This window comes from Aestuariirhabdus haliotis (assembly GCF_023509475.1).
In the GTDB taxonomy this organism is placed as follows: Bacteria; Pseudomonadota; Gammaproteobacteria; order Pseudomonadales; family Aestuariirhabdaceae; genus Aestuariirhabdus; species Aestuariirhabdus haliotis.
The window spans coordinates 1-57,671 of record NZ_JAKSDZ010000020.1; the positions used below are offsets into that span (position 1 = coordinate 1).

56 protein-coding genes (1 of these 56 running past the window's edge) are annotated in these 57,671 nt (G+C 51.0%); 9 read left to right on the forward strand and 47 right to left on the reverse strand.

The genetic code is table 11. The features are described 5' to 3' along the window. The coding region (locus MIB40_RS12100; RefSeq protein ID WP_249694525.1) for a DMT family transporter at positions 1-936 on the forward strand (936 nt) is incomplete at its 5' end. Positions 937-983: 47 nt separating this feature from the next. Here the strand turns inward: MIB40_RS12100 and MIB40_RS12105 are convergent. From MIB40_RS12105 to MIB40_RS12175, 15 genes are all read right to left on the reverse strand, one after another. Next, the gene (locus MIB40_RS12105; RefSeq protein ID WP_249694527.1) at positions 984-1,418 is read right to left on the reverse strand and encodes a regulatory protein RecX; all 435 of its coding nucleotides are present in this window, start codon (positions 1,416-1,418) and stop codon (positions 984-986) included. 5 nt (positions 1,419-1,423) lie between these two features. Next, positions 1,424-2,461: a recombinase RecA gene (gene recA / locus MIB40_RS12110; protein ID WP_319941661.1), complete on the reverse strand. Its 1,038-nt coding sequence runs from the start codon at positions 2,459-2,461 to the stop codon at positions 1,424-1,426. A 178-nt stretch (positions 2,462-2,639) separates the two neighbouring features. Continuing rightward, a complete protein-coding gene (locus MIB40_RS12115; protein WP_249694529.1) occupies positions 2,640-3,182 on the reverse strand; it encodes a CinA family protein in 543 nt (180 codons plus the stop codon). A gap of 543 nt (positions 3,183-3,725) precedes the next feature. Beyond that, on the reverse strand, positions 3,726-4,103 hold the full coding sequence (locus MIB40_RS12120) for a hypothetical protein (protein ID WP_249694531.1): 378 nt from the start codon (positions 4,101-4,103) through the stop codon (positions 3,726-3,728). 145 nt (positions 4,104-4,248) lie between these two features. Then, positions 4,249-4,458 (reverse strand): hypothetical protein, encoded by a 210-nt coding sequence (locus MIB40_RS12125; RefSeq protein ID WP_249694533.1) that lies wholly within the window; start codon positions 4,456-4,458, stop codon positions 4,249-4,251. After that, positions 4,458-5,099, reverse strand: coding sequence for a hypothetical protein (locus tag MIB40_RS12130; RefSeq protein WP_249694535.1), 642 nt, complete (start codon positions 5,097-5,099; stop codon positions 4,458-4,460). Before MIB40_RS12130 ends, MIB40_RS12125 begins: the two co-directional genes overlap by 1 nt. Beyond that, positions 5,099-5,350 carry a hypothetical protein gene (locus MIB40_RS12135; protein ID WP_249694537.1) on the reverse strand — a complete coding sequence of 84 codons (252 nt, stop codon included), beginning with the start codon at positions 5,348-5,350 and terminating at the stop codon, positions 5,099-5,101. The genes MIB40_RS12130 and MIB40_RS12135 overlap by 1 nt, the downstream gene beginning before the upstream one ends. Before the next feature lie 11 nt (positions 5,351-5,361). Further along, complete coding sequence (locus tag MIB40_RS12140) at positions 5,362-5,679, reverse strand: hypothetical protein (RefSeq protein WP_249694539.1); 318 nt, start codon at positions 5,677-5,679, stop codon at positions 5,362-5,364. Next, a complete protein-coding gene (locus tag MIB40_RS12145; RefSeq protein WP_249694541.1) occupies positions 5,676-5,882 on the reverse strand; it encodes a hypothetical protein in 207 nt (68 codons plus the stop codon). The genes MIB40_RS12140 and MIB40_RS12145 overlap by 4 nt, the downstream gene beginning before the upstream one ends. 215 nt (positions 5,883-6,097) lie before the next feature. Continuing rightward, positions 6,098-6,481 (reverse strand): single-stranded DNA-binding protein, encoded by a 384-nt coding sequence (locus MIB40_RS12150; protein ID WP_249694543.1) that lies wholly within the window; start codon positions 6,479-6,481, stop codon positions 6,098-6,100. Positions 6,482-7,303: 822 nt separating this feature from the next. Continuing rightward, positions 7,304-8,812: a DUF5906 domain-containing protein gene (locus MIB40_RS12155; RefSeq protein WP_249694545.1), complete on the reverse strand. Its 1,509-nt coding sequence runs from the start codon at positions 8,810-8,812 to the stop codon at positions 7,304-7,306. Continuing rightward, positions 8,805-9,845, reverse strand: coding sequence for a toprim domain-containing protein (locus MIB40_RS12160; RefSeq protein ID WP_249694547.1), 1,041 nt, complete (start codon positions 9,843-9,845; stop codon positions 8,805-8,807). The genes MIB40_RS12155 and MIB40_RS12160 overlap by 8 nt, the downstream gene beginning before the upstream one ends. 209 nt (positions 9,846-10,054) lie before the next feature. Then, positions 10,055-10,255, reverse strand: coding sequence for a helix-turn-helix domain-containing protein (locus MIB40_RS12165; protein WP_249694549.1), 201 nt, complete (start codon positions 10,253-10,255; stop codon positions 10,055-10,057). A gap of 129 nt (positions 10,256-10,384) precedes the next feature. Further along, on the reverse strand, positions 10,385-10,963 hold the full coding sequence (locus tag MIB40_RS12170; RefSeq protein ID WP_249694550.1) for a hypothetical protein: 579 nt from the start codon (positions 10,961-10,963) through the stop codon (positions 10,385-10,387). Positions 10,964-10,965: 2 nt separating this feature from the next. Then, complete coding sequence (locus tag MIB40_RS12175; protein WP_249694552.1) at positions 10,966-12,252, reverse strand: tyrosine-type recombinase/integrase; 1,287 nt, start codon at positions 12,250-12,252, stop codon at positions 10,966-10,968. A 358-nt stretch (positions 12,253-12,610) separates the two neighbouring features. Between MIB40_RS12175 and mutS the strand changes: the two genes are divergently transcribed. Both mutS and fdxA read left to right on the forward strand, forming a co-directional pair. Beyond that, positions 12,611-15,163 (forward strand): DNA mismatch repair protein MutS, encoded by a 2,553-nt coding sequence (gene mutS / locus MIB40_RS12180; RefSeq protein ID WP_249694554.1) that lies wholly within the window; start codon positions 12,611-12,613, stop codon positions 15,161-15,163. An 80-nt stretch (positions 15,164-15,243) separates the two neighbouring features. Beyond that, complete coding sequence (fdxA, locus tag MIB40_RS12185) at positions 15,244-15,567, forward strand: ferredoxin FdxA (RefSeq protein ID WP_249694556.1); 324 nt, start codon at positions 15,244-15,246, stop codon at positions 15,565-15,567. A 98-nt stretch (positions 15,568-15,665) separates the two neighbouring features. On the opposite strand, the gene rpoS is transcribed toward fdxA, so the two are convergent. The 15 genes from rpoS to dnaE form a co-directional block, all read right to left on the reverse strand. Then, positions 15,666-16,712 carry an RNA polymerase sigma factor RpoS gene (rpoS, locus tag MIB40_RS12190; protein ID WP_249694558.1) on the reverse strand — a complete coding sequence of 349 codons (1,047 nt, stop codon included), beginning with the start codon at positions 16,710-16,712 and terminating at the stop codon, positions 15,666-15,668. 82 nt (positions 16,713-16,794) lie between these two features. Continuing rightward, positions 16,795-17,520 (reverse strand): peptidoglycan DD-metalloendopeptidase family protein, encoded by a 726-nt coding sequence (locus tag MIB40_RS12195; protein WP_249694568.1) that lies wholly within the window; start codon positions 17,518-17,520, stop codon positions 16,795-16,797. Positions 17,521-17,870: 350 nt separating this feature from the next. Next, the gene (locus tag MIB40_RS12200; protein WP_249694570.1) at positions 17,871-18,806 is read right to left on the reverse strand and encodes a DUF368 domain-containing protein; all 936 of its coding nucleotides are present in this window, start codon (positions 18,804-18,806) and stop codon (positions 17,871-17,873) included. Positions 18,807-18,827: 21 nt separating this feature from the next. After that, positions 18,828-19,493, reverse strand: a complete 666-nt coding sequence (locus tag MIB40_RS12205; RefSeq protein ID WP_249694579.1) for a protein-L-isoaspartate(D-aspartate) O-methyltransferase — start codon at positions 19,491-19,493, stop codon at positions 18,828-18,830. Beyond that, positions 19,490-20,239, reverse strand: coding sequence for a 5'/3'-nucleotidase SurE (gene surE / locus MIB40_RS12210; RefSeq protein ID WP_249694581.1), 750 nt, complete (start codon positions 20,237-20,239; stop codon positions 19,490-19,492). The genes MIB40_RS12205 and surE overlap by 4 nt, the downstream gene beginning before the upstream one ends. A gap of 3 nt (positions 20,240-20,242) precedes the next feature. Further along, on the reverse strand, positions 20,243-21,286 hold the full coding sequence (truD, locus tag MIB40_RS12215) for a tRNA pseudouridine(13) synthase TruD (RefSeq protein ID WP_249694583.1): 1,044 nt from the start codon (positions 21,284-21,286) through the stop codon (positions 20,243-20,245). Next, positions 21,283-21,759, reverse strand: coding sequence for a 2-C-methyl-D-erythritol 2,4-cyclodiphosphate synthase (ispF, locus tag MIB40_RS12220; protein ID WP_249694585.1), 477 nt, complete (start codon positions 21,757-21,759; stop codon positions 21,283-21,285). The genes truD and ispF overlap by 4 nt, the downstream gene beginning before the upstream one ends. A gap of 11 nt (positions 21,760-21,770) precedes the next feature. Continuing rightward, entirely contained in the window at positions 21,771-22,502 is a 732-nt protein-coding gene (ispD, locus tag MIB40_RS12225; protein ID WP_249694587.1) for a 2-C-methyl-D-erythritol 4-phosphate cytidylyltransferase, read from the reverse strand. Positions 22,503-22,529: 27 nt separating this feature from the next. Continuing rightward, positions 22,530-22,826 (reverse strand): cell division protein FtsB, encoded by a 297-nt coding sequence (gene ftsB / locus MIB40_RS12230; RefSeq protein ID WP_454892284.1) that lies wholly within the window; start codon positions 22,824-22,826, stop codon positions 22,530-22,532. Positions 22,827-22,961: 135 nt separating this feature from the next. Beyond that, entirely contained in the window at positions 22,962-24,251 is a 1,290-nt protein-coding gene (gene eno / locus MIB40_RS12235) for a phosphopyruvate hydratase (RefSeq protein WP_249694589.1), read from the reverse strand. 33 nt (positions 24,252-24,284) lie between these two features. Beyond that, a complete protein-coding gene (gene kdsA / locus MIB40_RS12240) occupies positions 24,285-25,142 on the reverse strand; it encodes a 3-deoxy-8-phosphooctulonate synthase (RefSeq protein WP_249694591.1) in 858 nt (285 codons plus the stop codon). Continuing rightward, a complete protein-coding gene (locus MIB40_RS12245; protein WP_249694593.1) occupies positions 25,139-26,773 on the reverse strand; it encodes a CTP synthase in 1,635 nt (544 codons plus the stop codon). The genes kdsA and MIB40_RS12245 overlap by 4 nt, the downstream gene beginning before the upstream one ends. A 107-nt stretch (positions 26,774-26,880) precedes the next feature. Beyond that, complete coding sequence (tilS, locus tag MIB40_RS12250) at positions 26,881-28,260, reverse strand: tRNA lysidine(34) synthetase TilS (RefSeq protein ID WP_249694595.1); 1,380 nt, start codon at positions 28,258-28,260, stop codon at positions 26,881-26,883. Positions 28,261-28,405: 145 nt separating this feature from the next. After that, positions 28,406-29,356: an acetyl-CoA carboxylase carboxyl transferase subunit alpha gene (accA, locus tag MIB40_RS12255; protein ID WP_249694597.1), complete on the reverse strand. Its 951-nt coding sequence runs from the start codon at positions 29,354-29,356 to the stop codon at positions 28,406-28,408. Positions 29,357-29,550: 194 nt separating this feature from the next. After that, positions 29,551-33,054, reverse strand: a complete 3,504-nt coding sequence (gene dnaE, locus MIB40_RS12260) for a DNA polymerase III subunit alpha (RefSeq protein ID WP_249694599.1) — start codon at positions 33,052-33,054, stop codon at positions 29,551-29,553. 116 nt (positions 33,055-33,170) lie between these two features. Here dnaE and MIB40_RS12265 point away from each other — a divergent pair, with 116 nt between their 5' ends. Continuing rightward, on the forward strand, positions 33,171-34,064 hold the full coding sequence (locus MIB40_RS12265) for a substrate-binding periplasmic protein (RefSeq protein ID WP_249694601.1): 894 nt from the start codon (positions 33,171-33,173) through the stop codon (positions 34,062-34,064). A gap of 69 nt (positions 34,065-34,133) precedes the next feature. On the opposite strand, the gene rnhB is transcribed toward MIB40_RS12265, so the two are convergent. The 15 genes from rnhB to rpsB all read right to left on the reverse strand — a co-directional run bounded on the left by rnhB (position 34,134) and on the right by rpsB (position 48,860). Then, positions 34,134-34,736 carry a ribonuclease HII gene (gene rnhB, locus MIB40_RS12270; RefSeq protein ID WP_249694603.1) on the reverse strand — a complete coding sequence of 201 codons (603 nt, stop codon included), beginning with the start codon at positions 34,734-34,736 and terminating at the stop codon, positions 34,134-34,136. Positions 34,737-34,738: 2 nt separating this feature from the next. Continuing rightward, positions 34,739-35,908, reverse strand: a complete 1,170-nt coding sequence (gene lpxB / locus MIB40_RS12275) for a lipid-A-disaccharide synthase (RefSeq protein ID WP_249694605.1) — start codon at positions 35,906-35,908, stop codon at positions 34,739-34,741. A 57-nt stretch (positions 35,909-35,965) separates the two neighbouring features. Then, on the reverse strand, positions 35,966-36,772 hold the full coding sequence (gene lpxA / locus MIB40_RS12280) for an acyl-ACP--UDP-N-acetylglucosamine O-acyltransferase (RefSeq protein WP_249694607.1): 807 nt from the start codon (positions 36,770-36,772) through the stop codon (positions 35,966-35,968). A 2-nt stretch (positions 36,773-36,774) separates the two neighbouring features. After that, positions 36,775-37,212, reverse strand: a complete 438-nt coding sequence (gene fabZ / locus MIB40_RS12285; RefSeq protein WP_249694608.1) for a 3-hydroxyacyl-ACP dehydratase FabZ — start codon at positions 37,210-37,212, stop codon at positions 36,775-36,777. 62 nt (positions 37,213-37,274) lie between these two features. Continuing rightward, complete coding sequence (lpxD, locus tag MIB40_RS12290) at positions 37,275-38,303, reverse strand: UDP-3-O-(3-hydroxymyristoyl)glucosamine N-acyltransferase (protein WP_249694610.1); 1,029 nt, start codon at positions 38,301-38,303, stop codon at positions 37,275-37,277. A gap of 151 nt (positions 38,304-38,454) precedes the next feature. Further along, on the reverse strand, positions 38,455-38,961 hold the full coding sequence (locus MIB40_RS12295) for an OmpH family outer membrane protein (RefSeq protein ID WP_249694612.1): 507 nt from the start codon (positions 38,959-38,961) through the stop codon (positions 38,455-38,457). Between the two features lie 27 nt (positions 38,962-38,988). Further along, on the reverse strand, positions 38,989-41,310 hold the full coding sequence (bamA, locus tag MIB40_RS12300) for an outer membrane protein assembly factor BamA (RefSeq protein ID WP_249694614.1): 2,322 nt from the start codon (positions 41,308-41,310) through the stop codon (positions 38,989-38,991). Between the two features lie 72 nt (positions 41,311-41,382). Then, complete coding sequence (gene rseP / locus MIB40_RS12305; protein ID WP_249694616.1) at positions 41,383-42,750, reverse strand: sigma E protease regulator RseP; 1,368 nt, start codon at positions 42,748-42,750, stop codon at positions 41,383-41,385. Then, positions 42,750-43,946 (reverse strand): 1-deoxy-D-xylulose-5-phosphate reductoisomerase, encoded by a 1,197-nt coding sequence (ispC, locus tag MIB40_RS12310; RefSeq protein WP_249694618.1) that lies wholly within the window; start codon positions 43,944-43,946, stop codon positions 42,750-42,752. The genes rseP and ispC overlap by 1 nt, the downstream gene beginning before the upstream one ends. A gap of 53 nt (positions 43,947-43,999) precedes the next feature. Further along, positions 44,000-44,794 carry a phosphatidate cytidylyltransferase gene (locus MIB40_RS12315; RefSeq protein ID WP_249694620.1) on the reverse strand — a complete coding sequence of 265 codons (795 nt, stop codon included), beginning with the start codon at positions 44,792-44,794 and terminating at the stop codon, positions 44,000-44,002. After that, a complete protein-coding gene (uppS, locus tag MIB40_RS12320; RefSeq protein WP_249694622.1) occupies positions 44,788-45,549 on the reverse strand; it encodes a polyprenyl diphosphate synthase in 762 nt (253 codons plus the stop codon). The genes MIB40_RS12315 and uppS overlap by 7 nt, the downstream gene beginning before the upstream one ends. Before the next feature lie 139 nt (positions 45,550-45,688). Continuing rightward, entirely contained in the window at positions 45,689-46,246 is a 558-nt protein-coding gene (gene frr / locus MIB40_RS12325; RefSeq protein WP_249694623.1) for a ribosome recycling factor, read from the reverse strand. Continuing rightward, positions 46,243-46,980, reverse strand: coding sequence for a UMP kinase (gene pyrH, locus MIB40_RS12330; protein ID WP_249694625.1), 738 nt, complete (start codon positions 46,978-46,980; stop codon positions 46,243-46,245). The genes frr and pyrH overlap by 4 nt, the downstream gene beginning before the upstream one ends. Before the next feature lie 115 nt (positions 46,981-47,095). Next, positions 47,096-47,956: a translation elongation factor Ts gene (tsf, locus tag MIB40_RS12335; RefSeq protein WP_249694627.1), complete on the reverse strand. Its 861-nt coding sequence runs from the start codon at positions 47,954-47,956 to the stop codon at positions 47,096-47,098. A 139-nt stretch (positions 47,957-48,095) separates the two neighbouring features. Further along, positions 48,096-48,860: a 30S ribosomal protein S2 gene (rpsB, locus tag MIB40_RS12340; protein WP_249694629.1), complete on the reverse strand. Its 765-nt coding sequence runs from the start codon at positions 48,858-48,860 to the stop codon at positions 48,096-48,098. Between the two features lie 341 nt (positions 48,861-49,201). On the opposite strand from rpsB, the gene map reads away from it, so the two are divergent. The 5 genes from map (at position 49,202) to dapD (ending at position 55,430) form a co-directional block, all read left to right on the forward strand. After that, positions 49,202-49,987, forward strand: coding sequence for a type I methionyl aminopeptidase (map, locus tag MIB40_RS12345; RefSeq protein WP_249694631.1), 786 nt, complete (start codon positions 49,202-49,204; stop codon positions 49,985-49,987). A gap of 97 nt (positions 49,988-50,084) precedes the next feature. After that, positions 50,085-52,811, forward strand: a complete 2,727-nt coding sequence (locus MIB40_RS12350) for a [protein-PII] uridylyltransferase (RefSeq protein ID WP_249694633.1) — start codon at positions 50,085-50,087, stop codon at positions 52,809-52,811. Between the two features lie 9 nt (positions 52,812-52,820). Further along, complete coding sequence (gene dapC / locus MIB40_RS12355) at positions 52,821-54,026, forward strand: succinyldiaminopimelate transaminase (RefSeq protein WP_249694635.1); 1,206 nt, start codon at positions 52,821-52,823, stop codon at positions 54,024-54,026. A 1-nt stretch (position 54,027) separates the two neighbouring features. Next, positions 54,028-54,381 carry an ArsC family reductase gene (locus tag MIB40_RS12360; protein WP_249694637.1) on the forward strand — a complete coding sequence of 118 codons (354 nt, stop codon included), beginning with the start codon at positions 54,028-54,030 and terminating at the stop codon, positions 54,379-54,381. Between the two features lie 11 nt (positions 54,382-54,392). Further along, positions 54,393-55,430 carry a 2,3,4,5-tetrahydropyridine-2,6-dicarboxylate N-succinyltransferase gene (gene dapD / locus MIB40_RS12365; protein ID WP_249694639.1) on the forward strand — a complete coding sequence of 346 codons (1,038 nt, stop codon included), beginning with the start codon at positions 54,393-54,395 and terminating at the stop codon, positions 55,428-55,430. A 41-nt stretch (positions 55,431-55,471) separates the two neighbouring features. Here dapD and MIB40_RS12370 read toward each other — a convergent pair whose 3' ends face one another. Together MIB40_RS12370 and MIB40_RS12375 are read right to left on the reverse strand one after the other, a co-directional pair. Then, positions 55,472-56,893 (reverse strand): glycosyltransferase family 4 protein, encoded by a 1,422-nt coding sequence (locus tag MIB40_RS12370; protein ID WP_249694641.1) that lies wholly within the window; start codon positions 56,891-56,893, stop codon positions 55,472-55,474. Between the two features lie 153 nt (positions 56,894-57,046). Then, on the reverse strand, positions 57,047-57,671 hold the 3' portion of the coding sequence (locus tag MIB40_RS12375; protein ID WP_264758555.1) for an anaerobic ribonucleoside-triphosphate reductase activating protein. It continues 53 nt past the right edge of the window; only the last 625 of its 678 coding nucleotides appear in the window; its start codon lies off the right edge, out of view; the stop codon is at positions 57,047-57,049.

The following is a 57,671-nucleotide window of genomic DNA, read 5'->3' on the forward strand; positions in this document are numbered from 1 at the left end:
TGTTCAGGTCTCGACATGAACGGCGAGCTTCGCCTTGATAAAAACCATTTTAGGATCTGCAGAGATCTATCCGAATTAATCAGAGGTGCCCTAGCACTGGTCTCCAATACACTGTTTGTCTTTGTCGGTGTACTGGTCCGATTACTGAACGAGTCCGTTGACCTGTTTCAGATTTTGCTTTTTCGTCAATTAGTCTTTGTATTTTTATTACTGCCGGCCATCGTGACTTCCTTCGATACCCTGATCAAACCCCGAATGGTGCATTGGCATCTATCACGGGTACTAGGCGCCTTTGCCGCTATCTATCTTGATTTTTTAACGGTCAGTAATATTCCGTTGGCTGATGCAACGGCACTGGGTTTTGCCAAAGTATTATTTTTCGCTGTAGTTGCCAGAGCTCTATTATCGAAAGCCGTAGACGCCTCCAGGCTTTTCACACTATTGGTTGGGTTCTGTGGGGTTATGCTCATGGTACGACCCAGCTTCGCGGATACTTCCATGCTTTACACCCTGACTGGATTGGGAAGCGCATTAGGTGCAGCTATCGCGGTCATTAGCGTACGTAAAATGGCTGCCACCCAATCAAAAATCGCCCTGCTCTCTTACCAGGCTGTTTTTGTCGGGTTGATCGCTTTGATTCCAAGCCTGACCAACTGGACATGGCCTTCACTGGACGAGCTCATCTTGTTGCTAGCCGTCGGGGTCACTTCATCGATAGCACAATGGATAGGCATCACCGCGTACAAATTGGGAGAAGCCAATGTTATAGTCAATGTCGAGTACTCGAACATTATCTACTCGCTGGTATTCGGCTATTGGCTCTTTGCAGAAATTCCAGATGGTATTGCTGTTATTGGTATGTTGGTGCTTTTTTGCAGTGCACTACTACCGCTATTGACAAGCCATTGGAAAACAAGGTCAGGCAAACAGACTTAAAACTGCTTAACCTTTCTTTTCTATTACCGATATAAAAGATCAATGCGTTAATTGATCACTTCATTGATTTGCTCAAAACTAAAACCACGGTATTGAAAAAAACGTAAACGCCGGGCTTTTTCAGCAGGATTCTGCGCAGGCTGGCCACCAAATTTACGCTGATTAAGCTCACCCAAGAGCGCATACCAATCCACCGGATTTTCAAACAATGTCTGTTCAAACAGGTGTTCTTCAATACCCTTTTGTTTCAGCTCTGCGCGGATGCGGGAAGGTCCCTGGTAACGGGAAAGACGGCTACGAACGAAGCTATCAACAAAACGCTGATCACTCTGGAGTTTTTGTTCGGCCAACAATTCTATTTCAATTTCAATCAACTCCGGGGGAAAACGACGCTGCAGTTTTTCCCGGAGTTCTTGTTGTGAGTGTTCTCGACGCGCTAGCAGGTTCATGGCTGCACGCCGAATTTCACTCTTTTCACTCATGGTTTTTAAGCCTCAACCTTTTCGGTTTTCTCTGCCGTTTCAACAACCTTTACTGGAGCAATATCGAAATGGATACGAATTTTATCTTCAATCTCCTTGGCCATGGCAGGATTGTCTTGCAGGAACTGAGCAGCATTCGCTTTGCCTTGGCCAATCTTGTCACCGTTGTAGGAGTACCAGGCTCCCGCCTTGTCGACAAGACCCAGCTTGACACCCAAATCGATAACTTCACCCATGTGGTAGATGCCCTTGCCATAAAGAATCTGGAACTCAGCCTGCTTAAAGGGAGGGGATACTTTATTTTTAACCACTTTGACGCGGGTTTCGTTACCAATCACCTCTTCACCCTGTTTTACCGCACCGGTACGGCGAATATCGAGACGCACCGAGGAATAAAACTTGAGCGCGTTACCGCCCGTCGTGGTTTCCGGGTTACCGAACATAACTCCGATTTTCATACGGATCTGGTTGATAAAAATAACCAGGCAATTAGCATTTTTAATGTTACCCGTTATCTTACGCAGCGCCTGAGACATCAAACGAGCCTGCAAGCCAACGTGGTGATCTCCCATTTCACCTTCGATTTCGGCTTTGGGTGTTAGGGCCGCCACCGAATCCACAATAATGACGTCAACAGCATTGGAGCGTACCAGCATGTCGGTAATTTCCAGCGCTTGTTCGCCAGTATCAGGCTGAGATACGTAGAGATCATCGACCTCGACACCAAGCTTGCCAGCATAATCAGGATCCAGAGCGTGCTCTGCATCGACGAAAGCACAGGTAGCGCCGGCTTTCTGGGCTTCGGCAATCACCTGTAGAGTCAGGGTTGTTTTACCAGAAGATTCGGGACCGTATATTTCAACAATGCGCCCCTTGGGTAAACCACCAATACCCAAAGCAATATCCAGCGCCAGGGACCCCGTGGAAATAGCCGGGATCGCTTCCCGCTCCTGATCCCCCATGCGCATAACCGCGCCTTTACCGAATTGACGCTCGATCTGGCCCAGGGCCGCACTCAACGCTTTCTGCTTATTTTGATCCATTACTGGCACCTCTTCGTGTTCGTCCGCATGTGGTCGGGATAAGTTCTGGTTAGGTTCGATGGCTTGTAGAACCCTGAAACAATGATTGCTACTCGAACTGCACTTTACTGTATAGATGAACAGTATTAAAGCACAGTCTTTAGACCTTGCCTAGTCCCGAGCATTTTACCTGTCGCTTTTAGCGACACAGTCGAGCTAATACACCATTTAATGCTGCTACAACCGTTTGCTGCCGCACCGCATGGCGCCCACCGGAAAAACAAAATTTGCGCGCCTGGCCCGACTGCCCTTTGCGCTGCCAGGCAATCCAGACAGTACCAACCGGTTTGTCCTCCGTACCTCCCCCCGGCCCGGCAACCCCACTGACCGAGACGGCAACACTGGCGTTCGATCGATCCAGTGATCCCGACGTCATCTCCAGCACCACGTCCTCACTGACGGCCCCGAAGCGTTCCAACGTCGCACTTTGCACTCCCAGCATGCGCTGTTTAGCCTCATTCGAATAAGTCACAAAACCGGCATCAAACCAGACCGAGCTACCGGCAATCTCGGTAATGGCACAGGCGATCCCACCACCTGTACAAGATTCAGCCGTTGCCAGTACATCCTTACCGGCCTCAAGGGCAACACCAACCTGATGAGCAAGTAATTCTATCTGCTCAGCATTCGACTCAACCTGGGAATCCATATTGTCCTCGCTTGATTGTGCTAACTCGACCATTTCTCACGCCCGCTATTATCACGTAGAATCGGGCTCCCGTTAATTCCTTATTCCAACGTCCAAAAAACAACCGGGAGAGACTTGTCCCTATGGCTGCGGTCAAAGACGCGAAGAGTGCCCATACCCCCATGATGCATTGGTATGTGAATTCCCTGTAGGCCTTGCTATCAATGGGTTTGAGGATATTGGCCAGCAAGGAAACTACACACCAGCCTACACTTGAAATTAATTTCGATTATTTAAAAAAAAATTAAAAAAAAACCAAATAACCCACAAAAAGTGTGAATAAACGGCTGAATAACTGAATTATTCCCAGCACTCACCGCACTCAACACTACTGAGCAAAAAATAACCAGAGAGCCTGCTAGGTATCAGTAGAATTTGCGTGTCGATCTGGGGCTTCTCTATCTTGTTTAGGCTTCCCACTCCAGGCCCAGGTTACAAGATGGGCATTAGGGTGAGCCTCAGCCTTCTTCAGCATATCCAGCTCGTTATCACACCAGACAAAGGCGTCAGGGCCTCTGTTCTTACGCTCCAGGCGCTTCACCCTATTGAAGAGATTGGCGGTAGACATTGCTCACCCTCCAGTTTTTCGATGCGCCGTTGCAGCTCCATCACTTCAGCAATTTTCATCATGTTGGCCGTTGCCGCAATAAGATTGGAACCCACGTCAGCCGGTATCTTTCCCCCACTAACCGCATCCATCACAGACGTGGCGAAGTCTAAAGGCCCAGCCCCTTTCGGCACGTCAAACTCCACTGAAGGCATCACCGCCTTTCTAGGCGGCACCAGGCGCTCCATCAACAGCTTCTGGGCAGCAGTATCACCGCCCATGGCTTGCTCTATCACCTGGGTGATGATCTTTGTCTGTGGGTCTCTCAGGTTGTGGGATTTCGCATATTCCCTTAACGCTTTCCTCAAAAGAGCATCGCTACCAGGGCCGCGCTTCCTAACAGGCTGATTTGTTTTGGAGAATACGTTTTTAGGCATAGAGTCTCGCAGTTAATAGCTCAATATGGTGTGGGAAAAAAACGGCGCTGGCTGTGCCTAATTGGTAGGTCCCCCATCAATCAAACCCAATGATCCAAATATCATCCGCCCCCCCATAAATACGCTCTCCAAACTTCTCCACCTCCCGTTTGTAGTCCGCATCCACTGACATTTTGCGATTACCAAATTCATCTTCAGCAAACTGCATTGTCCTCAGCTTTTCCCGCTCTTCAGGGCTAGGCGTTCGCACTTTGGCTGGCACTATTCCCATTCGCTCCTTTGGCATCACTCACCCTCCAGAGAGGCGGTCAGATAATCAATCATCTGTTTCTTGAGGATTATATACCGCCCCTCTGACCAGACTTTCTTGATAATCGCCTCTGTATCCAGTTGGCCATTTTTGCGCCAGGTATCGAGCAGGGCATACAGATGAATAATGTCCTTCGCCTCCTCCAGTTTGGCCAACACAGCTGACTCTAATGACAGCACCAGCTCGCGCTTCAAGCGGGTGATCTCCTCATTGATTTTGCGAGATTCCGCAATCACCAGGTGCAGATGATCTGCCACCCGTTTGGGGTTTGGGCCTCTTTCAATCGCTTCAAGGCGTTTGATCTCGGTCTGGTTTTCAGACATTTCCAACTGAATATCCTTGTCATCTGGATACAGCTCCAGACGAATAGATAAAGCCTCACGTTGGGCATAGAGATCCCGCAAGTTCACAAGCAGGTCACGCGGGACAGACTGCGTTAGCTCTCTCAGGCGATCATTGAACCGACTCTTCTCAATCCGCTTCTCTTTCAGTTGCCGCGTCAATTCCAGGTAGCGCTCACGAACTTCAGGAGAAATAACGATGCCAAAATCACGCCCCTCCACTTCCTCTGCGGCTTTTTTCGTCAATTCAGGATTATGAATGCTATTAACCGCCATTAGCCTGCCCTCTGCCATTCATCAACACCCAGCCATTTTTCAGACCGCTCAACGAATGCCTGGGCCTCCTGATCAACCGCCTTCTGGTTAATCTCAAGCAAGGCATCATCCTCTGGCCGGTTGGTACGCTCATCAGCCATCCGCATCTTCACCTGCCAGTATCTTGCCCTGCCTTGATGCCAAAGCCGGTATTCATCGTCATCAATAATCGCCTGAAGAGCGTTATATAACGCAGTATTGAACATGGTCATCTCTCCTTGATTCACCAGGTTAGTAATCGGTCTGCCGCACCAGGCGTGGGGGGTGGTTTATCCATTCGGGGCCGTGATGGGCGTGGGGGTTGGCTGAATGCCTTGTTGCGGGTTGTGGCCGCATTAATATGAAAGTGACGGCATTTCACCAGGTAAGACCGCAGCAGAATCGCGGTTTTTTCCGTTCCCTCCTTGTGATGCCGCCTGAAATAGCACTTGAAATCAGCCAGCCCATCTCGCACAGCCTCCCGGTATCCAGGCGGCAGGTCATTATCCTTCAAGGTCTCAAGGGCTTCAGCTTCCAGGGCTTTGGCTTCTTCTCGATTCACGCTGATAGCCTTAGTGAGATACGAGCATCTTCCAGCGTGGCCATGAAAGCCTTATTAAACGCAGGGTCTGATTTGGCCCATTTATAGGGGGAGGCGCGGCAAAGTTTGATAGATCGACAGGCGGCAGAAACATTTCCTTTTTTCGCCATTAAACGATCCAAAAAAATTTGCTTAACAAAATCAGGATGCGGCACACCGTTCATAAAAAAGACCCGTCAATTTCATCTGTTGAATCTGATTTAAGTGTAGCGGTAAAAAGCCGTTTTATCCTTTATTTATAGTGCTTATTGCAATTTAAAGGATTCAAAATATTCAAGGAAAAAACTAGAGTTAATTAGAGTCTAATAGCGTCCATTAAAGCACCAAATAATTAAAAAAATTTTCCAGAAAAAATCATTAAAAATCTGGCAGATCATCATTAAACGGCTGCTGATTTTGGGACTGGGGGGGGTGGTTTGGGTGTTGTTCGACGCTTTCGACCAGGTTTAGAGGTTCGAGCAGATACCACGCTTTCAACCAGTATTTGAAGCTCCTGAACCGTTTCCTCGTTTCTATTGATATAGGCGTTTACCTGAAGCTGTCCCTGTATCGACACCAAATCCCCTTTTTGATGCTCCAGCAACTCCCCGGCGACGCGCTCAAAGCCTACAAAACTGAACCACTGGCTGGCCTCCCCCGAATCGCTGGCCCTGCATGGCAGATTCGCAACCATGGAACCCACCGCCATTAATTTGTCTGCGCGGGTAATGATCTCCCGAATCTCCCCCCCGATCCTTCCATACACTGCAATTTGTGTTGCCATTTCATGCTCCCGATTGTTGCGTTCTTGCTTCCTGCTTCTTCCCCCTTCCCTGTCAATTTAAACAGGGCAGGCGGGATGAGAGTGTTTTTTTAAATCCTGCCCTGCTTTGTGATGATCGTTTTTATTCAGCGGAGTGCGTGATTCTCCTTTTTTTTGTCGGGACACTATCGGGACACTATCGGGACACATCCCCTACAAAATAGGGTTCTGTAAGGCAAAAACAAAAGACAAAGCTACACTTCGCCCGATCTCCAGCAAATAAAACGGAAAAACCTATGCGACCTCTACCACTTTGCCTGAAAGCCCCGTGGTTACTGGGCTGTAGGGTGGTAGAGGTCTTAAAAAAACGCCAAAACACCTCTACCACCTCTACCACCTTGCCTGAAAGCCCCGTGATTACTGGGCTATAGAGGAAAAAACGCCCTCCATAATCACCTTCCCCGCCTGCCATGTTTTTAGACCTATACCACGCCACAAGCCAGTAATAGCAAGGGGTTTGCAAAATTGGCAGAGGTTTTTTGGGGAAGTGGTAGAGGTCGCGGCAAAATGGGTTAGGTTCAGGTGTTATTTGGCCTGATTTGGTCTTTTTTTGCTCAATTGATTGTTTTTTGATCGCTGCACACACCTATGAAAATATAATAAAAAAAGGCAGGCGGGAAAGGAGTTGCTGTGGTTTAGGTTGGTACAGGTTGGTACAGGTATGGTAGAGGTTTTAAAAAACCTCACCCACCCTGAAAGCCTTGTATAGCAAGGCCTCCAGAAAATTTGGTAGAGGTGGTATAGGTTTTATCAAAAAAAAATAAAAAACCTAAGCCACCTCTGTTAAAACATAAGCTCATCAGCTTCAGCCTGATATTTTTCCGCGAAGTTATTCCTTAATACTTCAGGTTCAGGTAGTTGATAAATAACTCCCTCCCCGCGACCATGCCTACCTTGAGAGACTACGCCCAGACTCTTCATCATTTTCCCGACCTGAGATCGCGCAGCGGCAAGTGAGATTGGTTTATAGCGGCTTTGGCTGTTTACCCATTCCATGTAACGCTCAACCAAATTTTTGCTAAGCAACCGCTTAGAATTTACCGCTGAGCCAGCGACAGTGAATGGGTGCTCTTTTGCTATCTCGTTATAGAAAAATGACTGCAATGGATCGGATGTCATACTTTGCAGTTTTTGGTCGATCGCGGCTTTTGTGGCAGGGGCAAAGAAAGGATTGAAGGCACTTATGTCCCGGTTTAAGAAGTAGTGCAGAAGCGCTTTCTCCCCTCCATTGTCCAGCCACTGGTTGTACTGAGTGAAAAAGCCTTCCCCTAATACTTTTTGCACGTCGAAAACCAGGTAACGCCTGCCAGTGCCAGAAAGGTGAACGGCATGATCTTCATTACCGGCAAATACCATGCGGCTGTAATTCCTTATCGGGAACGCATCTACCCCTTTCCTCTCCAATGTCATATAGGGTTCAGTGATCACGGCTTTCAGGGCGTTGGCAGCGCTCTTTTCAGACAGGTCAACTTCATCTGAAAAGACCAGCAGTTTAGCTTCCAAAATCGCATTAAACCGGGCAGAGGCTTGAGCCTGCCCATTTAATTGCGCGGCATAGGAGCCAAGAATCTTGAGTAAAGGACGGAAAAGGGAGCCTTTACCAACGCCCTCAATCTCTGATTTGAGCAGAATGGCAACGGTGGGCTTTTCCTCTGGCTTTTGAAATAGATGGGCCAACCAGTTGAGCAGATACACTTTCGCATCAGGTTCGCCATCACATATCGCCTCAACCAGCTCAAGAAAGGGCGATATATCCCCCTCTTCTGGCTGAACTGAATAACCTGTAAAAAGATTCAGCATCCCTTTGGGGCACTGGCTTTTGTTGGGGAAAAAGCCTATTCCATTCTTATAGAACCGCCTTCCCCTCCACTTCATCCAGGCTTGGGATAAAGTCATTATTCTTCCGTTGAAATTAATGTCTGGTTCAGTTGCCAAAATCATCTCAAAAGCCTCTTTCTTAATAAAAACAAACTCCTTGCAATCTGGGAGCATTACCGAAGGTGAAAGCCTTCCGAATGCAGACTTTCCACCTGATATAACCAGGCTGAACTTGTGGTTGATTTGCTCCAGGCGCGCCAGATTCTCGGGTGAGATTTTGTTGCCATAGGCATCCAGTTCACCCTTTGTGGATTTATCCGGGGAAGGTATAACGGCAGGCGGGGCAGAAGGTGCCGATTCATCAAAAACAGTAGGTATAGTAGGTATAGAGAGACTTTGCGGTTCCACAACCAACTCCCCATCACTTGCTTCAATACCCAGCGTGCTTAACGTCTCAGATATAGTCTCAGGCATAACCGCCTCCCACTCTCTGCAATTGCTCGTTGGCGTCTTTCATGCCCTCGGGGGGCACATAAAATTGAATCTTCATATCAGGCCTTTCCATTTCCAAACGCTCAGCCAGTGCTTGTGCAGAGGCTTTACCGGCTTGGTCGTTATCTTGATGAATCAGCACCTCTTTAATGCATTGAGGTACTGCTATTTGCGTCCATACCGAACCGCCACCCGCAACAACAGCCCAGCCATTGCCGATAAATAGCGATAAGCTCAGGGCGTCCTCGATGCCCTCAGCGATGATTAATTTCCTGCGCACCAGGTCGACATAAGGCTTGAACGGCCAGACCAGCCAAAGCCCTGCCCCTGCTATCTCCCCGCCTGCCGCTTTCATACTGAATTTGGCTTTCTTGCCACCGTCCCCAATAAGCACCTGCCCTTGAGCATCCAGAATGATTCGGTGATAGCCCTTCACGGCCATTGCTTCATCGGCATGGCGATACAAGGCAAGGATTGCGGCTTGCTTCTGGCCTTCAGCTGGCAGAAAACTTAAATCGGGAATACCAGAGAGCCCTGAAAAAGAAATACCACGCGACTCCAGATAGCGCTGACCAGGCGAGCCCTTGATGGGGATCGCTCTCTGCTTCCAGTCTGCGGCCCTGATTTCCCGCTCTGTGTCGCTCAGAGCCTTGGCCTTCTTGCTAGAACCTAGAGCCATGGGTTTGGGCGTTGGCCGTGATTCAACCGGCATTCCCAGCCAGTCGATCGCCAGTCTGACGACCTCAATGAAGCCCTTTCCCGTGGCATCCTGAAGCAACTGGACAGCATCACCATGCTTTTCACAGCCTCGGCAATACCAGGTAAGGTTGTTTTTTCTCGCATCGTAGATAAATCGGTCATTCCCGCCGCAGACTGGGCAGGGGCCTTGATGCTTAAATGGAGGGAGCGTCAGAAATACGGATAAAAAATGGTAGCCAGATTCACCTTCGAGGCCTTTTTTGGCCTCATTAATTTCTCGGGCTGATAATTTCTGTCGTTTATTTGCTAAAATCATGTTGTCGAGACCTGCTGCTCACCATTTAAAATGGCCAGCGATTGGTTTTTGATCTTGTTGAAAGCCCCGTAGTGTCTGCCAACACCATGATCGGGGCTTTTTTATGCCTGTTAATTATTCGGCTTAATAATTAATGGCCAAAACTCTGAAAAATTTGCGGGGAGGTTCCCAACTAGGTTGGTCAGCAAGGTACCCCCCCCTCGAACTTTTCAGGCAACCGCACCAGGCTCTGCGATCACTCGGTTTCTTTCACGGAATCTGGCCAATTCGTCATGCGGGATACGAATCGTTCTGCCTGAGCGATACATCACCAGATCGCCCCGCTTCCCCATTCTCCGCACAGTTTTCTCACTTGTATTAATGATTTGACTGAACTCCTTTACGGTCAGATCGGGCTTTAATTCATCCATAACATTCTCCAGTGTGATTGGCTTACCACTACTTGCCGTTAAGGCCTTATATTTAAATAAAGACTATGGATCGCGGCTTGTAATCGTGGGTTTCTTGTCAGCTCACAAGGTTTTTGCGATAGAGGGGTATTAGGATTCATCAGCGGTTCGCTTGATATGCTTTCGGGCGATGGTGACAGCATCCCCTTTCCCGCCTGCCGCTTTTATCAGTAGCTCCAGGAGGCTCACAAAAGGCCCGTTTGTTGTCTGACTGATAGGAATCCCAACATCATTTGCGAGATCAGAAGCTGCGCTATATTGCAGGCTGGAAAGCGTCTCGCTGCGACAACTCCGGTTCCAGGCAGGGCTTCTGCCATCAGCATATACCCGCTTCAGCTCAGGTAAGGATTCAAGCTGACGAACAAAATCAGGGCCTATAAGCACAGCTATTTCACCTTTAGCAGGCTCGCTGAGCGACGAGGAACGATCAACCCACGACAAAACTTCCCTGATTACTTCAGAGGAAGGCTTGTCATGCTCTGCCCCATTCATAAGCGCTTTGATCATGTAGCGCAGCCATTCAACTTTAGAAAATAGCTGTTCCAGGAAGCCCCCCTGCTCACAAATTCCTAACGCCTTTAACGGGAGCTGCTGGTTTAGCAATCCCTTTACAGTCAGGCGCTCTTCATCCGTGAGAGGGGGATATTCCAAGCCACCGTGTGTATTCATTCCTACTCACCGGCACCAGGCATATATTCTGAAGCCCCCAGTGTATCTAGGTGATCAGCCCATTCCTGGAGCCAGTAGCGGCATTGAGGTTCAAACCTGTTCAGGTCGTAAGTACCTTCTTCCCCTTTACGGGAGTGCCCTAAAATACACTCCCCGATAATGTTTAGCTGATTAACCAAAGAAGGGTCATCGCTTAATAAGCCAACTCCCGTCCTAACCGTTCTGCGCAGATCGTGAGCAGTCCATTTCCCTTTTGTTGTAGCAAAGCTCTTTCTTTTGTTACAAACAGCCCAGACCACCGCTCGCTGACGAATATGCTCATCAACTATATTGGGTGATGGAAATACGAATTTTTTATTACTGGGTTCTATCCGTGTCCTAAATACAGCAACGGCTTGCCTTGATAGCTGCACAGTCCGTGGAACATCTGTTTTTGTGTCTCCAAGCCACCAGGTTCCAGCATCAAGATTAATATGTTCCCAGCGAGCACTTACAATCTCCCCGCTTCGGCAACCAGTTAGCAGCATAAGCCAAAGCACCGTCCTGACAGAATCTGACATTCCAGAAGTAGGCAGCCAACGCATAAACATTCTTAGCTCGTCATTATCAAAGTAACGCAGACGTTGCTTGCTTGTTTCGGGCTTTAAACCCTGGCAGGGATTCGCAAACCCTTTAGGTAACCGCTGAACTATAATCGCTTCCTGAAAGGCGTACTTAAGCTCTCTGATCAGTTGCCCTGAAATAACAGGGGCAGGTCGAGCTTTAATCTTCATTTCTAGGTTTTTAATAGTTTGAGGCGTGATATGGCAGGCTTTAACATCCATTAGACCAGCCAGTTCTTTGTTCAGAACACGTGCGACTTCCTTTGCCCCTTGGGGCTTTCGATTCTGGAATATATGATTCTCAAGGTAATCATCGACCAATTGTCTGACGGTATAGTCCTCTGGCTTATTGGCCTCTTTCTCTAGAAGGTGCGCGGCTTTCTTATCCAGCCTTTCTTGCAAAGGGTCTCCACCCTCACGCCTTACCTTCTTAACCTTCATAAACTCTTCGTGCGCTTCTGCAAGACCCATTTGTGGGTATGACCCCAAAGTGATCTGACGCAGTTTTGTGTTATCCGCAGGGTGGCGATAGCGGTATACCCATGACTTCATGCCATCCTTATAGGCTTTAAGCCTTAATCCTCTAAAAGATGAGCTGTCACTTAGATAATTTCGCCCCCCTTTAACATATTTCAACGCTTGGGCAGCACGATCGGTTATTCGTTTGGTATCATTTGAAGAAGCCATGGGCCTTCCTCCTACATTTGGGTTCATGGTTAGGGCGGCCAGAGGTGTTGGAGCACTTCTGGCCACCTGCTTTTTAAGGGGCAATTGCTGCCCTGTTTTTGATTATAGGCACCACTTTGAGCCTTATACAATAGCCACAAAAACTACACTTTTTTTATGTGGTGTAAATTGTTGAGAATTGCTACGGATTGCTGGACTTTGTATGCCAAAAAAAAATGAAAAAATATTCCATGGACTGTTAATTATTAGAAATCAATAATTTAACCATCAACAAAACACCGTACTTTGTCAGCAATAGAGTCCTATAGGAGCGTATAGAGGTTTGGTTATTAAAGGGAAAAAAGATCAGCACACACCTATGATGCAGCAATACCTGCGCATTAAGCAGCAACACCGAGATGAATTGGTGTTCTATCGAATGGGCGATTTCTACGAGCTGTTTTATGAAGATGCTCGTCGTGCAGCCGAACTACTGGATATTACCCTTACCGCACGTGGACAATCCGCCGGTGAGCCAATACCTATGGCGGGCATCCCTTTTCATTCCGCCGATGGCTATTTGGCCAGACTGGTAAAATTCGGTGAATCCGTCGCTATCTGCGAACAGATTGGCGACCCAGCAACCAGCAAAGGGCCAGTAGAGCGTCAGGTTGTACGCGTACTAACACCCGGCACGGTCACCGATGAAGCGCTGCTCGATGAGCGCAAGGATACCCTGCTCGGCGCACTCCACCAACGAGGTAATCATTATGGCTTCGCGGTCCTGGATATCAGTAGCGGAAGATTTCAGGTCAGTGAACTGGAGGGGGAAGAGGCTGTTCAAGCCGAGCTACATCGGCTGAATCCGGCAGAACTGCTGGTCTGTGACGAGCTGATTCAACCCGAATGGCTGCAGGATCGTAATGGCCTGCGCAAACGACCACCCTGGGATTTCGAACTCGACTCGGCACGTCAGGCACTGTGCCAGCAATTCAAAGTTAAAGATTTACAAGGCTTTGGTTGTGACAACCTGACGCTAGGCCTCGAAGCGGCAGGCTGCCTGCTAACCTATGCCAAAGAAACCCAGCGCACAGCACTGCCCCATTTGCGCAATATCGCCCATACCAACCATGACGACAGTGTTGTGCTCGATGCCGCGAGTCGGCGCAATCTTGAGATTGATACCAACCTCACTGGCGGTCGTGACAATACCCTTGCATCGGTCATGGACCGAACTTCAACCGCAATGGGAAGCCGCATGTTGGGTCGTTGGCTCAATCGCCCACTGCGCAATGCAACCACACTCCAGCATCGCCAAGAAGCGATTGCGGCCCTGCTCGACAACTACCGTTACGAACCTTTGCAGGTTGTGCTGAAGCAGATTGGCGACATCGAACGCATTCTGGCCCGAGTTGGCTTACGTTCTGCACGCCCCCGAGACCTTGCCCGGTTACGCGATGCCCTGGCCGTACTACCGGCTCTGCAACAACAACTGTCAGAGATTGACAGCGACGCCCTGACCGCCTTGGCGACCAGAATCGCCGAGCACCCGGAGTTGGTAGAACTGCTACAACGGGCCGTTATAGAAAACCCACCCGTTGTTATTCGTGACGGTGGCGTGATAGCTACCGGGTACGATGCGGAGCTTGACGAGTTGCGCGGCATCAGCGAGAACGCAGGACAATACCTGCTTGATCTCGAGCTTCGCGAACGTGAAAAAAGCGGCCTTTCAACCCTCAAAGTCGGTTACAACCGTGTGCACGGCTATTACATTGAGATCAGTCGCTCACAGTCTGAACAGGCACCGGCCGAATACATTCGTCGCCAGACACTGAAAAATGCCGAGCGTTTTATCACTCCTGAATTGAAAGAGTTCGAGGACAAAGCCCTCAGTAGCAAGAGCCGTGCCTTGGCTCGGGAAAAAGCCTTGTACGAACAGCTGCTGGATCAGCTGCTTGAGCATCTGGCGCCGCTGCAAGAAAGTGCACAGTCGATAGCCGAACTGGATGTGCTCAACAACCTGGCCGAACGGGCAGACAACCTGAATCTGAGCCGCCCGGAATTCAGTCGGGCGCCAGGCATCATCATCAGCGAAGGCCGCCACCCGGTGGTCGAGCAGGTGCTGGATGACCCCTTTGTCGCCAATGGCGTGGAACTGACCAACCAGCGGCGCATGCTGATGATTACCGGCCCCAACATGGGCGGTAAATCGACCTACATGCGCCAAACGGCACTGATTGTTCTGTTGGCCTGCATCGGCAGCTATGTACCAGCCAGTCATCTGAAACTGGGACCTGTCGATCGTATTTTCACCCGAATCGGCTCATCTGATGACCTTGCAGGCGGGCGCTCTACCTTTATGGTTGAGATGACCGAAACCGCCAATATCCTCAATAATGCCACCGAGTACAGTCTGGTATTGATGGATGAGGTTGGCCGGGGTACCAGCACCTTTGATGGTTTATCACTCGCTTGGGCGGCAGCGTCTCATCTGGCCAGCGAAGTAAAAGCCTTTACCCTCTTTGCGACCCACTATTTCGAACTGACCGCTCTGCCCGAATTAATACCCGGCGTTGCTAACGTGCATCTGAACGCCACCGAACACGAGGATAGAATCGTCTTTTTGCATTCAGTGAACGAGGGGCCGGCTAGTCAAAGCTATGGTTTACAAGTGGCCCAGCTGGCCGGTGTGCCTCGACAGGTGATCACCGATGCCAGGCAAAAGCTGCAGCAGCTTGAACAGGAACAGATCGCCGCTGGTGAGTCACAAACCAATACACCTGAAGCGGTCATTAACCCACCGCGCCAGGATGACCTGTTTGGCTCTGCCCTACCCCATCCCGTCATCGAAGAACTGGAGCAGATCGACCCCGACAACCTGACCCCCCGTAGCGCACTTGAATTACTTTATGAGCTACGCTCAAGGTTATAAACCAACAACTTAAAAGCAACGGCAACTCCTGCTACACTAGCCGCAATCTGACCCGTACAGCCTGACCGGAGAGAAAATCCATGACATTCGTGGTTACCGACAACTGCATTAAATGCAAATACACCGACTGCGTTGAAGTATGCCCGGTTGATTGCTTTTACGAAGGACCCAACTTCCTCGTTATTCATCCGGATGAATGTATCGACTGCGCCCTGTGCGAGCCAGAATGCCCGGCCAATGCAATCTTCTCCGATGACGAAGTACCCGAGGATCAACAGGAATTTATCGAGCTTAATGCTGAGCTGGCAGAGGTTTGGGACAATATCACGGAAAAGAAAGATCAGCTTCCCGACGCCGAGGAATGGGATGGCGTGGAAGGAAAACTGCAGCATCTCGAGCGTTAAAAACAATCGATCATCTTGTTCGAGACAACAAAAAAGGCAGCGATCGGCTGCCTTTTTTTGTGTCACTTCCATGGATAGTGGAAGCTAGGAATTACCCTTCAATCCTCAAACAGCGATTCACTGCTCAGACCCTGTTTTTCCATAATCACTCGAAGCCGTTTCAGCGCCTCTACTTGAATCTGGCGTACCCGTTCCCGGGTGAGGCCAATTTCACGCCCAACTTCCTCCAATGTACAGATCTCATGACCACGCAAACCGAATCGGCGTGCGACCACTTCTCGTTGTTTTTCAGATAACTCCTCAAGCCAGTTATCGATACTCTGATTAAGATCGCTGTTCTGTAGTAACTCGGCCGGGTTGGCCTCGCGATCATCGGAGATCGTATCCAGAATTGACTTATCCGAATCCGGGCCCAGCGGGGTATCCACCGAAGTCACTCGCTCATTGAGACCCAACATACGCTTGACGTCATTAACCGGGCGGTCCAATAGAGTCGCGATATCTTCCGGACTGGGCTCATGATCAAGCTTCTGGGTCAACTCACGGGCGGCCCGCAAATAGACATTCAACTCTTTTACCACATGGATGGGTAATCGTATGGTACGAGTCTGATTCATGATTGCACGTTCGATGGTTTGGCGAATCCACCAGGTAGCGTACGTCGAGAAGCGAAAGCCCCGTTCGGGGTCAAACTTTTCCACGGCCCGGATTAACCCCAGGTTACCTTCTTCAATCAGATCGAGCAGGGTGAGCCCTCGATTGACATAACGCCGGGAAATTTTAACCACCAACCGCAGATTACTCTCAATCATGCGTCGACGACCCGCTTCGTCACCCTTGATCGCCAGACGAGCAAAGTAGACTTCCTCTTCCGGGGTCAACAATGGTGAAAAGCCTATTTCATTAAGATAGATCTGGGTCGCATCCAGACTTTTATGGAACTTATCATCGTCACTCACACGACGGCGAGTTCGAGGTTGCGGTCGAGGAACCGCTTTAATGGTCTTATTTTCTGTTTTCGCTTTGGATTTTGCTTTAGTTATTGTTTTTGATTTAGTTATTGTTTTTGTTTTACTCGCTGAGTCGTTTAGCTTCGCTTTCGCTTCAGCCTCGACGACATCACCGTCTTCCCTTTTTACTGACATCCTCATAGCCCTATACCTTATCGACGTAAATCGTTTGTATTAGATGGTCAGCATCCAGCTAACCTAGGGTTGTCACTCTCTTCTATTTACGCGGTAAATATTGCAATGGATTTACAGGCTTGCCATTTTTTCTTATTTCAAAATGTAGCTTTGCCCGGTTGGTCCCCGATGATCCAATCTCTGCAATTTTCTGTCCCGCCTTAACGCTATCTCCCTCCTTAACAAGCATTTTACTGTTGTGTGCATAAGCACTCAGAAAAGTGCTGTTGTGTTTCACTATTAATAGTCTGCCGTAACCCAACAGACCGCTCCCGGCGTAGACGACCCTTCCAGGGCCGGCTGCCTTAACAGGCTCGCCTAATTTCCCACTGATATCAATACCCTTGTTCACCTGCCCTTTTGAACTGTAGTACTGAATAACTTTGCCTCGACTTGGCCATTGCCAGCGAACCGGCCCCCGATTAACCGGAACCTTACTTTTCTTAGCGGCGGGTTTGGATACGGCTTTAGTAGCAGACTTTTTGGTTTTCGGCTTGCTACTGGTTTTGGCTTTGGGTGCAGAAGAAGATTTTCGCGCAGACTTGCTGGGAGTGTAGAGGGACAGTTTCTGGTTGGGATAGATGGTGTAGGGGGAACGAATGTTGTTGGCGTTTGCTAACTCCTGAAAGTCCCTTCCATAGCGCCAAGCGATAGAGTAAAGCGTTTCTCCGGGCCTCACCAAATGATAACCCCAGGTCACTTTAGGCGGTTTTGTGCGATCGCTGACAGGAGCATAAGGAGCGTCACTCGCACAGCCAGAGAGCAGCATAAGACCGCCAAGCAACAGTGCCCTGCAAAGCCATCGCATCCACTGCTGCTGTATTGTACGAGTCTCGATCACTGCTTATCCCAGCTTGTGTCCGTAAAATGATGTGTCGTCGCTTTATTTCTTTCCGCTATATAAAGAAAAAATAATAACCAATAAAATCTAAAAAAAATGCTTTAATTTTTGGAGGCAATCAAAATCTTATCTTTTATTAACTTACAAACCATTAAACCCCGGGTCAAAGCGTCCAATCAACGAGTCAAGACGGTGATTCTAAAATTTTCGCTTTTTCCTCTTCGCCTCTTTTTACGCTCGTATTTGTTCGTTAATGCAAACATCCATCGTGCCAATGCCTAATCGGTTTGCGACGTTTTAACCGCGACCCCCGTAAGAATCAGCACAAGAATGATGGCAAATAGCATTAAAGCTAAGGATTCCCCCAAGTGAGCAGGCCCTATTTGTGCCTCAAAATGCCAGGGAGACACATTTTTCTGTAGTAACGGCACCATCTCACCGGCACTGTTTTGACGAAAGCTGAGCGTCTCCTTCCAGGGCCAAACCTTGTTAAGCGACCCCAGCATCAAGCCACACAGAAAGGCCATGGTGACGCCGTGAAAGTGGTGCAACAACCAATTTAGCAGTCGCGAAAAAGACAGTAATCCGACCACACAGCCTGCAGCCACGGTCGCCAGAACACTCAGCTCAAAACCCTTGATCGCAGCTAAGACCGGCGCATACAACCCCAACAAGAGCAAAATAAAACTGCCAGATATGCCCGGCAAAATCATCGCACAGACGGCTATGGCGCCGGCCACGAATAGAGTCGGTAAGTCAGGTGTCAACTGCAAAGGCTGAGCAACGGTTATAAACCACGCCAAAGCAGTACCTGCCAGAAGGGCAATCGCCGCTGCAGGGTTCCAACGTTCAAGGCTGCGTGCGACATAAACGGCAGACACCAGAATCAAGCCAAAGAAAAAGGACCAAAGCATCTCAGGATAGGTCTGTAACAGGAAGGTAATCACTCGGGCAAGGGAAAGTATGCTCAGCAATACCCCGGAAAACAGAGTCAGTAAAAAGCCACCATCAATATAACGCCATAATGGGCCGATCTGAGCCTTGCGCAAAAGACCCACCGCTCGCAAATCGAACCGGCTCAGGGCTTCAAGAAGACGGTCATAGATGCCGGTGATCAGGGCCATTGTGCCACCGGATACCCCCGGTACCACATCCGCCGCTCCCATGGTCATGCCTTTGGCAAAAAGAGCAATGCGCTGCCGCCATTGGTTCATCGATTTAACATCCTTATGAAACTAGCGAATCGCGCCGGCAAGTAAGGGAACAAAGCGAACGGCTTCGATGGTTTCACTGCTAATACCCTCTTCCGTTTTCTGGATCAGCTTTAGCTGTTGCTGGCCACCGCCTCCTACCGGAATCACTAAACGGCCGCCGATCGACAGCTGTTCGATCAGTTCCGCCGGGATGGATTCAGGCGCGGCTGTCACCAGAATGCCATCAAAGGGGCCCTGTTCCGGCCACCCCATACCACCGTCAGCGTGCTTTAGCTGGACATTTTGCAGTTTGAGAGTCCGCAATCGTTGACGGGCTTTATCTTGCAACGGCCTTATACGTTCTACACTAAAAACCTGATCGACCATCTGGGCCAGGACAGCGGTTTGATAGCCGGATCCCGTACCGATTTCGAGCACCCGATGGCGAGGACCTTCGGCTAATAGCAGCTCGGTCATCCGAGCCACAATATACGGCTGGGATAGCGTTTGCCCCTGCCCAATAGGCAACGCCGTGTCTTCGTAGGCACGATGGGACAAGGCCTCATCAACAAAAATATGGCGAGGGATATTCCTAATCACATCCAATACCGCTGCATTTTCAATACCTTCATCGCGCAACCGCTGTATCAGCCGGTCCCGTGTGCGCTGAGAGGTCATACCGATCCCTCGCAGGTCCACGTCACTCATCTTACTTCCCCTAACCAGTTCTCTACATTGGAGAACGCATCATAATGTGTTTTATCGATCTGTAAGGGTGTCACCGAAACAAATCCGGCCTGCACCGCATGAAAGTCTGTGCCTTCTCCCGCATCTTCTCCCTTACCTACCACCGAAATCCAATACCCTTCATTGCCTCTGGGATCGGTTACCTTGACCGGCCGCGCAGCCCTGGCCCGATGCCCCAGACGTGTCAGTTGAACACCTTTTAGCTCCTCAAGGGGCAAATCTGGAATATTAACATTGAGAATACTACGAGCGGGCATCGATAGCTGGTCAATTGTTGCCAGCATCCGCTTGACCACCTCAACCGCCGTTTCCAAATGGGTGGTTGACCGTGAGCAAAGCGAAATCGCTAACGCCGGGCGGGGTAAAAAACGACCCTCTAATGCCGCAGCCACTGTTCCCGAATACAACACATCATCACCAAGATTGGCGCCCAGATTGATACCCGATATCACCATATCCGGTACCGAATCCAGCATGCCGTTGAGCGCCAGATGGACGCAATCGGTCGGGGTTCCGTTCAAGCTGGTAAAGCCATTGTCTTGCCGGGTACAACGCAGCGGCCGATCCAGCGTCAAGGCACTGCTGGCCCCACTGCGATCACGATCCGGGGCCACGACCACGCAATCGAAGGATTGCCTGACACATTGATACAGTGCATCGAGCCCCGGGGCAAACACCCCATCGTCATTGGATAACAAAATCTGCATGGATCAGGACGACTCCGTATCAAGGCATTCTCTTAACAGTGATGTGGCATAGCTACCACTTTCCAGAACAAAGCTGAGCAATAGGTCGTCATCTTCAAAATGCCATTCGAGCTCGCTCGCCAGAGACACCAAACGCCTCCGCTCCTGCTTCATCCCAGCAGCTTCCAGTCCGGAACATAATTCCGGCTGCTCAATCGACAAGCGTGTTTCTATTGCCGCCACTTCGGCCTGAGTTAACAGGTCTCCCCGACCCCAAAGTGGTCCGGTGGCACAAAGCTCCCGCTGATCAAATTTTGACAGAATATCAGGATCAATTCGATCCGCACGCACAATGCTATTTGTACCAAAGAAACCAGGTACATCGCCCAGCTGATAAGTATCCCAACTCTGTTGTTCGATACGCTGAGCCAGCACGTCATTAAACAACCAGGAGCGAGCTGCCGACAGGTAAATAGATCGACGCGAGCGATTACGTACTTTTATTTCCCCACGAAACAACTTCAGGGCCTCATCCAGATTGCCAGCATCGATACCAAAACGTTGATCGCCAAAGTAATTAGGGTACCCCTGTTCAGAAATCTGTTGGAGTCGCTGCTGCAAAAGCACCTTATCACCGGAGAAATCTCTCAGGCGAAGCTTGAAACGATTACCTTTGTGCACTCCGCGCCTGAGTTTTCGTGGATGGCGTTGGGCGCGAAGAATTCGCAGACTCTCATCTTCGTACTGGGAAAGGTCAGGATCGGGTCGCCCTGGCAGTTGAATACCAAACCACTGAGTGGTTACAGCCTGGCGATCCTTGAGCCCAGAAAATGACACGTCGCGGGGGGGCACCTCGCACCATTTGGCCAGCTGGCGTGCTAACCATTCGGTGTTATGCCCCTGTTTCTCGATTTGCAGGAAGAGATGTTCACCCTCACCTTCTGGCTCAAACCCCAATTGCTCCTCGACGATAAAGTCTTCTACCCGAGTTTTTAGCCGAGCAGTACCTGCTGCACCACCGTAGGCTCTTGGCCAGTTTAACCGCTCCTCATTTGATGCTTCGGTCATGAGTCGGCCTTGATCAGCACTACGGCGTGAGCTGCGATGCCCTCTTCCCGTCCGGCGTAGCCAAGCTTTTCAGTGGTCGTGGCTTTGATATTCACCTCGGCCAGAGTCACCCTTAGGTCGGCAGCAATATTTTCACGCATGGCAACAATGTGGGGTGCCATTTTGGGCGACTGTGCGATGATGGTCATATCGGCATTTGCCAACAGGAAACCCTCAGAGGCGATCAAACTCACCACATGGCGTAGCAGCTCTCGACTGTCTGCACCGGCATAGCGGGCATCGGTGTCGGGGAAATGCTGGCCAATATCACCCAGGGCAGCCGCGCCCAGTAATGCATCGCACAGCGCATGGATCAGCACGTCACCATCCGAATGAGCCACCATTCCCGAATGATGATCCATACGTACACCACCAATGATCAAATGATCACCCTCACCGAAACGGTGGACATCAAAGCCATGTCCGATTCTCATGTGCTCTCCTACTATTGCGCGACTTGTTGCCGCGCAAGATAAAACTCTGCCAACGTCAGGTCTTCGGGCCGGGTAATTTTGATGTTGTCTGATGCGCCTTCGATCATCCGTGGATGGTAACCAAAAGCTTCTATCGCAGCCGCTTCATCGGTAACCAATTCATCGCGCTCAAGAACGTAGGCCAATGCCTGGCGCAATAGTCCGTATCGAAACATCTGCGGGGTATAGGCATGCCACAGTTGCTCCCGATCGACGGTAGCGACGATATCTCCCGAAACATTGGTACGCTTCATAGTATCGCGCACCGGCACTCCCAACAGGCCACCAACCTCATGTGATTGCAGACAATCCCAGAGTCGCTGTAAATCCTGCCTTCGGATGCAGGGTCTGGCCACATCATGCACCAATATCCAATCCCTATCTCTGGCGTGTTTATGCAAACGCTGCAATCCATTAAATACCGAGTGGCAACGTTCTTCTCCGCCATCACAGCGGATAACGTCCGGCTCTTGCAAGCCAGGGATAGCGGCCTGGTAGGGGTCCCCGGGCGCCAGGACCACAACCACTTGCTCAATTGGGGAGAAATTCCGTAAACGATCCAGCGTATGCTCAATGACAGTCTTACCATCGAGTTCAAGGTATTGCTTGGGGCGATCGGCTCCCATACGTTTACCAATGCCAGCGGCCGGTACGATGGCATAGCATCGGGAAGATTGTTCATCAGCTGAGGGGGTATTTGTCATAGTCGTCATCGCGCAGCATAGGGCCTGTTATTCGGTCGGGGTCAGATAGAACTGCTCACCCTCTTTGATCATTCCCAAATCGCTTCGTGCACGTTCTTCCAGGGTATCGACTCCCTGTTGCAGTTCAACCACTTCCGCCTCCAACACTCGATTACGCTGCTCGAGGCGTTGATTTTCCGACCGCTGCTGGTCTATTTGCGCATTGACCTCTCTTAACTGACTGAGGCTGCTTTCACCAAACCACAGGCGATACTGTAACGCCAAAAGCATTACGGCAAGCAGGACTATCAATGCCTTGAAGGGTAATCTCACAAAATCGACCACAGAATTATTCCGGCAGAACCCCTCTACCGATCAACACAAACGATGAGCATACCATTCACCTAAGGCCCGAGGGTACTGATGCGGGCACAAAAAAGGGATCTTACCGATCCCTTTTTTGTCGTATCAACCGTTGGATCAGGCTTTAAACTCCGCCAGACCACGATACGGCGCCATACCGTCAAGCTGCTCTTCGATACGAAGCAACTGGTTGTACTTGGCAACACGATCGGATCGGCACAGGGAACCGGTTTTGATTTGTCCCGCAGCGGTGCCTACCGCCAGATCGGCAATAGTAGCATCTTCGGTCTCACCACTACGGTGAGAGATAACGGCCGTGTAACCTGCCTGCTTGGCCATTGCGATGGCATCCAGGGTTTCGGACAAGGAGCCGATCTGGTTGAACTTGATCAGAATCGAGTTGCCCACACCTTTTTCGATGCCGTCCTTCAAAATACGTGTATTGGTCACAAACAGATCATCACCAACCAGTTGTACTTTGCTGCCAATCTGGTCGGTCAACACTTTCCATCCATCCCAGTCTGACTCATCCATACCATCTTCGATTGAGATAATGGGGTAGCGCTCGGCGAGTCCAGCCAGATAATCTGAAAAGCCTTCGGCATCAAAGACTTTGCCTTCTCCCGCCAGATCGTACTTACCGTTTTTATAGAACTCGGAAGATGCGCAATCCAGAGCCAGGGTCACATCCTCTCCCAGCTGGTAGCCGGCACTGGAAACCGCCTCAGCGATCACCTCTAGTGCGGCTTCATTAGATGGCAGGTTAGGCGCAAAACCGCCCTCATCACCAACGGCGGTATTCAGGCCACGCTGCTGAAGCACTTTTTTCAGGCTGTGAAAAATTTCCGCGCCAACGCGCAGAGCCTCGGCAAAGCTATCAACCTTGACCGGCTGGATCATAAATTCCTGAATATCAACATTGTTGTCGGCATGCTCACCACCGTTGATAATATTCATCATCGGCACCGGCATGCTGTACTGGCCAGAGGTGCCATTCAAATCGGCGATATGCTGATACAACGGGATGTTCTTTTCTTGTGCGGCCGCCTTGGCCGCGGCAAGGGAGACCGCCAGAATCGCGTTTGCACCCAGGACTTCTTTATTGTCCGTACCATCGAGTTCGATCATCGCGTTGTCGAGATCACGCTGGGCACTGGTATCCATACCCAGCAAACGCTCACGAATACGGGTATTAATGCCTTCAACGGCTTTGCGAACACCTTTCCCAAGGTAGCGAGACTTATCGCCATCACGCAGTTCCAGCGCTTCGCGTGAACCGGTTGAAGCCCCGGAAGGGGCACAGGCTCGCCCAATAGTGCCCGAAGCCAGAATCACATCCGCTTCAACTGTTGGGTTACCGCGTGAATCGAGAACTTCCCGCGCTTTGATGTCGACAATCTCTACCATCTGTTGATCTCTCCAGTAAAAATAGGTTGTTCGTTAATCGTTGCTGATCGGGTCCAGGCCTTTGGTGACCTCGTCGATCGCTTTCATTTGCTTCAGAAAGGGTTCCAGTTGATCCAGGCGCAGTGCGCAAGGACCATCACACTTGGCTTGCTGAGGATCCGGATGGGCTTCCAGGAAAAGCCCCGCGATGCCCTGACTCATTCCTGCCCGGCCAAGATCGGCCACCTGGGCACGGCGGCCGCCGGCACTATCACTTCGTCCACCCGGCATTTGCAAGGAGTGGGTGACATCAAAGACCACCGGATAGCCAAAGGCTTTCATCAAACCGAAACCCAACATGTCTACCACCAGGTTGTTATAACCGAAGCTGGTACCACGCTCGCACAGCATTAATTGATCGTTACCGGCCTCTTCACACTTTGTGAGGATGTGTTGCATTTCACGAGGCGACAGAAACTGGGCTTTTTTGATATTAATGATCGCATTGGTTTTTGCCATTGCCATAACCAGGTCGGTCTGACGAGACAGAAACGCGGGCAACTGAATAATGTCAGCGACTTCTGCCGCAGGTTGACATTGTTCCGGCTCATGCACATCAGTAATCACTGGCACGGAAAACTGCTGCTTCACTTCCTGAAGGATTTTAAGCCCCTCGTCGAGCCCAGGTCCGCGAAATGAATTGATTGAGGAACGATTCGCCTTGTCAAAGGACGCCTTGAAAACGTAAGGAATACCCAGTTTGTTGGTAACCTCTACATAGGCCTCGGCCACCTGCATGGCCAGATCGCGAGATTCCAGGACATTCATGCCGCCCAGCAGCACGAAGGGCAAATCATTGGCAATCTTAATATCCCCAACAGGGATCACTTTTTGGGTAACGGACTGACTCATACCCGGGTCTCCTCTTGACGGCTCAGGGCCGCACTGACAAAACCACTGAACAGAGGGTGCCCATCACGAGGTGTCGAGGTGAATTCCGGATGGAACTGACAGGCAACATACCAGGGATGATCCGGCACTTCGACGATTTCAACCAGCGAATTGTCGGCCGAACGACCGGCAATCATCAGCCCAGACTCTTCCAGCTGCTTAACGTAATTGTTGTTCACTTCAAAACGGTGACGATGGCGTTCGGCAATCACATTATCCCCGTAAGCCTCGTGGGAGCGGGAACCGGAGGTCAGATTACACTGCTGGCTACCCAGGCGCATGGTGCCGCCAAGGTCAGAATCATTGGCCCGTTGCTCAACATCGCCTTCGGCGGTGGTCCACTCGGTAATCAGACCGATCACAGGATGTTCGATATCCTGGCCAAACTCGGTACTGTTGGCCCCTTCCAGCCCGGCCATATGACGAGCGTATTCAATAACAGCGACCTGCATACCCAAACAGATTCCCAGATAGGGCACCTTGTTTTCCCGAGCATAGCGGGCGGCCATAATCTTGCCTTCCACACCACGATGCCCGAAACCTCCGGGGACCAGAATAGCGTCCGCCCCTTCGAGTAAATCGATACCTTCCTGCTCAATCTTTTCGGAGTCGATGTATTTCAACTTAATTTTAGTGCGAGTTTTCAGACCGGCGTGCTTCATTGCCTCAATCAACGACTTGTAAGCATCCAGCAGCTCCATGTACTTACCCACCATGGCGACTGTCACTTCGTGCTCAGGGTTCTTCTCGGCATCAATAACCGCATCCCACTCACTCAGGTCCGCTTCATCACATTCCAGATGGAAACGTTTGGCTACCAGAGAATCAACACCCTGCGCGTGCAACATGGAGGGAATTCGATAGATGGTATCGGCATCTTCCAACGAGATAACGGCCTGTTCTTCCACGTTGGTAAAGAGGGAAATTTTACGGCGTGACGAACGGTCAATATGGTGGTCGCTGCGACACACCAAAATATCGGGCTGTAGACCGATAGAGCGCAGCTCCTTCACCGAGTGTTGGGTCGGTTTGGTTTTGGTCTCACCCGCGGTGGCGATATAGGGCACCAACGTCAGGTGCATCAACATAGCGCGGTTGTAACCCAGCTCAACTTTAAGCTGACGCACCGCTTCCAGGAAGGGTTGGGATTCAATATCACCCACAGTACCGCCGATCTCGACCAGAGCGACATCAGCGTCACCTGCACCTTCGATTACCCGGCGTTTAATCTCATCGGTAATATGGGGAATGACCTGTACGGTGCCGCCGAGATAATCACCGCGACGCTCCTTACGCAACACGTGCTCGTATACCCGCCCTGTGGTGAAATTATTCCCCTGACGCATGGTAGTACGAATAAAGCGCTCATAGTGACCCAGGTCGAGATCTGTTTCGGCCCCATCTTCGGTCACAAACACCTCTCCGTGCTGGAAAGGGCTCATGGTTCCCGGATCGACATTGATATAGGGATCGAGCTTTAGCATGGTGACCTTAAGACCACGAGCTTCAAGGATAGCAGCAAGGGATGCAGCGGCAATGCCTTTCCCCAATGAAGAAACAACACCACCGGTGACGAATATATAGTGCGTCATGTAAGACCCGTTGAATAGCAAGTTGGCGGCAAGGCGCCGCGACAGCGAAGGGAGACGTCAAGTCATCTCGAGATGGGGTTGCAGGATACCAGAAGGTGTCTGCCAGCTCAATCCGTCGCATCCCACTTTGGTGGTTGCCAGGTAAGATTCAGGCCTTCCGCATCCGGAGGTGCCGAAAACCCCTGCAAGACACCAATAGAAGGGATAGCTACCAGCTCCTTACCCCTCACTAAAAGAGGCCAACGATCCCTCAGCCAGGGTGGAATCCCTCGTTCCTGCATCAGTTTTTTATAAGATTTACTGCCTTCTCGACCGCACAGGCGAATACGAAGAGAGGGCTCCAAGTCAGCCCGATATTTTAACTGCAAGGACCCTATATCGGCCTGCAAACGAGATCCACCCGATGAATCAATTACTGCCTTCAAGACACCATTACCCTCGAGCGCAAAAGACTGCTGCCCCTCCAATGCAAAACACTGGGTTGCCTTGGGCATTTCAAGGCGTTTTCGCAGCACCAGCTGACCCCGATAGCGGCGCACCTCCCACTCTTGCCACTGCACGGAGGGATTCGCATCCTCGCGACTGTTAGCTAGCAGCCGCAACTGCTCACAAACGGCCTCTCCCGGCACCGCAACACCTGCCTGTCGCAACCAAAACCTCAACAGATTTCGTTGTCGTCTGGCCGATAAAGCTGCAACTGTCGACCAACACAATAGCGGGTGGCCAGCCAGCCAGGGAGATTCCTCCCCCTTGGCAACATAACATTGCGCCAAATCGATAGCCGCCAGCTCATCCAACAGGGCGCTGTCTTCGGCCAGACGACCTGCTTGCCTGGCCAACCGGGCACTGATTTCTGGCCAGCGCCCCTTCAATAGAGGCAACACCTGGTGGCGAAAGAAGTTGCGATCGAATCGGAGTAACTGGTTATTATCATCTTCGACCCAATCCAGACCACGGGATTCAGCGTACTGACTCAGCTGGTCATGGCTGACGTCAAGCAAGGGGCGCAGAAGCTGCCCGCCCCCCAAAGGGCGCTGTCTTGGCATCGCTCCCATCCCCCTGGAGCCCGAGCCTCGAATAAGACGATACAGTAAGGTTTCCGCCTGATCTCTCTGGTGATGGGCGAACAAAAAGCAGTCGCCAGCCTTGCAGAGGCGTTCCATAACATCGTATCGGGCCTGACGTGCGAGCTCTTCAATGTTGGTCTCAGCCGCGCCAATCGAAACCCGAAAAGACTCATAGGGTACCTCCAAACGCTCACACAGCGCCCGGCAATGCAATTCCCACTGACCGGAACTGGGGCTGAGTTGATGGTCGATATGCAGAGCATGCAGGACACCGATATAGCCTTCACGGCGAAGCCGCACCATCAGGTCAAGCAATACCGCAGAGTCCATGCCACCACTGAAAGCAACCACCATTCTTCGAGAGCGCAAAGGCTCAAGCACAGACTTCAGGTGATCGGGTTGTAACAATGAGATCGACATCGGCAAAGGCATCTAGAAAATGAATCGACAGCATACCAGAAGGCACTCTGGGGCAGTGACCGTTGATAATCTAAAGTTGGATACAACAAATGCCCGACCAAGCACTGCTTGACCGGGCATTTATGAGTAAATCGACGGGTCGGTTTTAATCGATGCCGTAGGATAGCAAACGTTGGTAACGACGCTCGAGCAACTCTTCGGAGGAGAAATCAGACAGCGTATCCAGCTGAGTCAGCAGGGCCTGCTTGAGATCGTTCGCCATCTGCTCTCTACTGCGATGCGCACCACCCAGGGGCTCCGAAATAACCTGATCAACCAGTCCCAACTCATGCAGCCGACCGGCCGTAATACCCATAGCTTCAGCGGCGTCGGGCGCCTTCTCAGCACTGCGCCAAAGAATCGAAGCACAGCCTTCAGGTGAGATCACCGAATAGGTGGAATACTGCAACATCATCAAATGATCGCAGACACCAATGGCCAGGGCACCTCCCGATCCGCCCTCTCCTACCACGGTAGAGATCACAGGCACTTTCAGGCGTGACATAACCGCCAGATTGAAAGCGATCGCTTCACTTTGTCCACGCTCTTCGGCATCGATTCCCGGGTAGGCACCCGGGGTGTCAATAAAGGTCAAAATGGGCATATTGAAACGTTCTGCCATCTCCATCAGCCGGCACGCCTTACGGTACCCTTCGGGCCTTGGCATACCGAAATTGCGGCGTACTTTCTCTGGCACATCCCGCCCTTTCTGATGACCAATTACCATCACGGGCCGTCCTTCCAATCTCGCCATACCACCAATAATGGCTTTATCGTCGGCAAAATGGCGATCGCCATGAAGCTCATCGAAATCGGTGAACATCAGGTCGATATAATCTTGGGTATAGGGGCGCTGGGGATGACGGGCCAGCTGGGCAATTTGCCAGGAGCTCAAATCCTTAAAAATCGATTCGGTCAGAGAACTGCTTTTATCCTGTAAGCGCTGAATCTCTTCATTGATGTTCAGTTCATTGTCACTTCCGACCAGGCGAAGCTCCTCAATTTTGGCTTCAAGGTCAGCGATCGGTTGTTCGAAATCAAGATAGTTGGGGTTCATGGCGTTCCGTTTACCATCGCATTTATTTATGCAACTGAGTTAAAAGGTTCACTGGATTAGCCGCTCACCTTACGTGATTCACCGGATGGAGTCGAGTTACAAAAAGTAAGCGATCATGCCATCCGGGTAATCAAAAAGGGCGCCTTATGAGCTATCGATTATCCCCCTTTTCCTGTCAGGGATTACTACTCGGCTCAGTTATAACTCAAGCTCACCTGCTCTTTGCCATAACGATCCTTCAACTCCTGAATCAACTCATCACTGGGCTCTACTCGCCACTCTTCTCCCAGACGGAGTGTGGCCCTGGCATCGTCGCGTAAATAGTCGAGCTGAACCAGTGTTCCTCCCGAATGTTCGCCCAGCAGTTGTGCCAGCGAATCCGCAAAGCTACCGTGACATTGCTCGGCCGTCATGGCCAAATTCAGGAATCGGGCGTACTGCTGACGGGCTTCAACAAGACTCATTAGACGTTTGGCGCGAACCTTTAAGCCTCCGGAATAATCATCAAAACTGACCTCGCCTTCGACAAATACCAGAGTATCTTTGGTGATCAGATGCTGGTATTGCTCGTAACAATCGGCAAAGATCGATACTTCCATACGACCACTGCGATCATCCAGGGTAATAAAGGCCATTTTGTCGCCACGCTTATTCTTCATCACGCGCGATGCAACAATTAACCCCGACAGGTTCTGACTCTCCCGTGCAGGCTTGAGATCATTGATACGGTTACGGACAAAATGTCGTAACTCTTTCTCATATTCATCAATGGGATGACCGGTCAGGTAGATACCCAGAGTGTCTTTTTCACCCTTGAGGCGCTCTTTATCAGTCAACTCCCTGGCGTTCATAAACTGCTCGTAGGCACTACTTTCACCGACCGCAACCAATTCACCGAAGAGGTCGGTATGGCCACTATCGATACTTTTGGCCGACTGACCTGCAGCCTTGATAGCATCTTCCATCGCCGCCAGCAAAATGGCCCTGCGCTGCCCCAACGTCAGCTCGCCGGCAGGCGCTAGTTTATCGAGAGCACCGGCTCGGACCAGTGCTTCCAGAACCCGCTTATTGATCTTCTTGACGTCCACCCGCTTGCAGAAATCGAACAAATCGATAAACGCGCCGCCCCGTTGGCGAGCCAACTGAATCGCCTCGATAGGCCCTTCACCAACACCTTTGATCGCACCCAGACCATAAACGATTTCATTGCGCTCATTGACGGTAAACCGATATTCACTGCCGCTCACATCCGGAGGCACAATCACCAGCTTCATTTCACGACACTCTTCGATCAGGGTCACGATTTTATCGGTGTTTTGCATATCAGCCGTGAGCACGGCTGCCATAAACGGAGCGGGATAATGGGTTTTCAGCCAGAGCGTTTGGAAAGACACCAGGGCATAGGCCGCCGAGTGAGACTTGTTGAATCCGTAGCCGGCAAACTTTTCCATCAGGTCAAAGATCGGACCGGACAGGTCTTCATCAATACCGCGCCCCTTGGCTCCATCCATAAAGAGCACACGCTGCTTGGCCATCTCCTCGGGCTTTTTCTTACCCATGGCTCGCCGCAACAGATCGGCTCCACCCAGGGTGAAACCGGCCAGCACCTGGGCAATCTGCATGACCTGTTCCTGATACAGAATGATGCCATAGGTGGGCTCCAGTACAGGTATCAAATCGTCATGTTGATAGTCCGAGTGAGGATAGGATAGCTTTTCCCGGCCGTGTTTTCGGTTGATAAAGTCATCTACCATGCCCGAGCCGAGCGGCCCGGGACGGAACAGTGCCACCAGGGCGATGATATCTTCAAAATTACTGGGCTGCAGGCGCTTGATCAGGTCCTTCATGCCCCTTGATTCAAGCTGGAATACCGCAGTAGTTTCGGCCCGCTTGAGGAGATCGAAGGACGCCTTGTCCTCAAGATCAATCTGCATAATATCCAGCGGGGGCTCATCGCTTTGAGCCCGTACCTTATTGACCGTATCCAGGGCCCAGTTAACGATGGTCAGAGTCCTTAGCCCCAGGAAGTCAAACTTCACCAGACCAGCTGATTCTACATCGTTCTTGTCATACTGGGTCACCAGACTCTGGCCCTGCTCATCACAATAGAGCGGCGCAAAATCGGTCAATTTGGATGGAGCAATAACTACCCCGCCCGCGTGCTTACCGACATTTCGGGTGATACCCTCGAGCTTGAGGGCCATCTCCCAGATCTCCCCGGCCTGCTCGTCTAGCTCGACGAATTCCTTTAGGGCAGCCTCTTGCTCTATGGCTTTTTTCAGCGTCATGCCGACTTCGAAAGGAATCATCTTGGACAGTTTGTCAGCCAGACCATAGGACTTACCCTGGACTCGAGCCACATCACGCACCACCGCTTTGGCTGCCATGGTACCAAAGGTAATGATCTGGGAGACGGCTTCACGGCCATAGGTTTCGGCCACATAATCGATCACCCGATCCCGACCGTCCATACAGAAATCAACGTCGAAATCGGGCATCGAAACCCGCTCAGGGTTCAGGAACCGCTCGAACAGAAGATCGTAGGGAATTGGATCCAGATCGGTAATCTCCAGCGCATAAGCCACCAGCGAACCTGCACCCGAACCACGCCCAGGACCCACCGGGATACCATTGGCCTTGGACCAGCGAATGAAGTCCATAACAATCAGGAAGTATCCGGGAAAGCCCATCTGAATAATGATATCGAGTTCGAACTTGAGCCGATCATAATAGAGCTTGCGTTGCTCGGCGCACTGCTGCTCATCCAGCCCTTCCAGCACCGGTTTCAAGCGCATTTCCAGCCCTTCCGAACTGGCCTGACGGAAATAGTCATCCATCGTCATCCCTTCCGGGACAGGATAGTCAGGCAGGAAATAGGTACCCAACTGCACTTCAATGGTGCAACGCCTGGCGATTTCGACACTGTTTTCCAAAGCTTCCGGGAGATCGGCAAACAGCTCGGACATCTCGGCAGGCGTTTTTAAATACTGTTCTTCACTGTACAGCCGTGGGCGCCTTGGGTCGTCTAACGCCCGGCCTTCACCCACACAGACACGGGTTTCGTGGGCCTCGTAGTCATCTTTATCGAGAAACATAACATCATTGGTTGCGACCACCGGACAGCCGGCGCGCTCCGCCAACGCCACCGCCTGATGCAAATGCTCTTCATCACCGGCACGAGAGGTACGCTGTACTTCCAAATAAAAGCGATCACCAAACACGGCGCGCCATTCAGCCAATAGCTGTTCGGCATCATCAATATGTCCCGACATCAGAGCTTGACCTACTTCACCCTGACGAGCACCACACAAAGCAATCAAGCCCTCTGACGCTTGTTTGACCCAGTCGCGCTGAACCACAGCAATACCCTGCTTCTGGCCATGCTGGTAGCCGCGGGAAATCAACTCGGTAAGATTGCGATATCCATCCGCATTGGTAATCAGCAGTAGAAGTCGAGTCGGTGGCAAAGCCGGATCAAGGTTCTCCACCCACATGTCGGCACCGCAGATCGGTTTCAGCCCTGCGCCCATTGCACCGCCATAAAACTTCACCAACGCGAACAGGTTGGATTGATCCGTCATGGCAACGGCGGGCATACCCATCCCGGAGACAGCAGCGATCAAGGGTTTAAGCCGAACCAGGCCATCCACAAGGGAGTATTCCGTATGCAACCGGAGGTGAACAAACTGTGAAGACATAAGAGCAGAACTACCAGCTAAAGTAATGGGCCATCTTAGCAGTACCCAAGGCATTGGTTAACCGCTAGAATAGAGTCTCGTTGAATCTAACGTGCACTGGCAGGAAGCTGTGTTTGATGGAGGGCAGCTCGCCAATACCAGCTATGATGCATCGCAATCTGTTTTTTGGGCCAATCCCCCTGGCCAGCTTGATACTGGCCTTCTTAGGCTCCTATAGCCAGAGCCTGTTGGCCGCAGAAAGATCCTGTAACTCCCTGACATTCAGTGGCAATTCTGAATACCCACCTATTCTCTGGCGTGACCCTGACAATCCGGACAAACTGACCGGCGTCGTTGTCGAGGTTCTGGAGATGGCGCTATCCCCTATTAATATTAATTTGAATGCTCAATATGTAGGGCCCTGGTCAAGGGCCCAAAAGAAAGCACAAAAAGGTGAAATTGACGGACTAGCCGGTGCTTTTTTTACCATCCAACGCACCAGTTATCTGGACTATATTGAGCCAGCGCTCATGCAGATTCCCAGTGTTGTATTTGTCCGAGAAGGTAGTCGCGCGCAAGATCACACCCGTGGTTCTCTCACCCATTGGGATCAACTCAAGCCCCTGCGGGGAGTGACCCTGATTAATAACAGTTTCGGGCAGGAGTTTGATACTTACGCCAAGCAGGAGCTTAACATTCATACCGTTCGGTCAGTCACCCTGGCGTTTAATACACTGCTGGCAGGACGATCCGACTATCTGGTGTACGAACTGCAACCGGGCCTGGCCTACAGCGATGCTATGGGAATCACCGCCAAAGTTCGCCACCTGTATCCTCATGTTAATTCCGAGGCGCTCCATATCACCATGGCCAAGCGATCCCCCTGCAACACAACCGAGATAAAAGAACATATTGCGACTTTTCTGAACAATCATATGGACCCAGAAACCATAGATAGAATCACCCTGAAATACCGACATAAATGGCAAGAACAGGTTAACGGGTTAGCGACCACCAAAAATGAGTCTTAACAGGCTGTAGAGCGCTATCAGCAAGCGAAATATGTGTGCGGGAAGAATCAAGAAGCCAAATGTTTGGTATTAGACTTCCAGTAAACGACGCACAGGCCCAAACGAACGACGATGGCTCGGGGTCACTCCCAGCTTTTGCAATGCTTCCAGATGCGCCTTGGTCGGGTAACCTTTATGCTTCGCTATACCATAACCGGGATACTCAAGGTCGAGCTCAATCATTTCCCGATCACGAACCACTTTAGCCAAAATCGAAGCAGCTGAAATCTCAGCCACTCGACCATCACCCTGAATTACCGCCTCGGCTTTGCAAGGAAGCGAGGGGCAACGATTACCATCTATGAGTGCCAGATCGGGTTGTACTTGCAGACCCGCCACCGCCCTTTGCATAGCAAGCATAGTCGCCTGGAGAATATTCAACCGGTCAATTTCCTCGACCGAGGCCCGAGCCACACACCAGCAAAGGGCGCGCTGCTGGATAATCTCAAACAGCGCCTCCCGGCGTTTCTCTGTCAACTTCTTGGAATCATTCAACCCCTCAATGGGTTGAGCCGGATCCAGGATCACTGCTGCGGTCACAACATCACCACAAAGCGGACCCCGTCCGACTTCATCGACACCGGCGACCAGGCGCTGCGCGTCAGAACTGCTTTCAAACAAAGAAAACTGCATACCTACTCCGCAACTAAAGCCAATACGGCTTCCGCGGCGCAATTGCTGGCATCTCGAGCCAACAACTGATGAATCTTTTGATACTCTGGTAACAGTTCCTCGGTCCGATGAAAACTAGCCAACACCGCGTCGGTCAGCTTTTCAGGCGTGGCGTCATCCTGTATCAGTTCTGGCACCAGTTCTTTGCCAGCCAACAAATTAGGCAGCGAAACAAAGGGAATTTTGACCAGGCGCGAGGCAATGCGGTAGGTCATTGGCGATACTCTGTACGCCACTACCATGGGTTTTTTTAGCAGCGTCGCTTCCAGTGTCGCCGTGCCAGACGCAATCAAAATACTATCGGCTGCCGCCATCGCTTCGCGAGACTTTCCCAGCACCAGAGTGATATCGAGTTCAGGCGCCAGCTCGCTGCACAGGGTTTCCAATTGTCGATATCGGGCTTCGTTAACGCAGGGAATGACAAAACGAAAACCGCCAGCCAGCGAGCAGCGTTTGGCCACTTCCAAAAATAATGGAGCTAGCATTCCCACTTCGCCCTCTCGGCTGCCCGGCAGGACTGCCAATAGCTTCTGCCCAGGCAGTACCTTAAGGCCCAGCTCAGAGCGCGCATCCTCAACATCGATATCATGTGGAATACTGTCCGCCAAGGGATGCCCGACAAAACTGACTGGAACTCGATGTTGCCGATAAAAATCGGCTTCGAAAGGCAACAGGCAGAGCATATGATCAACCGAACGCGCTATTTTGAAAATTCTTTTTTGCCGCCAAGCCCACACTGACGGGCTGACATAATGCGCTGTCGGTATACCTGCCTGCTTGAGTTTTAGCTCAACGGGCAAGGTAAAATCAGGCGCATCGATACCGATAAACAGGTCTGGAGGATTATCGAGCATATTACGAACCAAGCGCTTACGAATGCCCAACAGTTCGCGGATTCGACCCAACACCTCGATCAATCCCATGACGGACAAGCGTTCCATCGGCACCATGGAATGGGCACCTTCGGCAATCATCAATGGGCCAGCTATACCGTCAAAAATCGCATTTGGGTAGCGGGCGAGAATAGATCTAATCAAGCCCGAACCGAGAATATCGCCAGAGGCTTCTCCGGCAACGATTCCTATCCTGATGGGGCGCTCAGAAACCTTTATGGCTGGCGAGGAAGAGGTCATAAGAGCGCTCACAAAAACCAACATTAAGCGTCCGGAGCAAACCGAACGGATGGAAAATTATCGTACAATGCCTCGAGTGGAGGTCTTGAGCGAGTCGATAAAGAGCTGTAATTCTGGCTCAGGGGACTCAATAGCCTGCAGCTCACCAAGCGCCACGTCCAGCGTTAACCCTTCACGGTAGGTCTTTTTATAGGCCTTTCTCAAGCTTTGCATCAAAGGTTTGCTGTATCCCCGGCGCTTCATACCCTCAAAATTCATACCGTTGGCTTTCGCAGGATGCCCGGAAACCATGACAAATGCAGGGACGTCTTTTAGCACTATCGCACCCGCCGCACACATGCTATAGGAACCCACTCGACAGAACTGATGCACCCCACTCATGGCCGAGAGAATTGCACCATCCCCAATATGGACATGGCCAGCAATGCCAGCATAGTTAGCCAAAATGCAACCATTTCCAATAACGCAGTCATGACCAACATGCGTATAGGCCATAAACAAATTGTCACTGCCAATGAGAGTTAAGGATTCATCCTGAACCGTACCGCGGTGAATTGTGCAGGACTCACGAAAAACATTGTTATCACCAACGACCAGCCTGGTAGGTTCACCAGAGTATTTTTTATCCTGGCAATCTTCCCCAATCGAGGCAAATTGAAAAATTTCGTTGTTACGCCCCAGGGTTGTCGGCCCCTTCACCACCACATGAGAGTGAAGTACCGAACCTTCACCAATTTCAACCTCAGGGCCCACCAGGGTCCAGGGTCCAATCTCAACATTGGCACCAATAATCGCACTGGAGTCGACAATGGCAGACTCATGTATTTTGGCAGAGGGATGAATTCCAGGGCTGGTCTGGCTCAAGATCAGAGTTCCTTTTTTGCACAAATGATTTCAGCGGAGCTTACAACTTTATCATTCACCAAACCCTGGCAAGAAAACTTCCATATATCACGACGCTGAGTGATAAATTGGGCCCGTAGATCAAGGCGATCCCCGGGTACTACAGGTTGTTTAAATCGAACTTTATCGGCTCCAGCAAAATAATACACACTGGTGTCTTCCTTGGTTTTTCCACCCATACTAAAACCAAGAATTCCGGCTGCCTGGGCCATTGCTTCAATAATCAGAACGCCGGGCATAATGGGATGACCGGGGAAATGCCCGTTAAAAAATTCTTCATTGACGCTCACATTTTTATAGCAAGCGATGGTATTGGCTTCCAGGTCAATATCAACAACCCTGTCAACCAACAAAAAGGGGTAACGCTGAGGAAGGTATTCCTTTATCTGCTCAATAGTCATTGTCACTTTGTAATACCCACTAAAATACGTTGATTCCAGCCATTAAGTCGTAACGGCTAAAATTATGATCGGCCAGCCTCAAGCTTCTTTAAGCGCTTGGCCAAGTCATCCAACTGTCTAAACCGAACCGCATGTTTACGCCACTCACGAGCAGGCATCACTGACCCTGCTCCAGAAGAATAAACACCCGGATCACTAATCGATTTGGTTACAGTGCCCTGCCCCATGATCTGAACATCATCAGCAATGGTGAGGTGGCCCGCAAAACCGGCTTGGCCAGCAATGATACAGCGCTTACCGATGGTTGTACTACCAGAAATTCCGACACAAGAGGCTATTGCTGTACCTTCACCGATAATAACGTTATGCGCGATCTGGATCAGGTTATCCAATTTGGCTCCATCACGAATTTCAGTATTATCGAGCGCTCCACGGTCAATCGTGGTATTGGCGCCAACCTCAACATTGTCACCAATAATAACGCCACCTATCTGGGCAATTTTATGCCAGCCATTCGGCCCCGGAGCATTACCAAAACCATCACCACCAATCACCGCACCGCTTTGGATTATACACCCCTTGCCGATGCTGATACCGTGATACACCGTGACATTTGGGAACAAATGAGTATTATCACCCACAACTGTATCGGCACCGATCACAGTACCGGCATCCAACCGCACACCCGCACCAATACGAGCACCCTCGGCCACAACCACATTCGGACCTATACAAGCTGTTGCGTCAACTTGCGCTAACGGGTGAACAACAGCGCTCTGATCAACCCCCGACGACGGAATAGGGCACGGATCGAACAGATGAGAAAGGATAGCGTAGCCAAGATAGGGATTCGTCAACACCAGAGCATTCCCCTGATATTGTTCAGCCGCTTTTTCTGTCAACAATACAGCACCCGCCTGGGTAGTCTCGAGGTGATGAGCATAAGAGGGATTGGCAAGAAAACTCAGCTGATTGCTCGTAGCCGTTTGCAAATTAGCCATGCTATCGACCCTATAATGCTGATCACCCTGAACTCTGGCATCAACTTTTAGGGCCAATTCAGCCAGATCGTAGCTACTTTTATGACTCATGCTTTTCTCCGCTAGGCACTGCAACTGCAGCGCATTATACCCATTTTCCGAAGCTTTAATGCTGACCTTCATAACCGAATAAGACAAAGGGGGACCGAAGCCCCCCCCCTGATATACATTTTTCTCTAGAACAGACTAACCCGCCGGCGAATTAACTGCCTTTATTCAGCTGCTGAATTACCTTAGGGGTAATATCGATAGCAGGGCTAGCAAACACCAGACTGCTACGTTCCAAAACCAGGTCATATCCCCCTTCCGCGACGACGGCCTTAATGGCCTTCTCTAACTTGGGACGCAGAGCATCGATTTCAGCCCGGTCGGCCTGGTTTTTTTGACTCTGTAACTGCTTGGACTTGTATTCAAAATCCTGTGCCTTACTTTGTAATTCCATTTGCAACGCTTCTTTTTCACTTTCGCTCATAGCAGCACTGTCACGCTGAAACTTTTCTCGCAGGCGTTTACCCTCTTCTTCCAGCTTTTTTAACTCGTTAATCTGGCCTCCGAAACGCTCTTCGGCTTTCTTGGCATAGGCTTTCGCCGCGTCAGACTCCATCATCGCCATTTGGTAATTAACGACAGCTATTTTGGTTTCCGCCTGGACACCCGATACCGCTAAAAAACCCAAGGCCAGAATTACCAGCTGCATAAACTTGTTCATACTTTCTCCTGCTCGTTTAAAGTCTTTTTAGAAGCTCTGCCCAAGAGCAAACTGAAATACTTCCGTGTCATCATCAGATTCGTCTTTCAGTGGCGTCGCCAGGGTAAAGCTAAGCGGCCCCATTGCGGTTATCCAGGTCAGACCTACACCCGCCGAAGCTCGAAGATCTGAAAAACTGACGTTGCTGCAATTTTTAATGACGGTACTACGTTCACAGTCATCATCAAACACATTACCCGCATCAATAAAGACCACGGTGCGCAGTGACCGCTGATCCTTTATGAAGGGTAAGGGGAATAAGACCTGTGCTGTTGTCTCAACAAGGATATTACCACCGATAGAATCGGTATCACCATCACTATCAAGCGCCTGCGGGCCCAATGAGTTATCCGCAAAACCCCTGACCGAGCCGAAACCACCGGCATAGTAATTTTCGAAGAAGGGCATAATATCGGTATCGCCATAGGCATCGGCATAACCCAGATTCGCCTTCAGATTAAGAGTCAGTGAGCGGGTCATCGGGAAGAAGATCTGGCCACTGTAGTTTAGCTTATAATAGTTTACGTCACTGCCAGGGATAGCCACCAGTGCCGAGAGCGAGTTAGAGTTACCTCGCGTTGGTAAAACACCACTATTAAGCGTGGAACGTGTCCAGGAGATACCCGCCTTCCAGTTCAGGTAATTATCACCTTCCTTATCCAGAAAATCCCGAACCACAAATGCAGGGCTACTGCCCGGCTTTATCTCAAGGGATTCCGGGCCAAAATTGAAGCCCAAACGAGTAATTTCGTTAATGGGATAACCAAAGCGTACGGAGCCACCAAAGGAATCCGCAGAATAGTTGGAAATGTCGGTACTATCGTAATCGGTTTCGCGGAAATACACATTGAAACCGCGACTCACGCCATCCACCGTATAATAAGGGTTCAGGTAACCGAAACTGTATACAGTTTGGAACTCACTGGTATTAAGGCCAATATTGACCTGATTACCCGACCCCAGAAAGTTATTCTGCTGAACGTTCGCGCCCAGGATGATGCCGCTACCGGTCGAAAAACCCACACTGGCCGATACACTACCCGAGGCTTGCTCTTCTACCGAGTACTCAACGTCGATTTGGTCGGTTGTGCCGGGAACCGAGGGAGTCTCAACATTGACCTCTTTAAAGAAGCCCAGTCGGTCAAGGCGCGTTTTCGATTGTTCGATATTAAACGTTGAAGCCCAGGCGCCTTCCATCTGACGCATTTCACGTCGTAGCACTTCATCCTGGGTTTTCGTGTTACCAATAAAGCTGATACGCCTGACGTAAGCACGCTTTCCGGGATCCACGAAGAAGGTAACATCAACGGTATTGTCTTCTTCATTAGGCTGAGGAATGCCTTGCACGTTAGCAAAGGTGTACCCTTCATTACCCAGGCGTCGAGAGATCAGCTCCTCCGTGGAGGTGATCACCTTATTGGAAAAGGTTTGCCCTTCTTTAACCAGCAAAAGGATACGCATTTGCTCTTCAGGGACGATCAGATCGCCGGCCAGTTTAACCTCGGCCACTTTATACAGCTCACCTTCATCAATATTGACAGTGATGAATACACGCTGCTTGTCCGGAGCAATCGATACCTGGGTGGAGCTAATATTGAAGTTAAGATAACCACGATCCAGGTAGTAGGAACGCAGGCGTTCCAAATCACCGGACAGTTTTTCACGAGAGTATTTATCATCACTGCTATAAAACGAGAGCCAGTTAGTTTCCTTAAGCTCGAACAGGTCCAGCAAATCATCCTGCTCAAAGACTGTATTACCAACTACATTCACATGACTGATAGCCGCTACCGAACCTTCATTAACATCAATCGAAATGGAAACACGATTACGGGGCTGAGGAGTAACATTAGCGTTAATTTTCGCATCATAACGGCCTTGCGCCACGTATTGGCGCTGTAACTCCATTTGAATGCCTTCCAAGGTAGCTTGCTGGAAGATCTCTCCCTCGGCCAAACCCGATTGACTTAATCCGTCCAATAAAGCTTCGGTTTCGATGGCTTTGTTTCCGACAATCTCAATTTCGCTAATGGAAGGCCTTTCTACGACGGTGATGACCAAAACATCCCCATCACGATCCATACGGATGTCCTGAAAATACCCCGTACGGAAAAGTTGGCGCGTGGCAGCCACTACCTTTTTAGAGTCAACCTCATCGCCCACATTGATGGGCAGCGCGGTAAAGGCATTACCAGCAGAAATTCTTTGTAATCCGTTGATTCTGATATCGGAAACCACAAAGGCTTGAGCCACACTGGCTAATGAGTAACACAGGGTGGCCAACAACAGCGTCAGCAAATTTCGTTTCATGAAATCCGTTTTATCCAAGAATCGTTTTTTATTCATCGAACCAGCTGTCCGCCAGCTCCCCCAAAATTCAAACTATAATCGCGCAAAATCGTTATACAGCGCTAGCATCATTAGCATGCCAATCAACCCTATACCGACCTGAAAACCAAAGGCCTGGACCTTTTCAGGAACCGGGCTGCCTTTGATCCACTCGACGATATAGAACAAAAGGTGACCTCCATCCAGCACAGGTACCGGAAGCAGATTCAAAACCCCTAGGCTTATGCTAAGAATGGCGAGAAAGTTCAGAAAGCTTTCAATTCCGGACTTCGCCGATTCGCCAGCCACTTTAGCAATGGTTATGGGGCCACTCAAGTTTTTTACGGAAACCAGCCCCATAATCATTTTCCGTATGGAGTCCAGCGTCAGCACACTCACTGACCAGGTTTTCTCCACAGCGGGCATAACAGCCCCGAAAACACCATAACTAATGGTTCGTCTAAGCGACTCAGGCCACTCGACGGCTTCCACCCCGGCGCCGATGTAACCAATGACTGTACCGTCCGATTGGACCTTACGGGCGGGAATCAGTTCCAATACCTGGAGCTGTCCGGCTCGCTCTATTTCGATCCGCATCGCTTGCTCGGGTTTCGCTCTCACCAACTCAACCCAGTCAAACCAGTTGTTTACCAAACGATCATCCGCAGCAATCACTCGATCGCCGACCTGTAAACCGGCCGCGCCGGCACGACCACCATCCAACAAAACCCCGATAACGGCAGGTACTTCAGGGCGGTACGGAGTAATACCCAAAGAACTCAACGGATCAGGCTGCTCAACCCCTGCCAGCCATTTATCAACCATCAGAGAACGTTGCGCGGGGCTATAGTCAGTACCAGATAATGCATCCGGTTTAACCCCGAGCTGGATTTCTCCACTCTCGCCTATATGCCCTAACAGGGCTAGCAAGGCCTCATCCCAACTGCGAACAACATCACCATCGACACTGACCAGCTCATCGCCCACCTGAAGGCCAGCAACTTCAGCCACGGAGTCTGGCTCAACGTCACCGATAACCGGCACCACGGTGCGCACCCCGATCACAAACATCAACCAAAAGGCGGCAATAGCCAGTAAAAAATTAGCTAACGGACCCGCGGCAACAATAGCGATGCGCTGCCCCACGGTCTTACTATTGAACGACAGGTGTCGCTCAGACTCTGGCACCTCAGCTTCACGCTCATCAAGCATTTTGACATAGCCACCTAACGGAATGGCCGCTATCACAAACTCGGTGCCATGGCGGTCAAAACGCCGCCATAGAGGTTTGCCAAACCCCACCGAAAACCTCAGCACCTTCACACCACAGCGTTTGGCCACCCAGTAGTGGCCAAACTCATGAAAGGTCACCAGAATACCCAGAGTAACGATAGTCGCCAGTATCGTTTGTAATAGATCCATCAACGAGCCTCCCAGCCATATTTACCTTGGGTAATCAAAGCTTGCGCCTGCTGCCGAGCCGAACGGTCAGCATCCAGAACCGTCTGCAGATCATCGGCTGGACAGGCTTCCAGAACCTCCAGGACCTCACGGTTCAGTTCCGCGATATGACAAAAACCGATGCGGTGATTTAAAAACGCGTCAACCGCAACCTCATTGGCCGCATTGAGAATTGCCATCGCCGTACCGCCGCTGGATACCGCATCGAACGCCAGTTGCAGGCAAGGGAAACGCTTATAGTCCGGCGCCTCGAAATCCAGCCGCCCCATCTTGACCAAATCCAGAGGATCTACCCCAGAATCAATACGACCGGGCCAGGCCATTCCGTAAGCGATTGGAGTGCGCATATCGGGGTTACCCATCTGGGCTAGCACGGAACCATCGACATAATCCACCATAGAATGGATGATGCTTTGAGGATGAATAACCACCTCCACATCATCGGGCTGCAAACCAAACAACCAACAGGCTTCGATAGCTTCCAGTCCCTTATTCATCATGGTCGCCGAATCGACTGAGATCTTACGCCCCATGGGCCAGTTCGGGTGCGCACAGGCCTGCTCTGGCGTGACCGCTTGTAAGGCATCAAGTTCTGTGGTGCGAAAGGGCCCACCAGAAGCGGTTAGTAAAATACGGCGCACACCGGAGCTTTCCTGCTCAGCCCCATAGTTGACAGGCAAACACTGGTAAATCGCATTGTGTTCACTGTCAATCGGCAGCAGTTCAGCACCATGGCGCTGAACGGCATCCATAAAGAGAGCGCCAGCCATTACCAGCGACTCCTTGTTGGCCAACAAAATCCTCTTGCCTGCCTCTACGGCTGCCAACGTGGGCAACAGGCCAGCGGCACCAACGATAGCCGCCATCACCATATCAACATCATCGTGGGCCGAAACCAGCCTAAGGCCATCAACTCCACTAAGAGCTTCAGTTGGCAACCCTTCACGCCTTAATATCGCCGACAAAGCCTTAGCAGACTCACTATCAGCCATTACCGCATAAAGAGGGGAAAATTCGCGACACTGCTCGACAATCAGATCAACCTGGCGATTAGCGGTGAGCGCAAATACAGAATACCGATCACTATTGCGCCTGACGACGTCCAGGGTACTTTGCCCGATGGAGCCGGTCGCACCTAAAATCGTAATATTTTGCAACGGTCAGGACTCACTTTTCATAGGGATGGCGGCATGTGGATCGGACCACAACATCAGTTTCCCAGTAGCATTAATGACAAAGCAAACAGGGGAACAGCCGCCGTCAGGCTATCAATGCGATCCAGTATACCACCATGCCCCGGCAACAACTGACTGCTATCTTTGATGCCTCGTTCACGCTTGAACATGCTTTCGCAGAGATCACCCAACACGGACACCAGAGTCACCAGACAGCTAACCAGCAGTAACGATAACAAGCTTGTAAAGGGTAAATAGGGTGATGCAATCACGGCCACAACAGTCACGGTGCCTAAGCCGCCAAGGACCCCTTCCCAGGTTTTCTTGGGGCTCACATTGGGTGCCAGCTTATGCCGCCCCAGGTATTTCCCGGCAAAGTAGGCCCCTACATCGGCACCCCAGACCAGGAATAGTAGAAATACGATCAAGATCCAGCTGTCCGGGTAGGCTTTCATCTGCACCAGCCCAACCCAGGCAGGCACCAGTACAAGGTAGCCCAAAAGCAAACGAACACCTGATTTGCTCCAGATACCAACAGTTCCCGGATAGGTTATCACCAACCCAAGTGCCAATAACCACCAAACAGCGGCTATCCATAGAATCATGCTTGAGGCTACATAAGTGCTGGCAAAAAGCGCCAAAAGCACCGTCAATACGTAGGTAATTCTAGGCAACGGAGCTTCATAACCTGCCAGATTACCCCACTCCCAGGCACCTAGCAGAATCACCGCACCGATAAACCAGGAAAAGGGCTGCAACGGAAGGAAAAACACACCTCCGAGCGCAATGGGGGCCAATATCAAAGCCGTTATAATTCGTTCTTTTAACATGCACCGCCCTCAATTTGCTCGCTACTCATGCCGAATCGGCGCTGACGACCGCTGTAATCCAACAATGCATCCCGTAAATGCTGGTGACCAAAATCAGGCCATAATGCAGAGGAAAAATACAGCTCGGAATAAGCAAACTGCCACAACATAAAGTTGCTGATACGATGATCTCCGCCAGTACGAATGCACAGGTCCGGCAAAGGCAGCTCGGCAGTGCAAAGGTGTTGCTGGAACATTTCAGCGCTAATCTGCTCGGGCTCTAACTGCCCCTGCTTGACCTGTTCAGCCAAGTGTCTGGCGGCCTGAGTAATATCCCACTGGCCACCATAGTTAGCCGCAATCGCCAGGGTCACCCGGGCGTTATCCGCCGTTAACGCCTCCGCTTCCCGGATATGTTGTTGTATTTCGTCACTGAAAGCGCTGGTATCACCCAGCACACGCAAACGGATCTGGTTCTTATGCAGGCGCCGGGTCTCTTTCTTCAGCATCTGCAGAAAAAGCCCCATCAGACCGCGCACCTCCTCTTCCGGACGCTGCCAGTTTTCACTACTGAAAGCGAAAAGCGTCAGCACCTCAATACCATACTTATCGCAGGCTTCAATTACCCGGCGAACGGCCTCAACACCCGCTCGATGACCTGCAATCCCTGGCAGAAGGCGTTTCTTGGCCCACCGGTTATTACCATCCATGATGATGGCGACATGACGTGGAACGTTAGCTATTTCACTAGCAGCTGTGATGTCGGATTCGGACATTGGCAAATATCAGCCTGTTGGGAGCGGACACAAGGGCTAATGGCATCCTTACCAACAGCTACCCAGCATCCTGATTCATTAAGGGTCTGATCAATAAGCAAAGCGCCCGCATAAGGCGGGCGCTACAACAAACAGAAGGTTAAATCTCCAGCAGATCGGCTTCTTTAGCCTGTAACAATTGATCCACTTCGGCCACGTACTTGTCCGTCAACTTTTGCACTTCATCGTGGGCGCGACGGTCATCATCTTCACTAATCTCCTTCTCCTTAAGCAGATCTTTCACATCTCCCAGCGCATCTCTACGAATATTTCGTACCGCAACGCGCGCGTTTTCAGCTTCCTGTCGAGCGTGACGGATAAAACCCTTACGAGTCTCCTCTGTAAGAGGCGGCAACGGAAGGCGAATAACAGCGCCGGCCGTAGAAGGGTTCAAGCCAAGGTCAGATTTCAGAATGGCCTTTTCAATATCAGGCACCAGATGCTTCTCCCAAGGCGTCACAGACAGAGTACGTCCATCTTCAGCGGAGACATTGGCGACCTGACTCAATGGTGTATCGCTACCGTAATAGGACACCGTGATACCGTCGAGCAAGCTTGGATGTGCTCGACCAGTACGAATCTTTGCAAAAGCGACAACCAGGGACTCGACACTCTTTTTCATCCGAGTTTGTGCGTCATCTTTGATCTCATTAATCATTTCTCACCCCCACGAACCAGCGTTCCTTCGTTTGCACCCAGTACCAGGTTCAACAACGCGCCTGGTTTATTCATATTAAACACTCGCAATGGCATCTGATGATCTCGCACCAGGCAAATTGCCGTTAGATCCATAACGCCCAGTTTACGATCCAGCACCTCATCGTAACTGAGACTATCATACTTAACCGCGTCGGGGTTCTTCACAGGATCCGAATCATAAACCCCATCAACCTTAGTGGCTTTGATAACTACATCCGCATCCATTTCAATACCACGCAGACAAGCGGCAGAGTCGGTCGTAAAGAAGGGATTGCCAGTACCGGCTGAAAAAATCACCACATCGCCGCCGGTTAAAAAGCGCAATGCAGCACGACGATCGTAATGATCTACCACCCCACTCATTGGAATCGCCGACATAACACGCGAGGCAATATTGGAACGTTCCAGGGCATCACGCATGGCCAGGGCATTCATTACCGTCGCCAACATACCCATGTGGTCGCCGGTGACCCGGTCCATACCGGCAGCACTCAAGGCCGCACCCCGAAACAGGTTGCCTCCACCGATAACCATTCCCACCTGAACACCAATACCGATTAATTGGCCGATCTCCAGTGCCATACGATCGAGCACTTTGGGGTCAATACCAAATTCCTCGTCCCCCATCAGGGCCTCGCCACTGAGCTTAAGGAGAATTCGCTTGTATTTAGGCTGACGATCAGTTGTAGGCATGTGTCAAATTCCTTGCGACAGAAGAGAGAAAAAATGATGAAACACGCCAGCAGTATAGACTGGCCAAGCACAGGAGCAGCGCCAGCGCACCACCCCCACACTTAAAGAGTATTGATCAGCCTTTGAGCTGAGCAGCGACTTCAGCTGCGAAATCAACCTCTTCCTTCTCGATGCCTTCGCCTACTTCAAAGCGAACAAAGCTGATGATTTCTGCGCCAGCATCTTTCACCAGCTTGCCAACTTTAAGCTCTGGGTTCTTAACGAAAGGTTGTTCAACCAGGCTATTTTCAGCAAGGAATTTGTTAATACGACCGACCATCATTTTTTCTACGATCTCAGCAGGCTTACCTTCCATATCCGGCTGCGCCTTGATGATCTCTTTTTCTTTCTCAACAACTTCAGCAGGCATATCGTCTTTATTGAGAACGCGAGGATTAACAGCGGCTACGTGCATAGCAACGTCTTTCGCCAGCTCCTGATCACCGCCTTTAAGGGCCACCAGTACCGCAATACGGCTGTTGCCGTGGACATAACCACCCACAACATCACCAGCGATAGTGCCGATACGACGAGGCGAAATATTCTCACCAATTTTCTGGATCAATGCTTGACGAGAAGTCTCGATGCCACCTTCAACCAGCTTGGCAATATCAGTTTCACCGCTAGCCATAGCCGCATCAGCGACCTCACCAGCAAACGCCAGGAAGTTATCATCACGTGCAGCAAAGTCAGTTTCGCTGTTCACTTCAACTAACACGCCAGAAGTGCCCGCATCTGAAAGACGAACCATCACAACACCTTCAGCGGCAGTGCGGCCCGCTTTCTTGGCGGCTTTGGCCTGACCAGACTTACGCATCTCTTCGATTGCCTTGTCGATATCTCCACCAGCTTCGGTCAGTGCACGCTTGCACTCCATCATACCCAGGCCAGTGCGGTCACGCAGTTCCTTCACCTGCGAAGCAGAAATAGCTGCCATATCAATACCCTCAATATTCGTTTAACTGGTTAGGAAGCTGCCATTCAATGGTTAGCTGGCAGCTTCGCCGGAATTTCAATCAGAAAAAGGGGGCCAGGCCCCCTTTTTCAAACACACCATAAATGATGTGACAATCGCATTAACCTTCAGCAGTTTTCTCTGCTTCGGCCGGGGCCTCAGGGGCTGCGACTTCAACAAACTCCTCTTCGCTACCAACGCTGGCGGCAGAACGGCCTTCAGCGACGGAATCAGCTACCGACTTAACGTACAGCTGAATAGCACGAATAGCATCGTCATTTCCAGGAATGACGTAATCAACACCATCAGGATTGCTGTTGGTATCAACGATACCAATTACTGGGATACCCAGCTTGTTCGCTTCGGTAATCGCGATGCGCTCGTGATCAACATCGATAACAAACAAGGCATCTGGCAGACCGCCCATATCCTTGATACCACCCAGGCTACGATCAAGCTTTTCCAGGGAACGAGTGCGCATCAGCGCCTCTTTCTTGGTCAACTTCTCGAAAGTACCGTCCTGTGACTGGGTTTCCAGGTCACGCAGGCGACGGATAGACTGACGAATGGTTTTGTAGTTGGTGAGCATACCACCCAACCAGCGATGATCCACGAACGGCATAGCTACACGACCAGCTTCTTCGCGAACAACTTTGCTGGCAGCACGCTTGGTGCCAACAAACAAAATCTTGTTTTTGCTCTGCGCCAGACGCTCAACAAACTTCAGCGCGTCATTGAAAGCAGGCAGAGTGTGCTCGAGGTTGATGATATGGATCTTGTTACGGGCACCAAAGATGTATTTATCCATCTTGGGGTTCCAGTAACGGGTTTGGTGTCCGAAGTGAACGCCCGCTTTGAGCATTTCACGCATTGATACTTGAGCCATTGGATTCTCCTGAACTCGGGTTAGGCCTCCACACACCCCATGACCCAACCCCGAAGGGCACCCAGAATCATGTGTCGGTGTATGTGTGATTAGTTAATGTACCGACTGAACAACGCCCCAATTTGCAGAGGTTTTGCCAGCGGCGCGCGCTTTATACCACAAATCCCACGACACGAAAACCGCATAGGCCTATTTAGGCCATACAGAATACCTTAACAAAACGTTCAGGAATAAACGCTTCGCCCCTTATACAGACTCAGTGGCTTTGCTAGAATAGCCGGCAACCAGCAGCCTGCCTCAAACAGGCCGCTTCTTTCATGGGATCAAATGCAGCCACTCCAATGACCGTTACTATCAAGACCCCCGACGAAATTGAAAAGATGCGTACCGCCGGCCGTCTCGCCGCCGAAGTACTGGATATGATTGCTCCTTCAGTAGAAGCCGGAATCAGTACCGGAGAGCTGGATCGAATCTGTCACGACTACATCGTCAACGTCCAGAAGGCTATCCCCGCCCCGCTCAATTATCACGGCTTCCCAAAATCGATCTGCACCTCCCTCAACCATGTCATTTGCCACGGCATACCCAGCGATGACAAAGTGCTGAAAAATGGCGACATTATCAATGTGGACATCACGGTCATTAAAGATGGCTTTCATGGCGATACCAGCATGATGTTCTGCGTAGGGGAAACCCCGGAGCACGCTCAGCGTCTCTGCCGGGTCAGCCGAGAATGTATGTATCTAGGCATTGAGCAGGTCAAGCCAGGAGCCAGGCTGGGTGATATCGGCGCCGTTATCGCTCGACACGCCCATGGCCACCACTATTCCGTGGTTGAAGAATACTGCGGCCATGGTATTGGCCAGCAGTTTCACGAAGAACCCCAGGTATTGCACTACGGCAAAACCGGTACCGGTATGGAACTTCGTGAAGGCATGACTTTCACCATCGAACCGATGATCAATGCCGGCAAGAAGTTTACCAAGCTGAACGCAAAGGATGGCTGGACCGTGACCACCCGTGACAAGCGTTTATCCGCACAATGGGAACACACCATCCTGGTCACCGCCGACGGCTACGACATCCTGACCCTGCGTAACGGTGAAACCGCACCCAGCCTGACCTGAAATCATTCCAAGTAAACCATGCAGTCTTCAGGGAGGAAGCTGCTCTCGCGACCAGCGAGCCACCCCCTACCCGGGGAAATAGAGAGCCAGGGGCCGTATGAATACCGGGATCGACGAACAACTGTTTATCAATGAGCTGTTTAACAAAGGCCAGTTTCGAGCCGAACTGGTACTTTCACCCACCCCAATCCCCGCCTATAAACGCTGTATAAAGCAGGCTCAGGAAACACTGGATAAATGGTATCGCGAAGGCCGGGATATTCGCATGCTCGTGAACGCGCGCGCCTGGCTGGTCGATCAGGTTTTGTCACTGGCCTGGAACCACCTTGACTGGGGGGAAAAAGGAGACATCTCCCTGGTGGCGGTTGGCGGCTATGGCCGAGGTGAACTCCATCCCCACTCCGATATCGATCTGCTGATCCTGCTACGCAAGGACAACCATGGCCGCTACCGGGAAAATATCGAGCGTTTCCTGACTCTGTTATGGGATATCAACCTGGAAGTCGGACAGAGCGTGCGGTCGATCAAGGAATGCACCGCCGAGGCGAGCAAAGACCTGACCATTATCACCAACCTGATAGAGTCACGCACCCTCGCCGGACCTGAGTTGCTGCGGGAAGAGATGCTGAAGAAGGTCAGCAGCAACAAGATGTGGCCCAGCAAACTATTCCTTAAAGAGAAATTTGAGGAGCAGCGCGCCCGCCATAGAAAATTTAATGATACCGAGTACAACCTCGAACCCAACGTTAAGAACTCCCCGGGGGGCTTACGTGATACTCAAATGATCATGTGGGTAACCCGACGGCATTACGGCGCGCAAAGCGCCCATGATCTGGTGCGGCTGAATTTCCTTACCGAATCCGAATATCAAATTCTGGCTGAGGGCCAAGCCTTCTTATGGCGAGTTCGCTGGGGGCTGCACATGCTCACAGGGCGAGAAGAAGACCGACTTCTGTTCGACCACCAGAAGCATCTGGCCGAGCTGTTTGGCCACCAGGATTCAAGCAACAGCCTGGCCGTCGAGCAATTTATGCAGCGCTACTATCAGGTCGTGCTAGGGCTGGCAGAACTCAACGATCTACTGTTGCAGCACCTCGATGAAGTTATCCTCTCGGTCGATGATGACGATAAGGTCATCACCCTGAATGATCGTTTCCAGGTACGAAAAAACTACATCGAAGTCGTCAATGATGATGTTTTCGTCAAAGCCCCCTTCGCCCTGATCGAGATTTTTGTGCTTATGACACAAAACCCTTTTATTCTGGGTGTCAGGGCATCCACCATTCGACTCATTCGCGAGCATCGCCATCTAATCAATGATGAGTATCGCGACGACATTCGCAATACCACGTTATTTATTGAGCTTATGCGGGCCCCTTACGGCTTAACGGTTAACCTGAGACGAATGCTGCGCTGGGGCGTACTGGGACTTTATCTTCCAGAATTTGGCAAAATCACCGGGCAGATGCAGCACGACCTTTTCCACACCTATACCGTCGATGCTCACACTCTGTTGCTGGTGAAATTTTTGCGTTCGTTTAGTTACGAAGAAAACGCCGAACGCTTCCCCATTGCTTCCAAGGTGATGAAAAAACTGCCCAAACCCGAGTTGATCTACATTGCTGCCCTTTATCATGACATTGCCAAGGGACGAGGTGGCGATCATTCCGAACTGGGTGCCGTCGACGCGCGGGAATTCTGTCAACGTCACCACCTGAGCAAATGGGATGCCTCGCTGGTTGCCTGGCTGGTACAAATGCATTTGGTGATGTCCACCACCGCCCAACGGCAGGATCTGTCGGATCCCGATGTTATTAATGATTTCGCCAAACTGATGGGCGACCAGGTACGTCTCGACTACCTCTATGCGCTCACCGTAGCGGATATCAACGCCACCAATGCAACGCTCTGGAACAGCTGGCGCGCCTCCTTGCTGCGCCGTCTGTATAGCGAAACCAAACGCGCTTTACGGCGCGGTCTGGAAAACCCCTTTGATGCCCAGCAAGCCATCGAGGACACCCAGACCCAAGCCCGCAAGGAACTGCTGGACGAGCTGCAGGCCTCTGAAATCGATCAGGTGTGGAATACCCTGGGGGACGAATACTTCCTGCGTCATTCCGTGCGCGATGTGGTTTGGCACACCCAGAACATCGCTCGCCACACGAATGACAAGCCACTGGTACTGGTCCGGGAAACCACTGATCGAGCCTTTGAAGGCGGCACCAAAATTTTTATCTACACTCCCGACAGCGATGAGTTATTTGCGGCCAGTACGGCGGTTATTGATCAGCTGAACCTGGATATCCAGGATGCACGCATCATCACCTCCGATGCCGGTTACAGCTTCGATACCTTTATCGTCCTCGAGCTGGACGGATCCCCTATTGGTGATAACCCGGTGCGCATCAAGGAAATTGAAAGCACCCTGTCCGATGCCCTGCTGCACACGGAAGACTACGCTCTGGTCATTCGTCGTCGCACCCCTCGCCAACTCAAACACTTCAGTTATCCGGCTGAGATTACCCTCAGCAATGACCCACAACTCCAGCGAACCATTTTGGAAGTCGTCGCACCCGACCGACCCGGCTTGCTGGCGCTTATTGGACAGGTCTTTATGGATCTCGATCTCTCTATCCATAATGCAAAAATAGCCACACTGGGAGAACGCGTAGAGGACATCTTTACCATCAGTGACGCTCAGCAACGCGCTATCGAAGACCCTCAACAATGCCAACAAATCTGCGATACTCTGCGCGACGCCCTGGATGCCCATACCCAGGAAAATGTCTCAAAGAACCGTACTCTAACCAGCACCTCCCACTGAACCGATAACATGAACCCCGACCTGAAACAGTTACACCCTTACCCGTTTGAAAAACTGGGGCGGCTCAAGCAAGACTGTCAGCCACCAGCCGACAAAGCCCACATAGCACTGTCCATCGGTGAACCCAAACACGCCGCTCCCGATTTCGTCACCAGCTACCTGGCCGGCAACCTGGAAGGAGTCAGCAACTATCCGACCACCAAAGGCACTCGTGAACTCCGGAAAACGATTGCCAACTGGTTACAACAACGCTTTCAGCTCAACAATGCACCCGATGCCGAGCGTGAAGTATTACCGGTGAATGGAACTCGTGAAGCTCTGTTCGCTTTTACCCAGGCCGTGATCGACCGAACCCAACAACGCCCACTGGTATTAATGCCTTCACCCTTTTACCAAATTTACGAAGGCGCCAGCTTTCTCGCCGGAGCACAATGCCAGTATCTGCCTTGCGATGAAGGCAATGGCTTTTTGCCCGATTACGATGCCGTTAGCGAGCAGCAGTGGCAAGATTGTCAGTTACTATTTCTCTGTTCTCCAGGCAATCCGACCGGTGCCGTAACTCCCTTGCCGACCCTGATCAAATTGATTGAGCTGGCCGATCGCTATGATTTTATCATTGCCTCCGATGAGTGCTATTCAGAGATTTACCCAAACGAAGAGCAGCGCCCCATTGGATTATTGCAAGCTTGTGCTCATATCAATCGCGACGATTACCAGCGCTGCGCGGTTTTTCACAGCCTGTCGAAACGTTCCAACCTGCCCGGGTTGCGCTCAGGCTTTGTCGCAGGAGATGGCGATATTCTGGCCCCGTTTCTGCTCTATCGCACTTACCATGGTTGCGCGATGCCCCTGCAGCACCAGCACGCCAGCATTCTGGCATGGCAAGACGAAGACCATGTAGCGGCCAACCGAAAACTCTATCAACAAAAGTTTACTGAAGTCTGCGGCATTCTCAGTGCCCTGTGCGAGGTACAGCGCCCCGATGCGGGTTTTTACCTGTGGCTGAAAGTTCCCGCACCATTCACGGACGAAACCTTTGCCCGCGAGCTCTTCCACCAGCAACATATCACCGTTCTACCTGGTAGCTATCTGGCGCGGGAAATCAATGGCAAGAACCCCGGCGCCAACCGAGTTCGTATGGCACTGGTTGCTTCTATGGAAGAGTGTCGCGAGGCGGCTTATAGAATCCAAACGTTTTTACAGGAAACACTGTGAGATGATCACCCTATATGGCATTAAAAATTGCGATACCGTAAAGAAAGCTCGCAAATGGCTTGAGCAGCAGGGTATCGAATACCATTTTCACGATTACAAGACCGAGGGTGTGCCGGCCGCAGAGTTTGCCTCCCACCTCAAGGTTCTAGGCTGGGAATCACTGATTAACCGCCGGGGAACCACCTGGCGAAAGCTACCCGATTCGGTCAAGGAATCGACCACTGAAGACAACGCACTGGCACTTATGTGTGAGCACAGCTCCATCATTAAACGCCCCTTGCTGCACGATGGCGACCGTCGGTTGCTGGGTTTCAAGGACCATGACTACGCCTCTTTTTTTAGCAATCAGAAATAACAGGACTTACCATGAGCAATCCATTTTTCAGTTTAGCCATCGGCATTGGCAGCAAAAATAACAAAGGTGAGTGGCTAGAAGTTTACTACCCAAACCCTTTATTTGATCCCAGCCCGGACCTGGTAAGCCAGCTCGGTGACGCGGTAGGTTATACCGGTGGAAACCAGGCGATTGAGTTAAATCAGCAGCAGATTAACGATCTGCGTGATGCCATCGCCGACACCAGCTTTCATGAGCAAGCCGAGATCATGAATACTCTGGTGCAAAGTTCCCAGCCAGTCGTCGCTACTTTTCTGGCAACCGACAGTGCTCCAGCCAGTACTCCCGAAGCCTACCTCAAACTACACCTGATCTCTCACCGCTACGTGAAGCCCCACGGCACCGATCTGAGCGGAATTTTCCCACTACTGCCAAACGTTGCCTGGACCAATCAGGGCGCGGTGGACCTGGAAGAATTGCCACAGAGACAACTGCAAGCACGTGCCAATGGCGAACTGCTTGAGGTCTCCTCCGTCGACAAGTTTCCCAAAATGACCAACTACGTTGTACCCAATGGCGTTCGCATCGCTCATACCGCCAGGGTTCGCCTTGGCGCCTACATCGGGGAAGGCACCACCATCATGCACGAGGGCTTCGTCAACTTTAATGCCGGTACCGAAGGCACCAGCATGATCGAAGGCCGCATCTCGGCGGGAGTGATCGTCGGTAAGGGCTCAGATCTCGGCGGGGGCTGCTCAACCATGGGCACATTGTCCGGTGGAAATGACGTGGTCATTTCAGTAGGTGAAGGCTGCTTGCTGGGCGCCAACGCTGGCCTGGGTATTCCTCTGGGCGATCGTTGCACGGTAGAAGCCGGTCTCTATGTGACCGGTGGTTCCAAGGTAAACCTGCTGGACGATAAAGGACAGGTTGTGGAAACGGTAAAAGCCGCCTCCCTGGCTGGTAAATCTGACCTGCTGTTCCGTCGCAATTCCCTCAGCGGCGCTCTGGAATGCAAAACCAACCGCTCCGCCATTGAACTGAACGAAGAGCTTCACGCACACAACTAGTCAGCTATCCCGCACTGGCACAGGGCGTTGACAAACCTGTGTCAGTGCGACTTTGCTCTTCGAGCAAATTCCATCCACCGTTTGCTAAAACGATACAAGCGATATGGCACACTGGCTTCCAGTTTCTGCCCTTGCCATTGATAAGCGGACAGTGACGCTTCCAATTTATAAATATCGGCTTCCAACGCTGCTACTCTTACGAGTTGTGACAGCTGCGCCTGTAAGCTGACAAGCTCCGCATCCGATACCGTTGTTGAATGCTCTGCAGACTGATCGACAAGATTTCGGTACAACTCAACGTATTCTCGAGCCGCTCCATCCCAACTATTAAAACGGTTTATTCGTTGCTGAGCCGCCTGCCCCATTCGCTCACGTAAAGACCTGTCCTGCACAAGTCTTTCAACATAACCTGCCAGAGCATCAACCGCTTTACGGTCAGCAATAAAACCCGAGATCTGATCTTCAATCAGCTCGGTCACTCCCCCACTGTCTGTGGCCACAATCGCACAACCCGATGCCATCGCCTCCATCAAAGAGAGTGAAAAACCTTCGCAGACCGATGTCAGCAGATAGAGATCAAATTGCCGGTATAAGGACGCGGCATTACTCACCGAGCCGATGAAATGAACCTTATTATTGAGCCCCCGATCAGCCATACACTGACACAACTCATCATAATACAGTTGATTATTCACCGGCCCCGCAACGACAAAATGAACCTGTGGATAGCGATGGCATACCTGGGCTGCCACTGCCAGAAAAGTTCGATGATCCTTCACCGGATCAATTCGGCTGACATTACCAATAATGATTGCGTTATCTGGTAAATCCAACAGCGAACTCAACTCGAAATATTGTGCCAACTGGCAAGCTTGCTGTTCAAGATGCTGTAGATTGATTCGGTTATAAATGACTTTCTGGATACGTCGACTACCCGCCGCAATCAGCGTGTCGGAGACACTCTGTGACACCGAGACGTAGGCATCCCCCATAAGGTCCAGCAACTCAATACGCTGGGCCACAACAGCGGTCATCTTACGAAAAAGGCAACATTCGGCGCCCAGTCCAAACAGATTATGCTCACTCCATACATGAGGAACGCCAGCAATTCTCGCAGCAACTGCAGCGTCCCAATGAATAAATGTGTGGGTATTTACCAAATCGATGCCATGCCGGCCAATATAATCGGCCAGGCGTTTGGCACGCAGCTGCAAGCCGTCAGCATAATGATGAATATTGATGGGATGGGGGCCAGTAAAGACTTGAACGGGCTCAACCAATGTTTGAATACCAGCCGCCTTCAGCTGCCTTTCTAAGGGTCCCTCTTCAGGCAGCACTAGATGCACAGAGATATCTCGTTCACGCATACGGGGCAATAGCGCAAGCAAAACCTGACAAACACCGTTATCGAGTTCGGCGCACTGCACAGATATCAATACAGCTAAGGGGGAGGTGCTGCCCATGGTTCTTTGTTCCGGATACCCGAGCTGTACCTCTAATCCAGCAGCGGGGTTGCACGGCGATTTCAACAATAGGTATAAATAGCCTAGCAGAAGGCGCCAAGCTATCTGAAATTGACTGGCAAGCCGAGCACCTGTAAATCACTGAAAGCCAGCTTAGCGAAAACGAAAGTGATCAAACTGCTGTTTCAAGCGATCCAATAACGGTGATAGATCATCGGGATCGATCCAGGATTCGGCCAAATCGAGGTTTAAGCAATGCTCATCCCGGCAATCCTGTAGCGCAAAACGGGTAACACCTGCCGCAGCAAGACGCTGCCCCAATTCAAGTACCTTTGTCGGGGACAATAGACTCCAGTGCACCGTCGTTCTGACCTCATGGGCAACACCACTATCCAGCAGTAACTGTAAGCTCCGCCAACTCTTTTCACCACTGGTGTCGATGGTAGTGATTGACGAACAATCATCCGGTAAGGCTTTGATATCCAGACCCACCCAGTCCAGTTTTGGCAACAGCTGGGCAAATCGTTCAGGAATACTACCCGCAGTATGCAACGCCACTTTAAAACCGAGCGTTCTTACGCTGTCGATCGCCGCTTCCAGATTCTGCTGCACCAACGGCTCGCCGCCACTGAAGACAACGGCGTCCAGTAAATTTTGCCGCTGCTTAAGAAACGCGTAAATTGTTTCCCAACGCACGATTTCATTGGCTTGATCTGCTTCAACCGGTATCAAATGCGGATTGTGACAATAATGACAGCGCCAGTTACAACCCTGGCAA

Excerpts from the sequence above, each read along its gene's own strand:
- MIB40_RS12105 (WP_249694527.1), bottom strand. The coding sequence starts at position 1,418 with ATGAGTGAAAAGAGTGAAATTCGGCGTGCAGCCATGAACCTGCTAGCG.
- recA (WP_319941661.1), bottom strand. The coding sequence starts at position 2,461 with ATGGATCAAAATAAGCAGAAAGCGTTGAGTGCGGCCCTGGGCCAGATC.
- MIB40_RS12115 (WP_249694529.1), bottom strand. The coding sequence starts at position 3,182 with ATGGTCGAGTTAGCACAATCAAGCGAGGACAATATGGATTCCCAGGTT.
- MIB40_RS12125 (WP_249694533.1), bottom strand. The coding sequence starts at position 4,458 with ATGCCAAAGGAGCGAATGGGAATAGTGCCAGCCAAAGTGCGAACGCCT.
- MIB40_RS12130 (WP_249694535.1), bottom strand. The coding sequence starts at position 5,099 with ATGGCGGTTAATAGCATTCATAATCCTGAATTGACGAAAAAAGCCGCA.
- MIB40_RS12135 (WP_249694537.1), bottom strand. The coding sequence starts at position 5,350 with ATGACCATGTTCAATACTGCGTTATATAACGCTCTTCAGGCGATTATT.
- MIB40_RS12145 (WP_249694541.1), bottom strand. The coding sequence starts at position 5,882 with ATGAACGGTGTGCCGCATCCTGATTTTGTTAAGCAAATTTTTTTGGAT.
- MIB40_RS12150 (WP_249694543.1), bottom strand. The coding sequence starts at position 6,481 with ATGGCAACACAAATTGCAGTGTATGGAAGGATCGGGGGGGAGATTCGG.
- MIB40_RS12155 (WP_249694545.1), bottom strand. The coding sequence starts at position 8,812 with ATGCCTGAGACTATATCTGAGACGTTAAGCACGCTGGGTATTGAAGCA.
- MIB40_RS12160 (WP_249694547.1), bottom strand. The coding sequence starts at position 9,845 with ATGATTTTAGCAAATAAACGACAGAAATTATCAGCCCGAGAAATTAAT.
- MIB40_RS12165 (WP_249694549.1), bottom strand. The coding sequence starts at position 10,255 with ATGGATGAATTAAAGCCCGATCTGACCGTAAAGGAGTTCAGTCAAATC.
- MIB40_RS12170 (WP_249694550.1), bottom strand. The coding sequence starts at position 10,963 with ATGAATACACACGGTGGCTTGGAATATCCCCCTCTCACGGATGAAGAG.
- MIB40_RS12175 (WP_249694552.1), bottom strand. The coding sequence starts at position 12,252 with ATGGCTTCTTCAAATGATACCAAACGAATAACCGATCGTGCTGCCCAA.
- mutS (WP_249694554.1), top strand. The coding sequence starts at position 12,611 with ATGATGCAGCAATACCTGCGCATTAAGCAGCAACACCGAGATGAATTG.
- fdxA (WP_249694556.1), top strand. The coding sequence starts at position 15,244 with ATGACATTCGTGGTTACCGACAACTGCATTAAATGCAAATACACCGAC.
- rpoS (WP_249694558.1), bottom strand. The coding sequence starts at position 16,712 with ATGTCAGTAAAAAGGGAAGACGGTGATGTCGTCGAGGCTGAAGCGAAA.
- MIB40_RS12195 (WP_249694568.1), bottom strand. The coding sequence starts at position 17,520 with ATGCTGCTCTCTGGCTGTGCGAGTGACGCTCCTTATGCTCCTGTCAGC.
- MIB40_RS12200 (WP_249694570.1), bottom strand. The coding sequence starts at position 18,806 with ATGAACCAATGGCGGCAGCGCATTGCTCTTTTTGCCAAAGGCATGACC.
- MIB40_RS12205 (WP_249694579.1), bottom strand. The coding sequence starts at position 19,493 with ATGAGTGACGTGGACCTGCGAGGGATCGGTATGACCTCTCAGCGCACA.
- surE (WP_249694581.1), bottom strand. The coding sequence starts at position 20,239 with ATGCAGATTTTGTTATCCAATGACGATGGGGTGTTTGCCCCGGGGCTC.
- truD (WP_249694583.1), bottom strand. The coding sequence starts at position 21,286 with ATGACCGAAGCATCAAATGAGGAGCGGTTAAACTGGCCAAGAGCCTAC.
- ispF (WP_249694585.1), bottom strand. The coding sequence starts at position 21,759 with ATGAGAATCGGACATGGCTTTGATGTCCACCGTTTCGGTGAGGGTGAT.
- ispD (WP_249694587.1), bottom strand. The coding sequence starts at position 22,502 with ATGACAAATACCCCCTCAGCTGATGAACAATCTTCCCGATGCTATGCC.
- eno (WP_249694589.1), bottom strand. The coding sequence starts at position 24,251 with ATGGTAGAGATTGTCGACATCAAAGCGCGGGAAGTTCTCGATTCACGC.
- kdsA (WP_249694591.1), bottom strand. The coding sequence starts at position 25,142 with ATGAGTCAGTCCGTTACCCAAAAAGTGATCCCTGTTGGGGATATTAAG.
- MIB40_RS12245 (WP_249694593.1), bottom strand. The coding sequence starts at position 26,773 with ATGACGCACTATATATTCGTCACCGGTGGTGTTGTTTCTTCATTGGGG.
- tilS (WP_249694595.1), bottom strand. The coding sequence starts at position 28,260 with ATGTCGATCTCATTGTTACAACCCGATCACCTGAAGTCTGTGCTTGAG.
- accA (WP_249694597.1), bottom strand. The coding sequence starts at position 29,356 with ATGAACCCCAACTATCTTGATTTCGAACAACCGATCGCTGACCTTGAA.
- dnaE (WP_249694599.1), bottom strand. The coding sequence starts at position 33,054 with ATGTCTTCACAGTTTGTTCACCTCCGGTTGCATACGGAATACTCCCTT.
- MIB40_RS12265 (WP_249694601.1), top strand. The coding sequence starts at position 33,171 with ATGGAGGGCAGCTCGCCAATACCAGCTATGATGCATCGCAATCTGTTT.
- rnhB (WP_249694603.1), bottom strand. The coding sequence starts at position 34,736 with ATGCAGTTTTCTTTGTTTGAAAGCAGTTCTGACGCGCAGCGCCTGGTC.
- lpxB (WP_249694605.1), bottom strand. The coding sequence starts at position 35,908 with ATGACCTCTTCCTCGCCAGCCATAAAGGTTTCTGAGCGCCCCATCAGG.
- fabZ (WP_249694608.1), bottom strand. The coding sequence starts at position 37,212 with ATGACTATTGAGCAGATAAAGGAATACCTTCCTCAGCGTTACCCCTTT.
- lpxD (WP_249694610.1), bottom strand. The coding sequence starts at position 38,303 with ATGAGTCATAAAAGTAGCTACGATCTGGCTGAATTGGCCCTAAAAGTT.
- MIB40_RS12295 (WP_249694612.1), bottom strand. The coding sequence starts at position 38,961 with ATGAACAAGTTTATGCAGCTGGTAATTCTGGCCTTGGGTTTTTTAGCG.
- bamA (WP_249694614.1), bottom strand. The coding sequence starts at position 41,310 with ATGAAACGAAATTTGCTGACGCTGTTGTTGGCCACCCTGTGTTACTCA.
- rseP (WP_249694616.1), bottom strand. The coding sequence starts at position 42,750 with ATGGATCTATTACAAACGATACTGGCGACTATCGTTACTCTGGGTATT.
- MIB40_RS12315 (WP_249694620.1), bottom strand. The coding sequence starts at position 44,794 with ATGTTAAAAGAACGAATTATAACGGCTTTGATATTGGCCCCCATTGCG.
- uppS (WP_249694622.1), bottom strand. The coding sequence starts at position 45,549 with ATGTCCGAATCCGACATCACAGCTGCTAGTGAAATAGCTAACGTTCCA.
- frr (WP_249694623.1), bottom strand. The coding sequence starts at position 46,246 with ATGATTAATGAGATCAAAGATGACGCACAAACTCGGATGAAAAAGAGT.
- pyrH (WP_249694625.1), bottom strand. The coding sequence starts at position 46,980 with ATGCCTACAACTGATCGTCAGCCTAAATACAAGCGAATTCTCCTTAAG.
- tsf (WP_249694627.1), bottom strand. The coding sequence starts at position 47,956 with ATGGCAGCTATTTCTGCTTCGCAGGTGAAGGAACTGCGTGACCGCACT.
- rpsB (WP_249694629.1), bottom strand. The coding sequence starts at position 48,860 with ATGGCTCAAGTATCAATGCGTGAAATGCTCAAAGCGGGCGTTCACTTC.
- map (WP_249694631.1), top strand. The coding sequence starts at position 49,202 with ATGACCGTTACTATCAAGACCCCCGACGAAATTGAAAAGATGCGTACC.
- MIB40_RS12350 (WP_249694633.1), top strand. The coding sequence starts at position 50,085 with ATGAATACCGGGATCGACGAACAACTGTTTATCAATGAGCTGTTTAAC.
- dapC (WP_249694635.1), top strand. The coding sequence starts at position 52,821 with ATGAACCCCGACCTGAAACAGTTACACCCTTACCCGTTTGAAAAACTG.
- MIB40_RS12360 (WP_249694637.1), top strand. The coding sequence starts at position 54,028 with ATGATCACCCTATATGGCATTAAAAATTGCGATACCGTAAAGAAAGCT.
- dapD (WP_249694639.1), top strand. The coding sequence starts at position 54,393 with ATGAGCAATCCATTTTTCAGTTTAGCCATCGGCATTGGCAGCAAAAAT.
- MIB40_RS12370 (WP_249694641.1), bottom strand. The coding sequence starts at position 56,893 with ATGGGCAGCACCTCCCCCTTAGCTGTATTGATATCTGTGCAGTGCGCC.